Here is a 41,287-nt window from a genome sequence, read left to right on the forward strand (position 1 = left end):
TTGTTATAGGATTAATTTAGTTATTTATTACTTATTAATATGAGAGGTTTATATTTAATGTTCTCACCCACAATAAAACACTTACTGGAAGAAAAATCAGGTTCATTCATTATCCCTGCTTCCCGTATTGCATTTGTCGAAGACGACAATCCCTTGTACCACGCCTTTATGATCTTGACTCGCGTAAAATACTCAAAAATTCCAGTCCTTGACCGCCAAAGTCGCGTTGTTGGCCTACTAAGTTTAGCAATGATTACAGATAAAATGATGGAAACAGACGACATTTCTCTTGAACCATTAAATCAATTAAAAGTGCGTGATGTCATGCAAACCAAGTTTGACAAAATCAACTTTGTGCAAACTACCTTGGAAACGCAGCTCCATTTGCTAGTTAATAACGCCTTTTTACCCGTCGTTGATGACTATGGCGTTTTTCAAGGATTATTGACAAGACGCGAATGGATTAAAGCATTTAATTACATAGCGCACAACTTTGAAAAGGAATATAAAGTTACTCCAATTACTAAAAATAAGCAATTATGAGATATACTGTAAATTTATAATTATTTATTACATTTTTAGTGTACTTTATTTCAAATTAAGCTATAATATAATTAGCTAGGGAAATCTAGGTTTTATTTGGTAATCCAGCTATTTAGTTAGTACAATGTGAAAAATTGATTTTAAATTTATATTATTTTTTAAACTTATACGCAATCACAATACTAACATCTTTAATCTTAAACAAATTAAATAACGCTTTGCTAAATTAGTTAATAAAAATTAATAGATATTTCTTGAATAATTAGAAAAGAAGAGCACTAATATGGCAAGTAAAACAATTTCTGCGCAATTGACATTTTTGATAAGCGCAATTATAAAAAATTGGACTTACCCAAATGATCAAGAGCTATCACTAAAAGACAGAGCTGAGTTGGTTTCTCAACTAAAAAATTTGACAGAGAGCCCAGATAGTATGGACGAGGCCGCTAAAATCGCTGATGCTTTTTACAAAGATAAAATAAATAAGCGGCTTAAATCAATAGATTCCAATTTTTCGTGGATCTTTATAATTTTGCAGCATGAATTGGTGTCCGCTTCGCGCTTACACGCTCTTCTCCTTGACTTAGCCAAAGAAGAACACTTTTCAGAAAAGGGAATTGCGAAAATTAACCAGTATTTTGCAGAAACTGATGATTATGGTGACAATGATGACTTTATTACAATGTCTTCCTCTGATTTGATTGACTCATTAGGACGGACTAAAATTTTTCACATTCATCCAGCTAAAGATGAATACCAAACTTTTAAAGTTAAAAAGCACCCAACAAAAGACACACCAAAGTCAATTAAAGCGGAGAATCAAGCAAATAAAATCATTAAGTTAAAAAATCACTAATTAGAAGGAGCAGTCAGATGACTGGTCTTTTTTTTACCTAAAATTTAGCACTAATTTAGAATAAGTCTAAATTAGTGCTAAAATATAGTTATATTTCTTTTTGCAGGAGGCATAATGCATGAGTTTTAAACGTCAATGGAAGTTTTTTTGTGTTTTAGCTATCGGAATAGTAGCTCTTATTTGCCAGTTTGGCTTAAAAACAAAAAGTCTTTTTCAGCTGGGAAGTCTGCAGTTTCCCATCCAAACTATTTTAATGGATTTAGTTGGTATTATAATGGCATATTCCCTAATCACTGAAATAGTTGGCGACTTTAAATCTGGACGTTACGGCGTTGATATTCTAGCTGTAATAGCAGTCGTTTCTACTATTCTAATTGGTGACATTTGGGCTGAATGGATGATTCTAGTGATGATGACTGGCGGGCAGGCTTTAGAAGATTACGCCACTGGTCAAGCAGATAAAGAACTTCGTTCCCTTTTAAACAATTCTCCTACTATTGCTAACAAAATCAGCAATCAAAAAATTATTTCGGTAAACGTAGAACAATTAGCAATTGGCGATCACATCTTAATTAAACCTGGTGAACAGGTACCTGTAGATGGAAAAGTTATTAAAGGTGAATCCAGTTTTGATCAATCTTCTTTAACCGGTGAATCGGTGCCAGTTGCCAAAAACCCGGGGGACCAATTAATGTCCGGTTCAATTAACGGCAGTGTTGCAGTTGAAATGGCTGTTACTAAAAAAGCCAGTGATTCAGAATATCAAACTATCGTTTCATTAGTTAAATCTTCGCAAGCGCAGCCGGCTAAATTTGTCAAAATGGCTGATCGCTATGCTGTTCCTTTTACTATCATTTCCTTGGTAATAGGACTCGCCGCTTGGATTCATTCTGGTAATCCAATCAATTTCGCAGAAGTTATGGTTGTTGCTTCGCCCTGCCCATTACTAATAGCCGCACCTGTGGCACTAGTATCCGGCATGAGTTCCATGTCTAAGCATCATATTATTGTCAAATCTGGTCCTACCTTAGAGAAATTAGCCTCAGCTAAAACTTTTGCTTTTGATAAGACTGGTACTTTAACGGAAAACCAACTGGTAATTGATGAAATCATTCCCGCTGATGTTAGCAGTTATAGTGCGGAAACTCTGCAAAGCTACGCTACCAGTGTTGAACAACAATCAAGCCATATTATTGCCAATTCACTAGTTAAGGTAGCAGATAAAAAGCTCTTAAAACCGGCTACACAAATTAAAGAGTCAACCGGTCAAGGAGTTAGTGGGATCGTTGAAAACCATTTAGTCAAGGTGGGCAAACTGAGCTACATTAAACCAGCAGATAATTTTCAAAAAGTGCAGGAAACCAATGCTACAGCTATTTACATCTCAATCGATGATAAATACGCTGGCTATATTACATTTAAAGATCAAGTTAGACCAGAAAGTGCACAGACAATTAAGCGTTTAAGACGTCAAAGCAATGCCCACATTATGATGTTGACAGGAGATCATAAAGATGTTGCAACTAAAATTGGCAAGGCGCTTAATGTAAAAGATATTCGTTATGAATTATTACCAGCAGAAAAAATAGCTGCGATTAAAAATGTAAACAAAGAAAATCGACCAGTTGTAATGACTGGTGACGGAATTAATGACGCACCTAGTCTATCTGCTGCTGATGTTGGTATTGCGATGGGAGCCAAAGGAGCTTCTGCAGCCAGTGAAAGTGCAGATGCTATTATTATGGTTAATGATTTATCTAAAATTAATGATGCCGTAGCTATTTCTAAGCATACGATGAAAGTCGCTAATATTGATGTATTAACAGCCATCACAATAGTAATTATAATTGAATTAATTGCATTTACCGGTGCCATTCCCGCTTTTTGGGGTGCTATTTTACAGGAAGTAGTAGATATGATTTCAATCAGCTTGGCACTTTTAGCTAAGACTACGCCCAAAAATCCTGAACAAACCGGAATCAGTAAAACTACAAATTAATGAAGAAATTTTCCTATTTAAAAAGCCTGATAAATCAGCGTTTTAGACGAGGCGCAATTTATCAGGCTTTATTTATAAGAATCCTAAGGAATTAAAAATCATATGGGATAAAATTGAATAGCGTAAATCCTTGCTGGTAGTGTAAACCCATGCTAATACACAACCTAAGGCCCAATAAACGAGCAGATATTTGGTTAATCCGGGATCATGAGCATAACCAAAAATAAGTCCACTTAAAAGTATGCCTAACCATTTGTTACTACTTGTGTTTTTATTGAAAAAAGCATTAAAAAATAGTCCGCGAAAAATAATTTCCTCAAATATAGGTCCCACAATTATAACCATTACAGGAAAAAAGTAACCTGCCTGATAAGAAATCTGATCAAGAAGTTTCTGATTAGTAGAAGTTTGCTGTGTATTAAAGCCTAAAGCCAATTGAATAGTTGCACTGACAAAAATGAGCATTATTGCCCCTAAAAAAGAGAGTAATACTTTTCTAATCTGCCAGTGTGGTTTACTATTAAAATTTCGCTCATTACTGTGCCTTAATTGCAGGCAGTAAAAGTAAAATGCTAATAGCAAAGCAATAATTGTAATTATAGCAGTTAACACCACAAAAGGAATATTTCCTAAGCCCAATGATTTTCTTAACCTAAAAGGATAGAAATAAAACTGTTGTACAATCGTATAAAGCACGAAAGCAAGTATTATTGTAATTATATTTCCTAGAAAATAGAAAAACTTTTTCATTCACTTAGCTCCTTTCAGACCAAAAATAAAAGTTAATCCTTAACTAATTTTACACAGTATCTCAGTAACAATATAACCAGCCTTTATTTGATGTTATGGCTCAGATATCATAATAAGAAAGTTATTTCCCAGGAAATAACTTTCTTATTCTAGCATACTTTAATTTACTAGGACTTTTTAAACATATTTATTATAATAGACTTATCTCTAGAGCAAAGGCAGGTTATTATGATTAGATTTTTTGAGATTCTAAACCAGAACCGATCTTTTATAATTCTTTCACTTATTATGTTGGCAACATTCACTGTTTTTTTGGTTTCCTGGTTAAAAGAACCTCGGAGATTACTTAATGGTATTCTTTTCACAGTTTTTTTGTTAACCTTCGGTGTTTGGCTCACAGTAATGATTCTATCTACGAGCTTAAGGCCGCTCATTTTAACTTATGAAATTCTAGTAGTTTTATTTGTAGCCGCAATTACTCTGATGGCTGCCTTTTCCTGGCTGTTTTTCTTGTGGAATGCATATATTGTCTGGAAACGCGAAAGTCACACGCTGTCAAACTTATTAACACTTTTTATTGGTATCGGGATAATTGTCGTGTGGTTAATTGCACTAATTGGTCCGTTTAAAAACATGCCGTCTTGGGTCAGAATTCTCTTATATGCACCAACAGCTGTTTTCGATTATCTGCTTTTTGTTGCTTATAACTTTTTAGTAAATTTGACTTTCTATCAAATTGTCCCCAGACAGTATAACCAAGACTATTTAATTGTTTTGGGCGCCGGCCTGTCGCAAGGTGAAACAGTTACACCACTTTTAGCTAGTCGTATCAATCGTGCAATTGAGTATGCTCAAAAACAGGTTACTAAAGGAAGAAAAAAGCCTAAGTTTATTATGTCTGGTGGTAAAGGTGGAGACGAAAAAGTTGCTGAAGCACAGGCAATGACCGAGTATGCAATTGCTCGTGGAATTGAGCCTAGTGATATATTACTAGAAGATAACTCCAAGAATACCTACCAAAACATGAAATTTTCGGCTGAGGTTGCCGCAAAAGATTTTGGCAGTAAAAATTATAGAGCAAAATTTTTCAGTAATAATTATCACATTTTTAGGGCTTCTCTTTACGCTAAAGCTGCCGGACTTAATGCCAACGGCGTAGGCTGCTATACTCGTTTTTACTTTCTGCCCAATGCAATCGTGCGTGAATTTGCTGCAGTTTTACTTTTAAACAAGAAACGGCATATTATTGCCATTTTATTAATTGTATTATTCTTCATTATTTATGCTTTATTTGATTTAACTGGACTTATTCATTAAAATAGTTATCTTCCTTTGGCTTTGCTCTTTCATAAATGTTAAACTATCTGTTATTAATTAATTATTAAAAGAAAGAGAAAAAGGCATGTTACAATTAAAAGATTTACGTAAGTCATATCATGTCGGTGATACAGTTACACATGCACTTGATGATGTTTCCATATCATTTCGTAACCAAGAATTTGTCGCAATTTTGGGACCTAGTGGGTCTGGTAAAACCACGTTATTAAATGTCATTGGTGGACTTGATCGCTATGATAGTGGAGACTTAATTATTAACGGTAAATCCACTAAAAATTTTAAGGAAACAGACTGGGACGCCTACAGAAATAATTCTGTCGGCTTTGTTTTCCAAAACTATAACTTAATTTCACATTTATCAATTATTGCTAACGTCGAATTGGGAATGAATTTATCCGGAGTTTCCGCTTCTGAGCGTCATAAGCGAGCGGTAGATGCTTTAACCCAAGTTGGCTTAAAGGACCATATTTCTAAAAATCCCAATCAATTATCTGGTGGTCAAATGCAGCGTGTCGCAATTGCGCGGGCTTTGGCTAATGATCCTGATATCTTACTGTGCGACGAACCAACTGGTGCTCTTGACACTGAAACATCTGAGCAAATCATGAAGCTGATTAAAAAACTGTCAAAAGACCGCTTAGTAGTTATGGTTACACATAATCCTAATCTTGCTCAGGAATATGCGACCAGAATTGTCAACTTTCAGGATGGTAAAATTTTAAATGATTCCAATCCCTTTAATCCGGAAAAAGAAAAAGATACTTTTAAGCTGAAAAGGACAAAAATGTCGTATTGGAACGCCATCAAGTTAAGTTTTACCAATATTATGACTAAAAAAGGCAGAACAACTTTGACAGCCTTTGCGTCAAGTATCGGAATTATATCTATCGCAGTTGTTTTAGCCTTATCCAACGGCTTTCAAAAGCAGATTGATACAACGATGAGTAAGGCACTAGCCAAATATCCCGTTACCATCAATCAAACCGCCACCGATGCTTCAAGTATTGAAGACCGTAACGAATCTGATAAGAATGTCAAAAATCGGGGCTATTTAACTGTTGAAAAAGATAGACTGCAAGAGTCAACTCATCAAAATAAAATTAGTCAAAAGTATGTTAATTACATTAAAAAAATAAATCCTGATTATGCTAACAATATTTCCTATCAGCGTGGAATCAACTTAAATTTACTAACACGTAACGATAATAAAATTAAGCGAGTCCAATTCTCCCCCATTTCTGCTAGTTCAGACAGTTCTCAAGCAGCTGCCCAGATGCGGATGCAAGCAATTAGTGCTACTGGGTTAGGCTCATCAGTATTTCCTACTACACTTAATTCTGGTAAAAGTAATTTCCTGAAAGAAAATTATCAACTTTTGTCTGGAGCGTGGCCACATAAAGCTACCGATTTAGTCTTAGTAACAGATAATGAAAACAAGTTAAATATTAATATTATTAAAAACCTAGGTTTCAAAGTTAAAGCTGGTCAAAAAATAAAGTATCCCAAATTTGTTGGTAAAACCTTCAAAATTGTCGCCAACAACGACTATTATCAGAAATTACCGACAGGTATGTTTATTCCGCAAAAAATCAGTAATTCTATGTACGATAATAGCAAAACCAAACTGCAGATTGTAGGCGTCATCAGGCCAAAAGATCAAAATTCTATGGCACTTTTGTCAGCAGGAATTGCCTACAGTGACCAGTTAACACAAAATATTATCAATAAAAATAAAGCTTCAGAGATAGTAAAAGCCCAGAAAAAGACCACTCAAAATGTCATGACTGGTCAAAGTATGAATTCTCAGGAAAAGAAACAAATGATACAGTCAATTGGTGGTTCCACCATACCGACTAGTATGATGATTTATCCCAATGACTTTGATGCCAAAGATAAAGTGCTTGATTACTTAGATAAATGGAATCGTGGCAAAAAGAAACAAGATAAGATCATCTATACTGATATGTCAAGCGCTGTTACTTCGATGACTGGCGGCTTGCTTAACGGTATCACTACTGTCTTAGTTGCCTTTGCCGCAATCTCTTTAGTAACATCAATGATTATGATTGGTATTTTAACTTATACTTCTGTTTTAGAAAGAACTAAAGAAATAGGAATCTTAAAGGCACTGGGTGCCCGTAAAAAAGATATCACCAGGGTATTCGATGCCGAAACATTTATTTTGGGTGTTTTTTCCGGCGTTTTAGGTGTATTTATTGCTTGGTTGCTGGTCTTCCCTATTAATAGTCTTCTTTACTCCATTACTGACTTAAGCAATGTAGCACAGCTTAACCCTACTCATGCCCTGATATTAATCATTATTTCAACCATTTTAACTATGATTGGCGGCCACTTGCCAGCGCGGATGGCAGCTAAGAAAGATGCAGCAATTGCACTAAGAAGTGAATAGAAACAGCATTTTAGAGTTTACCTAATATTTGTTACATGTGAAACAAATTAGGTAAGCTCTTTTTTGCGTAATTTTAAAGTAATATCTATTGTCGCATCCTGTTGACAAATTGGAATATACCAATTTATAATTAACTTAACTAATATGGAGGCGTAAATAAAAATGAAAATTATTATCACAGAAGATAAAGCCAGTGGCAGTAGGAAGGCTTTTGACTTATTTAAAGATAGTATTGCTAATGGCACTAAGGTAATCGGTTTGGCAACCGGCTCAACTCCCGTTACTTTATACCACCAATGGGCCGAAAGTGATTTGGATAACAGCAATTTAATTAGTATTAACCTTGATGAATATGTTGGCTTAACTCCCGATAATGACCAAAGTTATCATTATTTTATGCAAAAAAACTTGTTTGATAAAAAGCCTTTTAAACACTCGTATGTTCCTGATGGAATCAAAGCCATTAAGGATCCCGAAGGTGCTTCAGCTGACTACAACAGAATAATTGCAGAAAATCCAATTGATCTGCAATTATTAGGATTAGGACAAAACGGTCACATTGCCTTTAATGAGCCTGGAACTTCATTTGATTCTATTACCCACGAAGTGCAACTAACTGAGAATACCATCAAAGCTAATTCTCGCTTCTTCAACAACATTGACGATGTGCCAAAGACAGCTATCTGCATGGGCATTGCAAATATAATGTCTGCCAAAGAAATAGTAATTATGGCTTTTGGCGATAATAAGGCTGACGCGGTGCAAAAGATGGTTGAAGGTCCAGTAACAGAAGACGTACCAGCTTCAATCTTACAAAAACACCAAAATGTTACTCTTATTGTTGATCAAGCAGCAGCAAGCAAATTAAGTTCAACATACAATAAGTAATTAACTGATATTAAGCTAAAAAGGGCGGTGCATTAACACACCGCTCTTTTTGTGTGCAATTTTACGAACTGTTATTGTATACATATGGTGCATATTATTAGTCTGTTAAAATAATCAGTATTATTATTAAGATGAACCCTGAGAGGATGGTGATAAGTTGAAGAGGAGTAAAAAGTGGCTATTGGTATTAGGCATGTTATTACTATTGCCTGTGCCTTGTTACTTAATATGGGAAACCAGTAGTTTTTGGCAAAAGTATTTAAAGATTAAATTACCTCATTTAGGTACTCTTAACCCGATATTTGCCTGGTATTTAATTGGTATTAGTATAATTGTTTTTATAATACTAATTGTTAGTTTAATTGTCATCCTATTTTGGCCAGTCCAAAGAAACTTTAATTTAATTCATAAAAGTGATGGTCAAGTTAAGGTTACTTCCAAGGCCATTAATGGCTATGTAATGAATTCACTTGCCGATTTACCTTATTTAAATAATGCAAAGGTTAGTTCCAAGTTAACAAAACGCCGAATTAAAATTAAAATCGGCGGTGACTTGGGCCCTGGTGAAAACATTGCTGCCCTGCTTAACGACTATCTTGAAGAATTAAAAAAGAATCTGAAGCAATTGCTAGGAATTGAGCAAAAACCAAAAATTAACATCAAGTTTATCAATTATCACAAAGGAGATAAACCTGAAAGGCGCGTTCAATAAAGGAGGTCAAAATGAAAGAAGAATATAAAAAATACCTCCCAGAAATAAGCGGTGCCGTAATTGGTGTGTTACTGGCATTTTGCTTTTTGGTACTGGGATTTTTCAAAACTATTTTCGTCATTGTAATGTTGGTCTGCGGCTTTTTAGTTGGTCATTACTGGCCGGTATTCAAAAAAATGTTGCAGAATAAATAATTTATATAAGGAGTATATACAATATGGTACAATCAAGTTCAAATCAAAGTAGTTCAAAGCCTGAAGTTAAAGGCGATTTAAAATATGATTCAAAGGTAATTCAAAAAATCGTGGGTATTGCCTTATCTGACATTAAAGGTCTTTTAACAGTTAACGGCGGCTTTTTCTCAAATATTGCCGATAAAATTGTTAATAGCGATGACGTCACTTCAGGCGTAAATGTTGAAGTTGGTAAAAAGCAAGTAGCTGTTGATATTGAGATCGTTGCAGAATATGGCGTAGATATTACCAAGCTATATGATCAAATTAAAGAAAAGATCCAAGAAAAAGTCAAAGAAATGACTGGTCTTGATACAGTTGAAGTCAACGTTACAGTAGTTGACATTAAAACTAAAGAGCAGCATGAAAAAGATTCTGTCAGCTTACAGGACCGTATCACCGGTGCCGCTAATGACACTAAGGATAAAATCAGCGATCAAAAAGACAAGGCTCAAGATAAAGTTGAGGAAAAGAAGAAGGAATCTAAAGAATCTAGAGTTAAATAATAAGCATAATTTTTGATGTTAACTTCGGATAACATTCAAACCGTATAGAGAAAAATTAGGGATAACCCAGATAACTTAATCAAATTCTTGTGCAAGACCAGTTTAATCATGCTAAAATATATCTATAGAGAAAAAGAAGCCTTGCAAAGCAAGACCTCTTCTCTGAATTTCAAGCGTCCGCTTTAAAGGCGGTTGACTTATTTAGTGATTAATCAAAAAAGACCAATCCCATAACTGGCCAAAGTTATTGTTGGGACGGTCTTTTTGTTTACCTGTGCTTGTCGATATAGGTCAACAAGACAATAATAAACGAGGCAAAGGTCAGCGCTAATTCTAGCGCATGGAATACGCTCACTTGCTGAACACCTTTCTAAAAGATTTCGTGCCATAGGCACCCTCTCCTTTCAAGTGAAACAGCCAACCGCCCTCAAAACAATTTGCTATCAATTCAAATTTAATTATAGCAAAGATAGCCTTATTCCTAAATAACAGCAATCACTTAATTTAAAAGAGTGAACCACTTTTGATGTTAACCCTAAAATTTGGACACTTTTTTAGTTGTTATCTAAGGACTAATTGCCGATATTCAATCGGAGTTAGTCCTTTTAGTTTGATTTTAATTTTATCTTGTTTAGATAATTTAGTCATAAAAATAGCCTCCAAATTTGTCCTAAATTTGGGGGTCATTCATAACTCTACTGCCTTTTATGAATTAATGAAATTAACCGTAATATTGATCCTGGTCTAAAGCAGTTTCATCGAAATTAACTATCATAAATTCATAGTTTGAAAAACACTCCATCCAATTGTTAAAATAGTCGTTCTCTTTTTTTAGCGACTTACTATTTTCTTCTCCTTCTATTATAAAAGGCTTTGAACGTATATTAAAATTTGCATGTATTGCACCCAGCAAATTCAATAAACACAAGAAATCTTTTGCTGAATCCACACTTACATGAAAGGATTTAAACGAGTTATTATTTTCGCCAAGATATCTTTTTGCTCTATTATACTCATCAGCAGATTCTGCCTTATAATTTTCAACGCTATTTACATTCTCTTCAATAATAGCTGTCGGAGCTTGTTTTTTAAAAAGATCTAGTATCTTTCTTAACTTAAGAAATTGTTCATCATTCATTTTTATCATTCCATTTAAAAGGCGGTGCGTGGAAACATTATATCTCCTAAGAAGCCATCAATTTTGCCGCTTATTTAATTGTTCAATAAAATACTCAGCATTCTATTTTCCTAATTCAATTACTTGATCAAACTGCTTTTTAATTTCAGGTCGCAAGTGGTGGGAAATGTAGACTAGAGTGATATCGTTCAAATTGAGCAAGCTCTGTTCGATTTTTTGTCCGTCCTTTTCATCAATTGCGGAAGTAATTTCATCGGCCAGAATAACCTGCGGGTTACCCAGCAGCTGCCTTGCCAGTGCAATTCGCTGCTTTTGCCCACCCGAAATGTTGTTACCGGCGTGTTTTAAAACAGTGTCAAGCCCGCTGGCACTATCAGTGACAAATTTTTCCAAACCTGCACGTTTAATCGCAGTCTTCAGCTCTTCTTCAGTTGTCTCTCGGCCTAAAGTGATGTTATAACGCAGGCTGCCATCAAAAATATAGGCTGACTGATCAATATAAGCGATCTGCTTATGTAGTGACCGCAGACTAAGCTCACGGTATTCATCGTCATCCCAGGTAAGTGATCCCTGGTAGCCGGTTAACAAACCGCCGATTAATTTTACTAGGGTCGACTTACCGCAGCCTGACGGTCCAACAATAGCTACCCGTTCGCCTCGCTTAATGCTGCCGACAACTTTCGTTAAAATAGGTCTATCACTATTGGGGTAGCTGAACGAAAGGTCGCTAAATACAATTTGCTGGGTCAAAGGAGCAACATCCTTGTCCCCTGTTTTTTCCTGCGTATTAGCTAATTTATTATATTTGTCAAAAATAGGTTGAACTGCCCGAATTGAAGTTAGATCAATACTGATTTCTGTCAAGCTGCCAAAAACGTTACCGGACATTGAACCAACAATTAAAATAGCTCCAATTGGAATCTGATTGTGAAAGGCCAGATATCCGGATTCAACAGTTAAAATAGTTTGAGCAGATATACTTATCAGATTAATCAATGAATTAGAGAATGACATTTCCGTAATGTAATTAACCCGAGCCTGTCCAGTCTTATCTGATGCCGCAAGAACTATTTTATTGAGCAATTTTTGCTGACCAAGCGTGAGCAGGTTGACAAAGCCCTCAAGAACATCGGTTATTTTTGCCGTTAATACTTCATTTTGCTTGCTTTGTTTTTGCGATAATTCCTCCAACTTTTTCTTAAAAAGACGGGGAAATAAAATCATAATAACAGCAAAAACCAAAGTGGTTACAAATAAGAGTGGATGGTAAGAAAACAGGATGACACTGGCAATAATTCCTAAGAGTGCACTGCTAAATGTTTGCTCTAAACTGAAAAAGCCATCTTGATTAATTTGGTTTATATCGTTAGTAAACCAGGAAACATAGTCAGCTTCCGTGTGCTTGTTAAAGCCTTCATACTCTTGGCGACCAATTGTATGGGCTAACACGTTCCTAATGGAATTATCGACGGCCTTGATGATTACAGCGGAATAACGTGAACTACAAAAAAAGAAAATTAGAAAAAAGCCCCAGCTAAGCAAGTTTAAACCTGTATCAACAATAAAGCCCTTTAAACTGTGCTGTGTCAAAGCAGTAAGTGCATTACCTTTAAAAATGCTGGCAGCAGTTTGTGCCAAATTCCGGCCAAAATAGAGGATGGCTAAAATTACATACATGCCTGAATTACGTTTAATGTAGGTCCAAAGCGAAAATTTTGCTACAGTGTTGTCCATGATTTACTTCCTGTCTAAATCCCTATTTTTAGAGTTAATACTATAATGATTTTGGTTTAATAGAATAATATGGTTTTTGCATTACTTCTTCAAAAGACTCTTAACTGGTACTTACAGCAGGAGTTGTACTATCTAAAGATAAATTCTTTTCAAGATATCAGTTATGCCCTCTTACTTCCATCATTTACTAATAATTTTATAATTTACTTACTATCTTATATCTTTTTTAACATTAAAACAATTTCTTTTTAATTTTCATTCTTAGAATTTTCCCATAGCAGCAGTATATAAATATCAACTGCAACTTTTTCGAGCCTTTAAAAAATAATTCGTTCTATAATTGCAAAATCACTTATTATACTTAATGCAATCAAAACGAGCAATTATTGACTGCTTTATTTATCACAGCATCGAAAGAATCAAAGTACAGAATAAAAGGGCTTAACACCGAGTGATATCGGCATCAATCCTCAGTAAAATAATTAATTAAGATTTATCAGGCAGATTTTTTGGTTTCACGTGTAACATCTAATTTTGTAATAAATTATTTACTTGAATACTTAATTTTTTATTCTGTATTATACAAAATTACTTGACTTTTTGCTTTAAATTTTAATTTACTTTTTGCTTGTATACCACTATATCTCGTATTAAACTAAATAAGAATCTATATATTGTATTTATGAAAGAACGTGATCCAAGTTATTGTTTTAAGTGGGCCAATTGGAGCCGGTAAATCCAGTTTAACTAGTATTTTAGCTGAGCACTTAGGTACACAAGCCTTTTATGAGGGAGTTGATAATAATCCTGTTCTTCCTTTATATTACCAAGACATGAAACGCTATACTTTTTTGCTTAATATCTATCTGCTTAACCACCGTTTAGCACAAATCAACCAAGCAATTCGTGAAAAAAATAGTGTATCTGACCGTTCAATTTATGAAGATGCACTCTTTTTCAAAATGAACGCGGACAGTAAAGTAGCTGACCCTACTGAATTTAAGATATACGACAGCTTACTCGAAAACATGATGGAAGATACCCCAGGTAATCCCAGCAAAAAGCCAGATTTACTAATTTACATTCATGTTTCCCTTGATACAATGCTTAAACGCATTAAAAAGCGGGGTCGTTCATTTGAGCAAATCAGTACCGATCCTAGTTTAAAAGACTATTACGCTAGGCTAATTAAGTATTATGAACCATGGTATGAAAAATACGATGCATCTCCTAAGATTAAGATCGACGGGGATAAATACGATTTTATCTGCGATGAAGATGCTAAAAAAGAAGTTTTAAATCAGATTGATAATAAGTTGCACGCAATAGGCAATTTAGAATAGAGAAGGAACGTGATGACAGTTATTGTTTTAAGCGGGCCAATTGGAGCCGGTAAATCCAGTTTAACCAGTATATTAGCTAAGTATTTAGGAACCAAACCATTTTATGAGAGTGTCGATAACAATCCTGTTTTGCCACTTTTTTATGCTGATCCTAAAAAATACGCATTCTTACTTCAGGTATTTTTCCTAAACACTCGTTTTCGTAGTATCAAGGATGCATTGACTGATGATAACAACGTTCTTGATCGTTCAATCTATGAGGATGCCCTTTTCTTCCAAATGAATGCGGACATTGGTCGTGCAACGAAAGAAGAAGTAGCTACCTATTACGAACTGCTTAATAATATGATGAGCGAGCTCAAACATATGCCCAAGAAAAATCCAGACTTGCTGGTTCATATTAAAGTTTCATACGACACCATGATTAAAAGAATTCAAAAGCGTGGTCGACCTTATGAACAATTGAGCTATGATGCAACTCTAGAAGATTATTATAAGCGGCTTTTACGCTACTATAAACCTTGGTATGAAAAGTATGACTACTCACCCAAAATGGAGATAGATGGTGACAAACTAGACTTTATGACTGATAAGCAGGCTAGAGAAGTTGTACTTGATCAAATTGTTGCCAAATTAAAAGAAATGGGTAAATTACCCGAATCATGGAATAAGTCTACAAATATTCAAATAGATTAACAATAAATAAATTATTATCAAAAGGTCATTAGAACTATGTGTTAATGGCCTTTTTATGTTGCCTATTGCTATTTTAAAGTACTGTTTAATTTATAGTAAAAGCTCTAAAAGTGAGGAGTAGCAATTAGATAGCTGGATGACAATTTAAATATTTTGTTACTTACTCAAATAAAAAATCAGAAAACTATGTTATTATTGAATCATATATTTTTCACATATTTTTTTAATCAATTTATCCAGTTTTATTTGCTCGAGCAGGCTAATCATTTACCCGCCCTATTAAATTAACTTTATAAGAAGGAGAAAAATGAATTATATCCTTTCAATTATGCCCGCTCTCTTTGCAGGCGCAAAAATGACATTAATTTTATTTTTTTGGACTTTAATTGCTTCGATTCCCTTAGGAGTCGTAGTCAGCTTAGGCTTACTGTCACATTTTAAGCCTCTACGATTAGTTCTAAAATTTTATATTTGGATTATGCGTGGCACTCCACTCTTGTTACAATTAATTTTTATTTTTTATGGTTTACCCATAGTCGGAATAATTTTTCAACGCTACGATGCGGCGCTTTTTGCTTTTATCTTAAACTACACAGCCTATTTCGCAGAAATTTTCCGTGGAGGCTTTCAGTCAATTCCAGTAGGACAATATGAAAGTGCACGGGTTTTGAGACTAAATTACTGGCAAACTTTGACGCATATTATAATTCCGCAAGTCAGTAAAATTGTCATACCGTCAATCGGAAATGAAGTTATTAACCTGGTTAAGGATACTTCGCTTGTTTATGTTATTGGTCTAGGTGAACTTTTACGTGCCGGCAATGTTGCTACTGCCAGAGACGTAACATTAATTCCTTTAGTGATAGTCGGTATAATTTATTTATTAATGACAGGTATCGCATCATTTTTGCTAAAGAAAATTGAACGCAATTTTGCCAAATGGAAGTAAATTAAAGGAAATAATATGCTAGAACTTAAAAACATTACCAAAAAATTTGGCTCACGCACTATCTTAAATAAATTAAACCTCACTATTCCTGACAGAGAGATTTTGGCCATTGTAGGACCTTCGGGAGCGGGAAAAACCACTCTATTGCGCTGTTTAAGTGGTTTAGAAAGAATTGATGCAGGTGAATTCTTATGGGATGGGCAAAAATTCGACCCGACTGCTCCTGATAGCAGAAGCCATATTATCGGAGTAGTTTTTCAAAACTACGAACTTTTTCCTAATTTAACTGTAATTGAAAACATTACATTGGCACCAACCTTAGTTTTAAAAGAAAACGCAGAGCAGGCGCAAACTCACGCACAAAAGTTATTGCAGCAACTGGATTTAACTGGTAAAGAGGATCTTTATCCCTATCAGCTCTCTGGCGGCCAACAGCAAAGGGTAGCTATTGTGCGAGCATTGGCAATGGAGCCTCATATCTTATGTTATGATGAGCCCACCTCTGCTTTGGACCCAGATTTAAGAACAAAAGTCGGAGAAATAATTTTAAAGCTTAAAAATAATAACAAAATGACACAAATTATTGTGACTCATGACATGGAATTCGCCAATCAAGTTGCTGATCAAGTATTTAGAGTTAAAGCATTAGATGATAAGAAGGTAATATAAGTGAAAACTAAGCGCCTCTTAATTCTTACAATAACGCTCGTCTGTTCTATCTTCTTTGTTTCTGGCTGCAGTGGTGTGTCAATTAATAGAAAAGCTAACGAAGTTGACAATTGGTCCCATATCAAGCAACGTGGTTACGTCACAGTTGGTGTAGATGATACTTTTGTGCCTATGGATTTCAGACAAAAAAATGGTCAGCTAATTGGTTATGACGTTGATCTCGCTAATGCAGTATTTAAGCAATATGGCATCAATGTCAGCTTTCAAACTATTGACTGGTCTATGAATACTACAGAGCTTAAAAACGGCACAATCGATCTGATATGGAATGGTTTTAGCAAGAATCCAGAACGTAAGGCCAAAGTTAATTTTAGTAAAACTTATTTGTATACTTCACAAGTGTTAGTAAGCCTCAAGAAGAATAAAATTAATACTATTGCTGCAATGAAAAATAAGACTTTAGGAGTTCAAACCGGCTCTTCTGGCTATAACGATGTAATGAAATACCCTAAAGTTTTTAAAAACCATATTAAAAACCATGAGCCAATTCTTTATGATTCCTTTACCAATGCTTTCATAGATTTAACTGCAGGTCGGATTGAAGGACTATTAATCGACAGTTCTTATGCAGACTATTACATTTCTAAGCAAAAGCATCCGGAAAATTTTACCGAAATAGATAGTCCTTTCCCTAAAGAAGAATTTGGTGTCGGCATGAGAAAAAGTGACGTTACCATGAAGCGCAAAGTCAATCAAGCACTAGAAAAATTAGCACAAAACGGTACTCTCACAAGAATTAATCACAAATGGTTCGGTAATAAAGCACGATCTCCCTTGCTTGAAACGAACTAAGCTCTATTAATTTATTTTGTCAAGGACTGCTGCTATGCCATCATGATTGTTGTCTAAAGTAGTTGCAAATTTTCTTTTTAGATTCTCCGGCGCATTTCCCATTACTACTGGATGACCTACTGATTGTAGCATTTTTTCGTCATTATAATTGTCGCCAAATGCCCAGCATTTTTTTAGGTCTGCGCCCAAGGCCTGAGCTATTACTCTTGCACCCTGACCCTTAGAAACTCCCTTAACAACAACTTCCAATAAATTTGCAGCAGATTTTACGATGTAAAATTCAGGATAAAGTTGTTGTAAGTCTTTTTGCGTAGCATCTAATAAATCGGGCGTGCCCATCAGCAAAATTTTATGAACATTTTCAAGTTGGTTGATTTCAACAATAGAGCTTGGTTGTGCCTTGAATTTAACTATTTTTTCCTCGTTCTTAACTAATTCATCATTATTACCTGGGAAATAATACCAGTTGTTACCGCTGTATACATTCCAAACCACACCATTATTTTTATGTTCAATATAGGTGCATATTTCTGCAGCTTTTGCAGAAGGCATGGAACGTGAATCAAGCGTGTGACCCATTTCATCCAAAACCAAAGCACCATTATATGCAACCATTGGACATGTTTTAGTAATTTCACCGACAACTGACATAATTGCCTTGGGCATGCGGGCAGAAACTGGCACAAAAACATTACCCTTAATAATTTGTCTCCGAATAGCCATTTTAGTTTTAGGTGTAACTTCTTGCTTTGAGTTAATTAAAGTACCGTCTATATCTGAAAAAATTAAATTTCCCATTTTTTCTCCTATCGCGTTTCATAAATTAATACTGATTTACCTTCATTTTACCGATTAAAGTATTAACAGGTCAATTTATTCTTAAATGTAGCTATTCATAAATTGTGCTTGCTTTGCCTAATTTTTCCTAGTATTATTCGTGTTTGCATTATTTTAAATGAATGGTAAACTAGAATAGTCGTTAGTTTGATTTAAAACACGAACAATATATATTGGGAGAGGTTAGATGAATTTTATAAAGAGTTATTTTCAACTCGATAAATACAAAACCAATGTTAAAATTGAATTTCTTGCTGGGTTAACAACTTTTATCAGCATGTCATACATTTTATTTGTTAACCCAAGTGTCTTGGGAGCTAGTGGCATGGATAAAGGGGCAGTTTTTACAGCCACTGCTTTAGCCAGTGCTTTAGGTACTGCTATTATGGGTATCGTTGCTAACTATCCTATTGGAGAAGCTCCTGCCCTTGGCATTAATGCGTTTTTTGCTTATACCGTTTGTGTAGGTATGCATGTTTCATGGGAAACAGCCTTAGCCGCTGTCTTTGTAGCTTCTATTATCTTCATTTTAATTACTATGTTTAAGTTAAGGGAGAAAATTATCAATGCTATCCCTGCTGACTTAAAATTCGCAATTTCTTCCGGAATCGGCCTGTTCATCGCATTTTTGGGAATGCAAGATGGCGGCTTAATTGTAGCAAACAAATCAACACTGGTAGGTTTGGGTTCACTTCATGATCCGGCTGTCTGGATTACCATTTTTGGCCTAATTGTTACTGTTGTTTTAATGATTTTAAATGTACCAGGAGCTATTTTTATTGGTATGATCTTAGCAGCTATTTTTGGTGTAGTTACAGGACAAATCCCTTTACCAACTAAAATAGTTTCAGTAGCACCAAGTATTGCTCCATCATTTGGCCAAGCAATTTTCCATGTTAAAGATATTAATACTCTACAAATGTGGGTTGTAGTACTTACCTTCCTTTTAGTAACTTTCTTTGACACTGCCGGTACTTTAATTGGCTTAGCTCAACAAGCTGGCTTTATGAAAGACAACAAAATGCCACGTGTAGGTAAAGCTCTGGCATCAGATTCAACTGCTATGATGGTTGGCTCCGTTTTAGGAACTTCACCAGTCGGTGCTTTTGTCGAATCAAGTGCCGGCATTGCTGTTGGCGGCCGAACTGGATTAACTGCTGTCTTTGTGGCTATTTTCTTCTTAATATCAATGATATTCAGTCCCCTGCTAGGCTTGTTTACCACACATGTTACAGCGCCAGCATTAATTATTGTTGGTGTTCTGATGGCACAAAACACAGCACATATTCAATGGGACAAGATGGAAATTGCAGTTCCTGCTTTTCTAATTTTAATTGGTATGCCTTTAACCTATTCAATATCCGATGGTTTGGCTTTAGGGTTAATAACCTACCCTATATGCATGGTTGCTGCCAAGAGAGTTAAAGAAATTACACCAATGATGTGGATTCTTTTCTTCGTCTTTATTGTCTTCTTATGGGTACTAAATTTCTAAGACTTACTAATTGTTAAAAAAATATAATATGATAAACTAAGCAAATATATTGATGTAAATCGTACTCATATATTTGCTTTTTATTTTGAAAGAGGTTTTTATGAAAACAATAGATTACAAAAAATTTATATTGCCATTATTGTTTGGCCTTATATTCTGGTTGACGACGCCAATTCGTCCAGCCGGAGTATCAGTTCAAGCCTGGCATATGCTGGCAATATTTATTGGAACAATTATTGGCTGTATCACATTGCCAATAGCAATCAGCGGCGTCACTTTAATTGGCTTTACTTTAACCATTTGTCTTGGACTTGCACCACTTGCGGACAAAATTGTTAACGGAAAAGTAATCGAAAAGGGAGCCATTAATGCATTTGCTAACTCATCTGCCTGGCTTATAGTTATGGCTTTTATGATTTCGCGAGGTATCGTAAAAACCGGCTTGGGGCAAAGAATTGCTTTGTATTTTGTTAAGTGGTTTGGTCATAAGTCCTTAGGTTTGGGTTACGCAATAGGAGCTATCGATTTAATAGTATCCCCTGCAACCCCTTCAAATGGTGCAAGAGCAGGTGGTGTAGTATATCCATTAATTCAATCTTTAGCCAATACTTTTGGATCAAAACCTAATGATCCTTCACGTAAAAAGATGGGAGCTTACCTAACTTTTACGGAATTTCAAGTTAATATCATAACTTCGTCATTATTTATGACCGCATGTGCGCCTAACCTAATTGCCGTTGCGCTAGCTGGTAAGGCTGGCGTAACTCTTAGCTGGATGCCGTGGCTAATGGCCAGCATTGTACCTGCAGCAATTTGTTTAATTGTAGTGCCATATTTTGTTTACAAACTTTATCCACCGGAAATTAAAGAAACTCCTAACGCTAAAGAATGGGCTGATGAAGAATTAGCAAAAATGGGAAAGCTTACTTTATCTGAAAAATTAATGGCAGCTATTTTTGCAATTACTTTAGTGCTCTGGATGCTTTCCAGCACTTTAGGCATTGATGCTACACTAATTGCTTTCATTTCTGTTTCCCTTTTGTTACTTACTGGTGTTTTAACACCTAAAGACTTGTTGAGTGAAACTGGTGCCTGGAATATCTTGATCTGGCTGTCAATTTTAGTATTTATGGCTGAGAAGCTTACTCAGTTCGGCTTGATTGGCTGGATATCAAGTAGCATTTCTAGTGCAATGAAAGGCCTCAATTGGTTAACAGTTTTAGTAGTTCTGGCATTAGTCTTATTCTATACCCACTACTTATTTGCCAGTGCTACAGCTCATAATTCAGCAATGTATCTGCCATTATTAACTGTAGCAATTTCTGCCGGTGCACCTAAATTACTAGCAGCCCAATTTCTAGCTCTATTTTCAGCAATCATGGGCTCTACTACCCATTATTCCAGTCCCGCTGCATCTGTTTTAGCTTCTTCTGGTTATGTAAAACAAGATGAATGGTGGAAATTGAGTTTTATATTTGGTATTTTTTATATCTTAATTTATGGCATTATCGGATTAGCTTGGATGAAACTAATCGGTATGTGGTAATTATGCAAAGCAAATCTTGATAGGTTTGCTTTTTTATTTCCTGGGAAATAATTTTGCATTACATGGTCCATTTACCCCAAATAAGTTATATACTAGATATATTAGTTCTTTATAATTTTAATATTTTTAGGAGGAAAAATGACGACACTAGATAAAGTCTTTCATTTAAACGATGCTCATACCACTGTTAAACGTGAATTAATAGCTGCATTAACCACGTTTGTCAGTCTCTCCTACATCCTTTTTGTTAACCCAAACATTTTGCACGCAGCTGGTATTGATAAAGGGGCAGCATTTACAGTTACTGCAATTTCGATTGCAATTGGCTGCTTCATTATGGGTCTAGTAGCTAATTACCCCGTTGCTCTAGCCCCAACATTAGGTAGCGCAGCCTTTTTCGCTTACAATGTCTGTGGAGGAATGCATATTAACTGGCAAACTGCCTTAGCTGCTGTTTTAGTTGCATCTATTTTATTCATTTTAATAACCGTTTTGAAGTTGCGCGAAATAGTAGTTGATGCTATTCCACAAGATCTGAAATATGCTATTTCTGCTGGTATCGGCTTATTTATCGCCTTTATCGGTCTGCAAAATGGCAAGTTAATTGTTAATAGTGATTCCAATTTAGTTACTTTAGGCAAGTTTAATTCACCAGCTGTTTGGATTACTCTTTTTGGTTTGACCCTCACCGTAATTTTAATGGCAATGAATGTACCAGGATCAATTTTTATTGGGATGGTTATTACAGCTGTTTTTGGGGTTATTATTGGACAAGTTGCTGTTCCCAAAGGCATTATTGCCAGTGCTCCAAGTATTGCTCCGACATTTGGTCAAGCTGTATTTCACTTAAAAGATATTAATACCCCACAACTATTCATGGTTGTTTTAACATTCCTACTTGTTACGTTTTTTGATACAGCAGGTACATTGATTGGAATGACTGAACAGGCTGGCATGGTAGATCAAAATGGTAAGATTCCACGAATTGGAAAAGCTTTCGTTTCCGACTCTTTAGCAATGGTCGAGGGTGCCGTCTTAGGTACTGCGCCACTAGGAACTTCTGTAGAATCAAGTGCAGGAATTGCTATGGGTGGACGTACTGGTTTAACGGCAATTTTCGTAGGAATTTTCTTCCTAATATCAATGATTTTCAGTCCACTTCTGGCAGTTATTCCTACCACTGTTACTGCACCAGCACTAATTATCGTTGGCGTACTCATGGCAGGAAACCTAAAAAAAATCAATTGGGACAAATTTGAGATTGCTTTCCCAGCATTTTTAACGGTAGTTGGTATGCCATTGACTTACAGCATTTCTGACGGCTTGGCACTCGGCATGATAGCCTACCCGATTACCATGATTGCTTCTAAGCAAGCTAAAAAAGTTTCACCAATGATGTATATCCTATTAGTAATATTTGTTATCTTTTTCTTGATTACAAATATGTAAAGATATTAGTTTAATTACAAAAGATCACCTCAGTTTGAGGTGATTTTTTGTTTGCAATCATTCATAAATCCCACTTTACTTTTTAATTATTTAATGCTAGAATTCGAAAATAAAATTGTAAATTACCACTAATGGGAGGGGATTATTTTGCATAATACTAAAGAAAAAACAATCAATCATTACACTGGAACTATTACTTTCTTTTTTGTTGCTTTACTAACAAGCTTTAATTCTGCCTTTTTCCCTTATTCCATTACTGGCAGGCTCTGCGCCATTTTATGGCTAGTCACATTTAGTCTCTTAATTTTTGCCTTTGAATATTTGATCAATCATATTAATGTCGAAAATAAAGGCATAGCAAAAGCAGCAGTAAATTCCGGTATCTGGCTTTTAGCAGCCTTGGTTCTGGTACTATTCAGCGTGCTTTTTCAAAAATAAATTTTAGCTATCAATTTCTTCTTTAATCATTTTACCTGGCCTTTTTTGCACGAACCAGCAAAATTTGTTATGTTAAGTAGCGGTTATTCCCTTAAATAGTGAAAAGAAGTAGTTAAATAGATTGGAAAATGAATTCTCAGTCTATTATTATGAAAGAAAAAAAGAAAAAATTAATTAAAAAAGATTATAAAAAAGCGCCTCTTTCAAAAGTGCACTTGCGTGTAATGACAGCAATTGCCCTAGGCCAATTTACCTGTGGCTTTGCACTAGGAATAACGGGTGTGGCTATGAGTAACGCTGCCAAGTATATTCAAATTAGTGACATGTGGACTGGATTAATTGGAGCTGGCGGCTTGATTGGCCTTTCTAGCAGTGTTCTTATTGGTCGTATATCTGATAAAATCGGCCGCAGTCAATTACTGATGAGCAATATGTATGTGCTAGCCGTTCTTTCGCTTCTTCATCCGCTGACATCCAGCCTTTCTTTAACATTTTTAATTAGAATCGGTATCGGGCTAATGATGGCAATTGATTATACAGCTGGAAATGCTCTATTAACAGAATGGCTACCTAAAGGTGAAGATAGCAAGCGCCAGAGTCACTTATTAGTCTACTAGGTTTTAGGGTTTATTACTTCTTATTTAACTGGGACTTATCTTGAAGGCTATGGCGCCCACACCTGGCAAATCATTTTAGCAGCAGGCGCTGTCCCGGCATTATTTACTGCACTTTTTCGCAGCTTATTTCCATTACCACCATCTCCGGGATGGTTAGCCAGTAAAGGTAAAGTTAAAGCAGCTAATAGACTAATCGGCAGAATACTAGGCCGTAAATGGGGTATTTCTCGCCACTTTAAACGTCCTAAAAAATCTGGGCAAACTTCATGGACCATTCTTTTCAGCAAAAAATATTTACGCAGCACTTTAGTAGGAGGCAGCTTTTACGCGTGCCAAACCTTTGCGTTTTTTGGGATTAGTATTTTCTTGCCTATTTTATTACAAAGCATGAACATCAGTAATCCTAAAATTTCAGGAGATCTATACTATATCAGCATGCTGGTTGGAATATTCTTGGGAATTTACTTGTTTAACCATCTCAGCCGTCGCTTCTTTTTAATCAGTAATTTTTTATTATCTGCAATATTAATAGGTACTTTAGCATTAATGCCTCATGCTTCTTCCGTAGTTAAAATAGTGATCTTTTCAATTTTTGCAGTGATTTTGTCCTCCGGCCTAGTACTTGATTACCCCTATCCTACCGAATTATTTGATACTAAAGTACAGGCTAGTGGCGTAGGAACCTGTATCACAATCAGTCGTATTGGTGCAGCCGCTGGTACATTTTTATTGCCAATTCTAACAGAAAGCGGGGATCCTGCTTTAGCAATGCTGGTTTGCGCATGTGTTCTTCTCGCCGCTTTCTTCATTTGCCTAATTTGGGCGCCAGAAACTGCACCAAAATATCAAAAGAAAATAAAATAAACTGGGCAATAATCTCATAAATTTCATTTGGCGTTACCTTTGACTGCAAAGAATATAACCAGTCAGAATGTTTAATCCTCCTGTTCTTTTTATTATTACAATCTTTGCATAATTTTTGCCCTTTAAAGTGCGCAAAGAAAATAGTATTATTTTTGATAGCGCTTGCATAAATGAGTATTTTAATGTATATTATAGGTATAACAAAGTCCCATAAGTTAACAAAAATATGTGAACTTCAAAGGACTTTTATGGTCGAACGCATAATATTTTAGTTAAGTAACATAATTTTTGGTGTAGTTAGTGAAAATTGACTACACCTTTTTTATTAATGGAGGGGTTAGCCATGAAGAAGACGGTAACGACCTGCTTAGCCATTATTACCTGCCTGGCTTACTTAATGATTGTCAATTTTTATCAATCAAAGGACTATGATCAGGTCGCACGAATGGGGCAGACCAATAATTCTTTCCAGGTGTACCTGCAAAACAGTGCAGTTGCTCCCAGTAGTCAGCTAGACTTTTTCAGGTATTTAGCACACCACGATGGCCTGTCAATAATCCTGACAAGCAAGGGCGAAAATAATACCGTAGAAAAATCCGTGATTGCTAATAATGCAACTTTCCCCGTTAGCTCTTTTCGTCTCAAGCACTTAAATCTTGCCAATCAGTTAGATTTTTACGCAAGCTATGAAACTCATGATGTACACCAAAGAGGACGTATTCCGGTATTCACAAAGAATAATCGGGTGATCGTGCAGGATATGGAACGTTACTTCAAAGACAAACAAGTTGTTGATGGGGTTTATACGATTATTCCGGGAAAATCGTCTAAGGCAACGGTAATTAAGAAACTGGCACAATTTTACGGTGTGTCACGCTCCAAATTACTCACACCAACAGCAGGAATGAAGATTGAATACTTAACCAGAGGACTAATGATTATGGGGGTGCTCCTTATTCTCGTGGTACTGGTTTTCGTTCTTGTCAATTCGTATTATCCAGTGGCTCAAGCAGGCACAATTGGCGTCAAGAAATTGAATGGGTGGAAAAACGGTGATATTTTGACGGATCTGATTAGACCAGGATTGGTTACGATCGTAATTACTGCCATCCTTTTGGATCTTCTTAGCTTGGTAATTTTTTCCTATCTGCCACAAGGTTTTTTAGCCAGCTGTATTGTTGGACAGACAATTATTACTGTTTTATATTTGCTAGTCAATATTTTCACCTATGTCATGATCAAACACTTGTCGATCGCAGACCTTTTAAAAGGCAAGTTGCACTTAGGTGCGGGGGTTATCTGGGCACTCGGATTGAAAGTGTTGCTAACCGTGGTCTCGGTAATCCTGCTGATTAATATATCGGGTGCTTTAACTAATGCTATAGCTGACTACCAATTGCAACAGGATTGGTCCAAAGAAGGTAATTTGCTAACACTTGAATCCGTTAGCACGCAATTTACTAGTAATGAGCGTCAGGCTACTAGCAGCCTGACTAAATGGTTTAGCAAAATGGCGCAGAACAAGGGCGTATATTATGTTAATAGTGACGTTTATGCTGCTAAAGACATTCTGCCAGTGCATTCGCCTCAATTGAACAATGAAAAATACGAACTGATGGCGGTTAACCGTAATTTTATTAATGCTAAACTACCCCAGGTGCAAAAGCATCTGGAAACTTCACCAGATTTTTTGGTACCGATTGGGTACCAACGACATGCTAAAGAAATGAAATACTTGCTGCAGAGTTACCGCTACAATGACTTATCCAGCAAGCAGCAAAAAAAGCTTAAACCTGAGCAGATAAAAATTAACATCGAATATTATAGTGAACACCTGCAGCCGATTACGTATAATGTTCGCCAGCAAAAACGATTTGTAAATCCCATTATCGAAGTTGTACAAGAAAAGCACCTAAACGAGGGACAAGCGCTGGCACTGGGTAATACTGACAAGGCGAGCCCAATCAAAATAGAAAATAATGAACAATCCAGGACGCAAATGCGGCAGCTAGCCCGTAGCCCAGAAGTGAAAAGATTACGGTTGAAGTTTGTCACCATGAATAAGATTCTGGCAACGAGCTTGGATGCAACCTATCGGGGATTGCGATCAATCATTCTTATCCTACTATCTGCTTTCGTGATTAACTTATTTGCAGCAACTTTCCTATGTCTTTATGTTATCTCTAGTCGGCAGAAGAAACTTGCAGTTGAGCGTCTATTGGGCTACCGCATGTTTGACCGCTACCAAACAGAGATATTACTTTTTACAATGCTGAGCGTAGGCGAATTAGGTGCGTTAGTGATTACCCGGGTTGCCTGGCCAATCTTGCTACTAGCACTGGTGTTAATTCTGACTGAACTGGCAGTCCTTAACATTATCGTCAGACGAGCCGAAGGACATGATTTGCCATTTTTGCTTAAGGGGGGACTATCATGATTGAATTGAAAGATGTGACCAAGAAATTTGGCTCTAAGGTGATTTTTGAGCACTTTGACATGACCATCCAAAAAGGCGAGATGATTGCTGTTGTAGGGCCCAGCGGGGCGGGCAAGAGCACGCTGCTTAACATACTGGGCTTGATTGATGCAGCTGATAGCGGAGAATACCATTTTGAGGATAAGGTTAACATCAAACCCAACAGTGCATTAGCTCAGAAAATCATCCGGATGAAAATCAGCTATCTCTTTCAAAATTTTGCTTTAGTTGAGGAAGCCACTGTTGCAGAAAACTTGTTGCTTGCACTCAAATACGTTCACCAAACTAAGACTGCTAAACTGAACCTAATCGCCGCAGCCCTGCAAAAAGTGGGTCTTGGCAATAGTCTGCATAATAAAATTTATGAACTATCAGGCGGACAGCAACAGCGTGTAGCTATTGCGCGCGCTGTGGTAAAACCTAGCGAATTGGTTTTGGCCGATGAACCTACGGGTTCTTTAGATGATAAAAACAGGGACGAAATCATTAAGCTCTTAGGCGAACTCAATGATGCAGGCAAGACCGTAGTGATTGTTACACATGATGAGCATGTGGCACAGAAATGCCACCGCATAATCAGCTTGGGCTAGACAATCGCAAGCACATACTAAGCAAAATCTTGTTCCGCCTTTTTAGAACTGTTTGTCAAATTATATTCATTGAGAATTGCCAATATTGACACAAAAGATAGAGCCAAAAACAGACAAATTGCAGAAAATAATATGACCCCCAAATTTAGGACAAATTTGGGGTATTTTTGTGACTTTTTACATTTAGCTTCTTATTTTTGGCCTTTTTATCAATCACATTGTTTTTAATCAGAAAAAGTACTGCACAAACAATCGTACTTTTTGTGTTTACTTCATTGCTATTTTAGCTTTGGTAATATTTTATTTTTAAAAAATAAAATATTATCGATTTTTATAAAACTAAAACTCACATTATTCTTTATCAAAATTACTTTTTATTCTCTTATTTATAAAAGCCCTTCCAAAATTGTAAGTGCAGTGTTAGACTGTACATGCACAATATTATAAAGTGCTTACATAATTTAAGAAAGGTGTAATTATAATGAAAAGTTTCATGAATGACAAAGTCTTGCCTACAATAATGAAATTTGTTAATACTCGCCCAATTAAAGCGATTAAAGATGGAATGATCTATCCTATTCCATTTATAATTGTTGGTGCTATTTTTTTAATTTTAGGACAGTTCCCTATACAATCTGTTCAAGATTATTTAAACAAAATTGGTATTGGTCCTGTTTTAATGCAAGCAAGTAATGCCTCTTTTGGAATTATGGCACTTTTTGCTGTTTTCGGAATTGCTTACTGCTGGGTTAAGGATGCTGGCTTTGATGCTGCACCAGCAGGACTCTTGGCTGTTACTGTCGATATTATATTGCAGCCTGATACAATAAAAACCGTCACTAATATTGCGAATCCTAGTAAGACATCAACTTCTTGGCAAGCAACTAACTTAATTGATAAAAATTGGTTAGGTGGCAAGGGAATGGTAATAGCCCTAATAGTTGGCTTATTTGTTGGTTGGCTTTATTCATGGTTTATGAAACATCAGTTAGTTATTAAAATGCCAGAACAGGTTCCAGCTAACGTTGCTGCTTCTTTTACTGCTTTAGTGCCAGCTGCCGCAATTATTACTATTGCTGCAATTGTTTGCGGAATCTTTAGTCTTGGTTTTCATACCACATTGGCAGAGTGGATTTATAAAGTAATCCAAATTCCACTACAACATGCAACTGATGGCATTGGTGGAATGTTAATTATTTCTATTTTACCGGTTTTCTTATGGTTCTTTGGTGTTCATGGCTCAACTATTGTTGGTGGCATTATGACCCCACTTTTAATGTCTAATAATGCTGATAATTCAGCATTGTATAAAGCAGGAAAGCTTACTTTAGCTAATGGTGCACACATTATAACGCAATCTTTTATGGATCAATGCTTAACCGTTACTGGAGCCGGAATGACAATTGGATTAGTTGTATTTATGTGTTTAAATGCTAAATCAGTTCAAATGAAAACTTTAGGTAAGTTGGAAATAGTACCTGCTATTTTTAATATTAACGAACCAATTCTTTTTGGTCTTCCAATCGTTTTAAATCCATTAATGTTAGTGCCGTTTGTCTTAACACCTTTTCTTTCAGGTAGTGCAACTTATGCTGCAATTGCTTTAGGTATCATCCCACCATTTAATGGCGTTTATGTGCCTTGGACAACTCCAGCAGTGCTTTCTGGATTAATAGTTGGCGGATGGAAAACTGCACTATGGCAACTTTTAATGTTAGTAATGAGTTTCTTTATATACTATCCATTTGCCAAAAATTATGACAAAATCTTAATTGCCCAAGAAAAAGCGAAAGTATAAAAATAAGTCAAGGAAAATTATGCTAAAGTATGAACAAGTTGCGAAAAGTCTTGTTGAGATAATAAAAAATAACAATTTAGAACAGGGCGACAAGCTTCCAAGTTTAAACGAGTTAGGTACCCAATTTAAAGCAAGTAAAACAACACTGTTAAAAGCATTGTCAGAATTAGAAAGTGAAGGATTAATTTATCAAATTCAAGGTAGCGGAATATATGTAAGAAAGCTACCAAAAGATGATTATATTAATTTCAGCAAAACTAATCATGGCTGGACTAATGAGCTCATGAACGAGCAAGTAGAAAATGCTAACGCTTCTTTAGAGCTAATCACACCAAACTTAGACTTAGCTCAGAAATTAAAATGCACAACTAATACTAAAGTATACAAGGTACACAGGAAAAAAATGTTACATAAAAAAATCTTGTGTATTGAAACTTCTTATTACAATTCCCAACTCGTACCTTTTTTGAATCAGTCTATCATTGAGGGATCAATTTTTAACTTCTTAGCTCAAGCATATAAAATTCACGTCGGTTTTTCTGATAAATACTTTTACATTCGCAAACTAACAGATCAAGAAGCTTCTGAACTCGACCTAGAAGCTAATAGTTTTGGCTTAATAGTTGACGAAGTCTTTTATTCTACCAGTGGCACTATATTTGACTACTCACAAAATATTTTCAATTATCAAAATTCAAAATTCTATTTGTAATCTTAAAGATAGTTACCATATTTAAAAAAGCTGGAAGTTGTTGTTATCTGGTTAAATCCTATTTATAACCTCCAGATATTGTTAACGACCATGAGATAGCAGATAACAAGTCAATTCAGCCAAAATATGGAACAATGCAGGATTTTAATTCATTACTAGATACCATTTCCCAAAACGAGATGATTTTACCAGTGCTTCCTCATTTACCTAATTTGGGCATTCGAAATTGCGCCTATATTTATACAAAAACAAGTTAACATAAAAAGCTAATAGGTCAGAATAGGCTCTGATTTATTAGCTTTTTTAAATTATAAATATTATAGAATACAGTTAAAACAATATGCTAACCATCATATCGGACTCTTTGCATTTGCTTGATTTGACTAAATACCTGACCACGACGGCCTGCATCAAGAGTTAGAACCAGAGAATCACCGGCTTTAATTACCGATTGACCGTTAGGAATTACATACTTGCCATCACGATATATTGCTTTAACTAAAGTATGCTTAGGCCACTTGACCTGCATGATTTCTTTTCCTGCAAGCTGGCTGTCTTCATAAATGGGCACAGTTAGCTGGTCAGTTTTGCCGGAAACTACAGCTGAATGTTTTTTATTTTTTACAGCCATTGCGCGAGCAAGCGTACCGTAAATGGGATCACCATTGAGCAGTTCATCAACCAGCAGTGCAACAAAAGCTACCACAGCCAGCGGCATTAAATGAAGCAAAGACCCAACCATTTCCGTAATAAGGATGATGGCGGTAAAGGGAGCCCTAATTACGGCGGCGAAATAGCCAGCCATTGCGAAAATAACCAGATTGATCACCAATTTTGCCGGCAATAAATGTAATTGCACCAAAATAAGACCGTAGCTGGCACCAATTACTGCACCCATTGTTAATATTGGTAAGAAAATACCACTTGGTAGTCCAGAATCGTAAGAGATAATGGAAAACACAATTCTAACAACAAAGAAAAATAAGAGTAACCCAACTATTTTCCAACTACTTTGTTTAATAATTTGCGGTAACGCTAAAATTAAGCGGTTGCCCGGACCAGTAATTAAGGGGTAAAAATAAGCAATTGGTATTAATAAAGTAAGAGGTATTAGTCCGTATAACCAACTTGGTAAAAAAGTAATTTTCGCATATAACTTTTTAACTTTAAATAGGCCCGTTTTATAAAGATGACCCAGTAAACCTAAAATTAAGCCTAGGATGAGCAAATAACCGTACAGCCTAACGGGAAAAGTATGACGATAAACAAGAGATAGTGTTGGCTTTTGACCAAATATATTTGAAACCACAAAATCTGACACTAGCGCACCTGCAAGTGCATTTAACCACACCCGTGGTGAAAAGTTATGAAAGACTTCTTCAAGCACAAATAATGCACCACTTAATGGCGCTCCAAAGGCTGCAGCTAAACCGCTGGCCGCTCCAGTAGCTAACAGTACCCGAGCATTCGTTTTTGACTCTTTAGTACCCTCTCCAACACCTTGACCGATAGTTGAACCGATCTGCAAAGAAGGCCCTTCAGGTCCTAAAAATAAGCCTGTACTGATAACTAAAATACCACCAATAACTTTGCGCCATAATGTGGACCACCACTGTAGAGTTAAATTTCCTTCCAGTTGTAGTTTCACTTCCGGTATACCAGAGCCGCCAACGTGAGGATATTGCTTAACAAAATAACCAGCAATTAAGCCTACTAAAATGAGTCCTAAAATGATTGGGATAAACCATAATGCATTTTGATGTGCCACGTGAAACAGTCTAAGCCATAATTCTGTCATTTTTTGAATACCAAAGCGAAAAAAGCCCACTACAATCCCGCTTGCAAGACCTACTAGCATTGCTTCCAGCAACAGCTTTATTTGTACTTTTTTATCCCTCATAATACCTCTACTTTTCAATATAATTAGCACTACTAAAAAACCAGTTAAGTTTTAACTTTAACTGGTTTTTAGTGTTACACGTGTAACAACTTATTTTTCCTCATACCATTCAGTGTGATAAACGCCTTCACGGTCATTTCTAAAGTAAGTATGAGCGCCAAAGTAATCACGTTGTCCTTGAATTAAGTTTGCTGGTAAACTTGGATTAAAAATTGATTCCAAGTAATTCAGTGATGCGCTCAATGTCGGAGTAGGAATACCTGCTCTAGTGGCGAGTTCAATCACTGCACGCAAAGCAGCGATATTCTTATTCATTAAGTCCTTGAAATATGGATCTTGGAACATGTTATCAAGTTTTTTACCTTCAGAAAATGCCTTTTCAATATCTTTTAACATTGATGAGCGAATGATACAACCTGCTTCCCACGATTGAGCAATTGCCGGATAGCGCAAGTCCCAGTTATAGGCATCCGCAGCCATTTTCAGTTGCTGAAATCCTTGAGCATAAGCGACAGCTTGGCTTAGTTGTAAAGCTTGACCAAGATTATCAATCAAATCTGCTGGTACATCACCACTCCATTTTATTTCTTTACCCTCGCGCGTAGTCGCTTTAGACATAAAACGGCTAATTACAGCTTCTGCAATAACGCTGATTGGAGCACCCAGATGAACACCATCTTCAAGCATCCAGTTACCAGTACCTTTATAAGAAGCAACGTTTAAAATATGATCAATTACATGGTCAGGCGTTAGGTTGTCTTTTTGCTTTAGCACTTCAGCGGTAATTTCACTTAAATAGGCTTGAACCAATCCTTCATTCCAGTGCGCAAAAATGGCTGACATTTCATCATTTGTTTTGCCCGCAACCTTACGTAAAATATCGTAAACTTCGGAAAATTCCTGCATAATGCCATATTCAATACCATTGTGGACCATCTTGACATAGTGGCCACTGCCTTCAGGTCCAATAAAGCTGACACATGGATGGCCTGCGGAATTCTTAGCTGCAATTGCTTCTAATATAGGTGCAACCTTTTTATAGGCATCTTCATCACCGCCTGGCATCAATGCGGGACCTTTTAAAGCACCCTCTTCTCCGCCAGAAACACCCATACCAATAAAATGAATACCGTGTTGTTCCATTTCATGATAGCGCCGATTAGTGTCATGAAAGTTCGAATTACCACCATCAAGCAAAATATCGCCTTTATCTAGTAGTGGCAGTAGCTTTTGTAAAGTTTCATCAACCGGTTTACCAGCTGCAATTTGAATCAAAATCTTTCGTGGCTTCTCTAAAGAATTAACAAATTCTTCCCAAGAATATGTTGGCTTTAATTTATCATCTTCATATTTAGCAAAAGCATCTACTTCCGGCTTATCAATTGAAAAACCGGAAACGGAAAAGCCGTTATTTCTCACATTCAAAGCAAGGTTCTTACCCATTACTGATAAGCCTATAACACCGAACTGTTGCATTTATAGTCCTCCATCATTTAATTTTTTTCTTAATTACTAGTATACCTGTTTTAGCGCGTTTGCGCACAACTTGCTTCATTTACCAGACCTAATATCATCTTTTACCAAAAACTGGAAATTAATAGTTATTCAACCGCTAACCATTCTTCTGTCATTAATTGCCTTACTTTGTTCCACTTCTTTTCTAAGGTCACATAAATGCCATGATTATGGGAATTAACGTGAAAAATTTTTGCTATTTTCAATTCTTTTTGAATCATTAGTGGTGAAACAATTATTTTTAAGCTTATCATCGCCAAGATGGCAGCCCCTAAAGCAGAAGCTTCAACTGATTCAGGCACATAAACTTTGTATCCCGTTATGTCTGCCAATAACTGGTCAAAAAATTGGTTTTTAGCCATCCCTCCGACTAATACCAGGGCATCAGGCTTTTGCCCATTAAATTGATTGAGTTCCTTTATGATCAAATTTATATTATAAAGTTCCCCTTCCAATACTGCTCTGGCTAAATCTTTATTTGTATGAATTGCAGTTAATCCCATAAAGCCACCAGAAGCATCAGGATTCCAAATTGGTGCACGTTCACCAAAAATATAAGGCGTAAAGAATAGCCCTTTAGCACCCATAGGGCTTTTTCCGGCTAAATCATTTAGTTCCTCAAAAGTAGCTAAATTGAAAATCTTGTCTTTTAGCCACTGCCACACATCCCCAGCATTATTAGTGGGTGCTCCAACCACCCAATTATTATGGTACTGATAATATGTAAATAATTTACGATTTTGACAAAGCTTAAATCTATCAATATTAGTTCTGACGGCCGCAGAAGTCCCACAGCTGACGGTATAAAATCGTTCGTCAATTTGCGGATTGCTTAAATTTGCCAGAGTCCCATCAGAGCCGCCAATTACAAGGGGTACTTTGATGCTTTTTGCAAAATTTGGCACTTGAAAAGTTGTGTCTACTAATTGAGGGAGCTGTTCCTTTTTTATATTCAAATATTGCAAGATATTATCATCCCAGTTTTTGGTATAAGTATTAAACAGGCCTGAAGCATTCGCAGTTGCAAAGTCAACATAGTAGTGCTGAGAAAACTGATACAAAATATAGCTTTTAATATCAACAATAAAAGCAGTCTTATCCCATAACTGTTTATTTTTTTCTTTAAGCCATAACAATTTACCTAAAGGGAGCATGGGATGTAATGGTGCACCGGTATTTTTTGTCAGGTCAAACAAGTCATCTTTGATAATATCTTTTTTAAATGTATCCGTTGCTCTATTATCAGCCCAAGTATAGACATTAGTCAGAGGATGATTATTTTTGTCAATTAATATTAAAGTATGCATAGCAGAGGAAAAGCCTATACCTTTAAGTTCAACAATATCAATTTTACTTTGTACCTCTGTTAAGCCTAACTGCACTGCTCTTAAAATATCCTGAGGTCTTTCCTCCGCCTGACCTGTTTCTTCAGTAATCAATGGATAATCATAGCTAGTTTGATAAACTATATGACCCAGTTCATCAAAAGCGATGGTTTTTGTACTTGTTGTCCCAATATCTACACCTATTACAATGGACATTTGTTACTTACTCTTCTTGATCCCTTCTATTAATCCATATAAATATTCTTCAGCTAATGCTCGGTCAAATAAGCCGTAACCTGGCATAGCTTTCTCATCCCAGATTGCTCGCCCATGATCTGGCCTGATGTAGCCGGTAAAATTATTATCAACTAATATTTTCATCAACTCATACATATCTAAGTCACCATCTTCTGATAAATGAGATGTTTCATGAAAATCGTACTTAGAAGTAAACTTAATATTGCGAGCATGAACAAAAGCTACTCTATTTTTTCTAACAAATTTTTCTAAAATATGTGGTACGTTATTTTGAGGATTAGAAGCCAAACTGCCACAACAAATAGTTAAAGCATTCGCCGGACTATCGACCATTGAAACAATTCGCTCCAAATCCTTTTCGCTTTTACAAATTCTAGGTAAACCAAAAATATCCTGGGCTGGATCATCTGGATGAATTGCCATTTTTATTCCTACTTCTTCACACACTGGAATAATTTGCTGCAAAAAATATTTCAGATTATCTGCCAAGTCAGCACTTGTTTTGCCAGCATATGCAGAAAACAATTCTTTTATTTTTGCCAGCCTTTCTGGTTCCCATCCTGGCATCACAAAGCCGTTATTATTGGACTCCACTTTTTTAATCAGTTCTTGTGGATTTTCTTGAACTAATTCTCTTTGAAAAGCTAAAGCGGTGGATCCATCTGGCAGTTTATAATCTAAAGTGGTCCTTGTCCAGTCAAATATTGGCATAAAGTTGTAGCAAATAACTTTAACACCAGCTTTTGCCAGATTACGAATTGTTTCTTGATAATTCTTGATATATTTTGCTCTTGAAGGTAATCCCAGTTTTATATCTTCGTGTACATTAACTGACTCAATCACATCCATTTTTAATCCCGCAGCAGTTATTTCTTTTTTTAAATTTAAAATTTTTGATAGAGGCCAAGTTTCTCCAACAGGAATATCATAAAGCGTGGCAACCACTTGGTGAACTCCTGGAATTTGTCGTATTTGCTTTAGGCTTACTGAATCAGCGTTTGTACCAAACCATCTAAAGCTTAATTTCATTGTTTATTCTCCTCAAAGGTTGATTTATACGAATATGCGCTATCATCAGGTAACGTCCTCTTTGAGATAAGATCTGCATACCAATATCCCGACTTTTTCATTCTTCTTTTTAGATTATTTTCCAAGTCAATTTCTACTAAGCCATACCTGTTTTTAAACGCATTCATAGGCGATACATTATCTGTAAATGCCCACAACATATATCCTTGACAGTTTGCACCTTCATTAACTGCTTTTACTAGCCAATAAAGATTTTCCTGGATGTAATTAATTCTATAGTCATCTTGAATTACCCCATCAGAGTTTTTATATTTTTGCTCATTTTCTATCCCCATTCCATTTTCACTAATAAACCATGGAAAATTGTGGTAATCCGTTTTCATGATCATTGCAAGATCGTACATCATCGGAGGATAGACTTCCCATCCACGAGAAGCGTTATATTTTCTACCCGGTAGATCGAAATCACTGTAATATTTTTTAATGCTAAACGGTGATTTATTATTCCAATCGTATTCGCGCTGCTTGACTCTGGCTGGTTTATACAGATTTAAACCAATATAGTCAATAGTATTATTTTTAATGAGTTGCTGATCCTCTGAATGATATCTAAACATAATATTATTTTCTTTTAAAAGTGCTATTAATTCTTGAGAATAACTACCCTTAATTAATGGATCTACAAAAATTCTGTTATTAAGCAAATCAAACCTGTGTGCTGCTAAAACATCTGGATCATATGTTTTTGATCTTGGGTATGCAAATTCCCAATTATGAATGACACCGATCTTGCCACCTTGGTTCATTTGATGATAAATTGCTACTGTTTTCGCCGTAGCAAGCACCTTATGATAATTCCACTGCATCCATTGCTGGGGATCAACTATATGTGGGTATCTCACAGCATCTAAATAAATCCTGGTTTGGGGTACTATCGGCTCGTTGAAAGTAAACCAGTCTTTTACTCGATCACCATATCGTTCAAACAAAATTTTGGCATATTTTACATATAGATCTACGACTTTTCGTGAATTCCAGCCACCGTACTTATTCTGTAAATATTGGGGTACATCATAGTGCTCAATAGCTATCATCGGCCTAACGTTAGCTTTTATCAAAGCATTTATTACATCGTCAATATGTTTAGCATATTCTTCATCAACAGTAAGATTGTCATAATCTGTAAAGAACCTTGACCAATTAACCGAAGTTCTGTATGAATTTAAGCCGATTTTTTTCATTAAATCTATGTCTTCTTGATAACGATTCATAAAATCAGTTGCTACATCCGGTCCTTTGCCATCATGCCAAACGAAGTATTCGTTTTTAAACCAATCATCAAGGTATGAGTCCTGGCCATCTTTTTTTCCACTCCATCCTTCTGTTTGCCAAGCAGATGAGGCTGCACCTAAATTAAAATTTTCAGGTATTTTCATTTTTATACTCCTTTAATACAAAAAAGGCTGAATAATTATTCAACCTTTCAACAAATTAATTTTCTTCTACTGAAGGTTTTTGGGTTTCAGAAATTTTAACAAATGGTAAGTAAATTAAAACTGCAACAACAATACATACAGCTTGGGTAATCACTGCGCCCCAATTACCACCAGTCGCCAAAAACCCGCTAATTAATGGTGGTGTTGGCCATGGAGTATAAACATATGCTCTAGCAGCAAAGCCCGTTGCCGTTGCGAAATAGCCAATTGTACCAGTTACTAATGGAGTAACAATAAATGGAATAGCAAGGATAGGATTTAGTACAATCGGCAAGCCAAAGATAACTGGTTCATTAATATTAAAAATTCCAGGTGCTAATGACAATTTCGCAATAGCTTTAATATCAGCCCTTTTCTTTGTGACTAAAAATATGGCTATCAATAAACCAATTGTGACACCTGAGCCACCCATGCTCATGTACATATCCCAAAATGGCATAGTAATAATATTAGGCAATGGTTTACCAGCTGCATGTGCTTCTGTATTAGCTGCAATTGCGGCAATTAATAGCGGTTCACGAATCGGTTTAATCATTTGATTACCGTGAATACCTATTATCCAGAATAATTGTGCCACTAACATTAGCAATAGGATACCGGGTAGTCCCTGAACTACATTTTGCAATGGCTTTTGTACCAAACTGTAAATAATATCAAACAAAGACATATGTGTGATTAGGGTAATTATTACTCCAACAGCAGAAATTATAGCTACTGTAATCATTGTTGGGAATAAAGCAGAAAAGCTTCTGGAAACATTAGATGGTACACTATCCGGCATTTTCAATTGCAGTGCTTTTTGCTTACTCAACCAAGCATAAAGTTGCACAGAAAGGATTGCAATTAACATTCCTAAAAACAATCCTTTTGTATCAGTATACTGTTTCGCAAAAACATCTGTTACCTGAATAGTCTGTTTCTTAGCCGTAATAAAATCATAAACACTGGGATTAATTGAAACATAGCTCATTAAAGCAATGATCCCTGGGAAATAGCCCTTTAAATTGTTTTTCTTACCCATTTCAATACCGATAATGAATACAGCATAAATGGTAAAGAAACTTAATGTGGCATAATTAATACCATTTGCAATGGGTTGCAAATTAACCAGCCAGTGCAGTCCATTTATTTGAGCCAAGCCTTGTTTATCATCAAAAACCATACTGGAAAATAAAGTTGCAAACGCGCCAGTAATAATAATCGGAATCAATGAATAGAATGCATCTTTTATGGATGATATATATTTGTTGCCATTTATAACAGCAGCAAATTTATTCATTGCTGAGACAAATTTTTGTCCTTTTTTCATTTTACTCCCTCCAACTGATATATTAGTATATTTGATTACGCTTTCATTATAGTATGCAGCTTTCGTAAAAGTCAACAGAAGTTGTATACTAATATATATGCTTTAAGGAGAAAACTATGTTGCCAGATATTAGAAATATGCAAACAATCGCATATGATAAATTAAAAGAAATGATTGTCACATTGGAATTAAAGCCGGGAGAAAAAATAACTTTAAATAAGATTATTGATACTTTAGGTATTGGTAGGACTCCCATTCGTGAAGCAATTATCAAGTTTAAAGATCAAAATTTAGTTAAAGTTATACCTCAGAGTGGAACTTATATCTCTAAAATAGATCTGAAACAAGCTGAAGATGCAATGTTTGTTAGAAAACTTATTGAAAAGAAAATAGTCGCTATGGCAATTAATAAAGACGATGACGATCTTAAAAATAAACTAGCTAAAATATTGGATTTCGCTAAAGTAAAAGAAAATCAGCAAGACAAAAGAAATTTTTTTCATTTTGATAATGAATTTCATAAATCTTTTTATACTGCCGTTGATAAAGAAGACATTTGGAATTGGATGCAAACTCTAAATGTTCAACTAGAAAGATTCAGATATTTACGTTTATCAGTTGAGGATCTACAATGGTCTACTATAATTGAGCAACATGAATCAATTTTTAATACAGTTATTAATAAAGATATTCCTTTAGGTACTCATGAAATTGAAAACCATCTTAGTATGATGTTTAAAGAAGAAAATGAGCTTATTAGTGCTTATCCTGATTATTTTACAAATTTGACCAAATAAAAAGAACGCCCTATTGGACGTTCTTTTTTAAGGTTTTACACTTAATTAGTGAGCTGAAGCACCTGAAGTTGTGTCAGGTTCTGGTTCTGGCTCTGGCTCAGGTTCTTCTTCAGCTTCTGAAGCACCTGAAGCAGCATCTTCTACTAAACCATACTTGTCAGCAAAGTAACTAAATGGTTTCAAGCCTTCAGCTTGATACTTCTTAACAAATTCTGGGTCATCAAGAGTATTCAATTCAGTTGAGTAAGGCATATCATGAGTGAACTTAATGTCAACTAACATTGGTCCATCCATTTCCTTGAATTCTTTAACTGCGTCTTCGAATTCTTTCTTAGTACGTACAGTTACACCTTTTACATTCATACCTTCAGCAACTTTAGCCCAGTCGTTGTTTGGCAGAATAACACCTGATAATGGTTGGTGTGATTCATCAACTTGTTCAGCTTCAATGTAACCTAAAGTATCATTAGTGAAGACAACGTTCATAATGTGCATATTGTAACGAGCTTGAGTCAACAACTCTTGGTTCATCATGGCAAAGCCACCGTCACCACTTAAGTTCCAAACTTCACGCTCTGGGTGAGCAGTTGCTGCTGCAAGTGCAGCTGGTGAACCAAAGCCCATAGTTGCGTACAAGCCTGAAGTTGCCCAAGTTTGGTCATCATGCAAGTTTACTAAACGTTGGAAGTCAATGTTAATGTTACCAACATCAATAGCAAATTGTGCATCATCATCAGCATATTTATTGATAATGTCAAAGATTGGTTCACGGCGAATTGGCATTTCGTCTGAATCATCAAAGCTGTGTTCCCATTCTTCCCAGTTTTCACGGTCTGCAATAGCAGCCTTGTAAATTGGTGATTCTTCACGAGCTTGACCTGCGTCAATCATAGCTTGTAAAGTCTTAGCACCATCAGCCAAAATTGGAACATCAACAGCGTGACGCTTGCCTAATTTTTCTGAGTCAACATCAATTTGGACAACTTTAGCCTTAGGATCAAAGAAGAATAATGAGAATGGTGAGTCATTACCAACCCAGATAACTGCATCAGCATAAGTTTGGATATCATCACTTGGCTTAGGTGCAACACGACCAATTGAACCCATGTAAGCTGGGCACTTATCTTCAACAACACCTTTAGCCATAACTGAGGACATCAATGGGGTCTTGAATTTTTCAGCGAATTTTTCTAAGACATCGCCATGACCCTTCATACCTA

General features: G+C 35.9%; 35 protein-coding genes and 1 pseudogene. 24 read left to right on the forward strand and 12 right to left on the reverse strand.

The genetic code is table 11. The annotated features are described in order from the left end of the window. The first annotated feature begins 57 nt into the window (after window positions 1–57). The 3 genes from cbpB to Q0R51_RS02835 all read left to right on the forward strand — a co-directional run bounded on the left by cbpB (window position 58) and on the right by Q0R51_RS02835 (window position 3,398). Complete coding sequence (gene cbpB / locus Q0R51_RS02825; RefSeq protein ID WP_046325724.1) at window positions 58–543, forward strand: cyclic-di-AMP-binding protein CbpB; 486 nt, start codon at window positions 58–60, stop codon at window positions 541–543. A 283-nt stretch (window positions 544–826) separates the two neighbouring features. After that, complete coding sequence (locus Q0R51_RS02830; RefSeq protein WP_122026677.1) at window positions 827–1,399, forward strand: hypothetical protein; 573 nt, start codon at window positions 827–829, stop codon at window positions 1,397–1,399. Window positions 1,400–1,517: 118 nt separating this feature from the next. Then, window positions 1,518–3,398, forward strand: coding sequence for a heavy metal translocating P-type ATPase (locus tag Q0R51_RS02835; protein WP_294756531.1), 1,881 nt, complete (start codon window positions 1,518–1,520; stop codon window positions 3,396–3,398). A 72-nt stretch (window positions 3,399–3,470) separates the two neighbouring features. On the opposite strand, the gene Q0R51_RS02840 is transcribed toward Q0R51_RS02835, so the two are convergent. Next, entirely contained in the window at window positions 3,471–4,148 is a 678-nt protein-coding gene (locus Q0R51_RS02840; RefSeq protein WP_122026679.1) for a CPBP family intramembrane glutamic endopeptidase, read from the reverse strand. A 228-nt stretch (window positions 4,149–4,376) separates the two neighbouring features. Here Q0R51_RS02840 and Q0R51_RS02845 point away from each other — a divergent pair, with 228 nt between their 5' ends. From Q0R51_RS02845 to Q0R51_RS02870, 6 genes are all read left to right on the forward strand, one after another. Further along, window positions 4,377–5,465, forward strand: coding sequence for a YdcF family protein (locus Q0R51_RS02845; RefSeq protein ID WP_122026680.1), 1,089 nt, complete (start codon window positions 4,377–4,379; stop codon window positions 5,463–5,465). 85 nt (window positions 5,466–5,550) lie between these two features. Further along, window positions 5,551–7,896 (forward strand): ABC transporter ATP-binding protein/permease, encoded by a 2,346-nt coding sequence (locus tag Q0R51_RS02850; RefSeq protein ID WP_294756537.1) that lies wholly within the window; start codon window positions 5,551–5,553, stop codon window positions 7,894–7,896. 162 nt (window positions 7,897–8,058) lie between these two features. Beyond that, complete coding sequence (locus Q0R51_RS02855) at window positions 8,059–8,784, forward strand: glucosamine-6-phosphate deaminase (protein ID WP_294756539.1); 726 nt, start codon at window positions 8,059–8,061, stop codon at window positions 8,782–8,784. A gap of 157 nt (window positions 8,785–8,941) precedes the next feature. After that, complete coding sequence (amaP, locus tag Q0R51_RS02860) at window positions 8,942–9,496, forward strand: alkaline shock response membrane anchor protein AmaP (RefSeq protein ID WP_147444118.1); 555 nt, start codon at window positions 8,942–8,944, stop codon at window positions 9,494–9,496. Window positions 9,497–9,507: 11 nt separating this feature from the next. Beyond that, window positions 9,508–9,690, forward strand: a complete 183-nt coding sequence (locus Q0R51_RS02865) for a DUF2273 domain-containing protein (protein WP_034978562.1) — start codon at window positions 9,508–9,510, stop codon at window positions 9,688–9,690. Window positions 9,691–9,713: 23 nt separating this feature from the next. Further along, window positions 9,714–10,235: an Asp23/Gls24 family envelope stress response protein gene (locus Q0R51_RS02870; protein WP_046325733.1), complete on the forward strand. Its 522-nt coding sequence runs from the start codon at window positions 9,714–9,716 to the stop codon at window positions 10,233–10,235. A 268-nt stretch (window positions 10,236–10,503) separates the two neighbouring features. Here the strand turns inward: Q0R51_RS02870 and Q0R51_RS09035 are convergent, their stop codons facing one another. The 3 genes from Q0R51_RS09035 to Q0R51_RS02880 all read right to left on the reverse strand — a co-directional run bounded on the left by Q0R51_RS09035 (window position 10,504) and on the right by Q0R51_RS02880 (window position 13,107). Continuing rightward, window positions 10,504–10,590, reverse strand: a complete 87-nt coding sequence (locus Q0R51_RS09035) for a putative holin-like toxin (protein ID WP_366125487.1) — start codon at window positions 10,588–10,590, stop codon at window positions 10,504–10,506. 366 nt (window positions 10,591–10,956) lie between these two features. After that, the gene (locus tag Q0R51_RS02875) at window positions 10,957–11,373 is read right to left on the reverse strand and encodes a hypothetical protein (RefSeq protein WP_294756542.1); all 417 of its coding nucleotides are present in this window, start codon (window positions 11,371–11,373) and stop codon (window positions 10,957–10,959) included. Window positions 11,374–11,475: 102 nt separating this feature from the next. Continuing rightward, window positions 11,476–13,107 carry an ABC transporter ATP-binding protein gene (locus Q0R51_RS02880; protein WP_294756543.1) on the reverse strand — a complete coding sequence of 544 codons (1,632 nt, stop codon included), beginning with the start codon at window positions 13,105–13,107 and terminating at the stop codon, window positions 11,476–11,478. A 692-nt stretch (window positions 13,108–13,799) separates the two neighbouring features. On the opposite strand from Q0R51_RS02880, the gene Q0R51_RS02885 reads away from it, so the two are divergent. The 5 genes from Q0R51_RS02885 to Q0R51_RS02905 all read left to right on the forward strand — a co-directional run bounded on the left by Q0R51_RS02885 (window position 13,800) and on the right by Q0R51_RS02905 (window position 17,616). After that, entirely contained in the window at window positions 13,800–14,450 is a 651-nt protein-coding gene (locus Q0R51_RS02885) for a deoxynucleoside kinase (RefSeq protein WP_045928851.1), read from the forward strand. A 12-nt stretch (window positions 14,451–14,462) separates the two neighbouring features. Continuing rightward, a complete protein-coding gene (locus Q0R51_RS02890; protein ID WP_046325736.1) occupies window positions 14,463–15,146 on the forward strand; it encodes a deoxynucleoside kinase in 684 nt (227 codons plus the stop codon). A gap of 307 nt (window positions 15,147–15,453) precedes the next feature. After that, entirely contained in the window at window positions 15,454–16,095 is a 642-nt protein-coding gene (locus Q0R51_RS02895; RefSeq protein WP_294756545.1) for an amino acid ABC transporter permease, read from the forward strand. Window positions 16,096–16,110: 15 nt separating this feature from the next. Then, the gene (locus tag Q0R51_RS02900) at window positions 16,111–16,764 is read left to right on the forward strand and encodes an amino acid ABC transporter ATP-binding protein (RefSeq protein WP_294756547.1); all 654 of its coding nucleotides are present in this window, start codon (window positions 16,111–16,113) and stop codon (window positions 16,762–16,764) included. Further along, window positions 16,765–17,616 (forward strand): amino acid ABC transporter substrate-binding protein, encoded by an 852-nt coding sequence (locus Q0R51_RS02905; RefSeq protein WP_294756548.1) that lies wholly within the window; start codon window positions 16,765–16,767, stop codon window positions 17,614–17,616. Between the two features lie 6 nt (window positions 17,617–17,622). Here the strand turns inward: Q0R51_RS02905 and Q0R51_RS02910 are convergent, their stop codons facing one another. After that, window positions 17,623–18,414 carry a Cof-type HAD-IIB family hydrolase gene (locus tag Q0R51_RS02910; RefSeq protein ID WP_294756550.1) on the reverse strand — a complete coding sequence of 264 codons (792 nt, stop codon included), beginning with the start codon at window positions 18,412–18,414 and terminating at the stop codon, window positions 17,623–17,625. 226 nt (window positions 18,415–18,640) lie between these two features. Here Q0R51_RS02910 and Q0R51_RS02915 point away from each other — a divergent pair, with 226 nt between their 5' ends. From Q0R51_RS02915 to Q0R51_RS02955, 9 genes and pseudogenes are all read left to right on the forward strand, one after another. After that, entirely contained in the window at window positions 18,641–19,948 is a 1,308-nt protein-coding gene (locus Q0R51_RS02915) for an NCS2 family permease (protein ID WP_046325741.1), read from the forward strand. A gap of 100 nt (window positions 19,949–20,048) precedes the next feature. After that, window positions 20,049–21,494: a DASS family sodium-coupled anion symporter gene (locus Q0R51_RS02920; protein WP_294756552.1), complete on the forward strand. Its 1,446-nt coding sequence runs from the start codon at window positions 20,049–20,051 to the stop codon at window positions 21,492–21,494. Between the two features lie 138 nt (window positions 21,495–21,632). Further along, a complete protein-coding gene (locus Q0R51_RS02925) occupies window positions 21,633–22,943 on the forward strand; it encodes an NCS2 family permease (protein ID WP_046325743.1) in 1,311 nt (436 codons plus the stop codon). A 147-nt stretch (window positions 22,944–23,090) separates the two neighbouring features. Next, entirely contained in the window at window positions 23,091–23,381 is a 291-nt protein-coding gene (locus Q0R51_RS02930) for a hypothetical protein (protein WP_294756555.1), read from the forward strand. A 149-nt stretch (window positions 23,382–23,530) separates the two neighbouring features. Beyond that, a pseudogene (locus tag Q0R51_RS02935) lies at window positions 23,531–24,862 on the forward strand (MFS transporter). Window positions 24,863–25,205: 343 nt separating this feature from the next. Beyond that, a complete protein-coding gene (locus tag Q0R51_RS02940; RefSeq protein ID WP_294756556.1) occupies window positions 25,206–27,299 on the forward strand; it encodes a hypothetical protein in 2,094 nt (697 codons plus the stop codon). Then, window positions 27,296–27,928, forward strand: a complete 633-nt coding sequence (locus tag Q0R51_RS02945; RefSeq protein WP_294756557.1) for an ABC transporter ATP-binding protein — start codon at window positions 27,296–27,298, stop codon at window positions 27,926–27,928. The genes Q0R51_RS02940 and Q0R51_RS02945 overlap by 4 nt, the downstream gene beginning before the upstream one ends. 481 nt (window positions 27,929–28,409) lie before the next feature. Further along, window positions 28,410–29,726 (forward strand): PTS sugar transporter subunit IIC, encoded by a 1,317-nt coding sequence (locus Q0R51_RS02950; protein ID WP_294756560.1) that lies wholly within the window; start codon window positions 28,410–28,412, stop codon window positions 29,724–29,726. A gap of 19 nt (window positions 29,727–29,745) precedes the next feature. After that, window positions 29,746–30,438 carry a GntR family transcriptional regulator gene (locus Q0R51_RS02955; RefSeq protein WP_294756561.1) on the forward strand — a complete coding sequence of 231 codons (693 nt, stop codon included), beginning with the start codon at window positions 29,746–29,748 and terminating at the stop codon, window positions 30,436–30,438. 343 nt (window positions 30,439–30,781) lie between these two features. Here Q0R51_RS02955 and Q0R51_RS02960 read toward each other — a convergent pair whose 3' ends face one another. The 6 genes from Q0R51_RS02960 to Q0R51_RS02985 form a co-directional block, all read right to left on the reverse strand. Beyond that, window positions 30,782–32,338, reverse strand: coding sequence for a ClC family H(+)/Cl(-) exchange transporter (locus Q0R51_RS02960; protein ID WP_294756563.1), 1,557 nt, complete (start codon window positions 32,336–32,338; stop codon window positions 30,782–30,784). Between the two features lie 90 nt (window positions 32,339–32,428). Further along, entirely contained in the window at window positions 32,429–33,814 is a 1,386-nt protein-coding gene (gndA, locus tag Q0R51_RS02965) for an NADP-dependent phosphogluconate dehydrogenase (protein ID WP_294756564.1), read from the reverse strand. A 125-nt stretch (window positions 33,815–33,939) separates the two neighbouring features. Then, window positions 33,940–35,394, reverse strand: a complete 1,455-nt coding sequence (locus Q0R51_RS02970; RefSeq protein ID WP_294756566.1) for a gluconokinase — start codon at window positions 35,392–35,394, stop codon at window positions 33,940–33,942. 3 nt (window positions 35,395–35,397) lie between these two features. Further along, window positions 35,398–36,465: a mannonate dehydratase gene (locus tag Q0R51_RS02975; RefSeq protein WP_294756568.1), complete on the reverse strand. Its 1,068-nt coding sequence runs from the start codon at window positions 36,463–36,465 to the stop codon at window positions 35,398–35,400. Next, complete coding sequence (locus Q0R51_RS02980) at window positions 36,462–37,907, reverse strand: glycoside hydrolase family 1 protein (protein WP_294756575.1); 1,446 nt, start codon at window positions 37,905–37,907, stop codon at window positions 36,462–36,464. Before Q0R51_RS02980 ends, Q0R51_RS02975 begins: the two co-directional genes overlap by 4 nt. 49 nt (window positions 37,908–37,956) lie before the next feature. After that, the gene (locus tag Q0R51_RS02985; protein WP_294756569.1) at window positions 37,957–39,270 is read right to left on the reverse strand and encodes a PTS sugar transporter subunit IIC; all 1,314 of its coding nucleotides are present in this window, start codon (window positions 39,268–39,270) and stop codon (window positions 37,957–37,959) included. Window positions 39,271–39,386: 116 nt separating this feature from the next. On the opposite strand from Q0R51_RS02985, the gene Q0R51_RS02990 reads away from it, so the two are divergent. Continuing rightward, a complete protein-coding gene (locus Q0R51_RS02990) occupies window positions 39,387–40,067 on the forward strand; it encodes a GntR family transcriptional regulator (protein ID WP_294756571.1) in 681 nt (226 codons plus the stop codon). A gap of 45 nt (window positions 40,068–40,112) precedes the next feature. On the opposite strand, the gene Q0R51_RS02995 is transcribed toward Q0R51_RS02990, so the two are convergent. Next, window positions 40,113–41,287 (reverse strand): thiamine pyrophosphate-dependent enzyme (locus Q0R51_RS02995; protein WP_294756572.1); only part of this gene is annotated, 1,175 nt, incomplete at its 5' end.

It is taken from the genome of uncultured Lactobacillus sp. (genome assembly GCF_946477725.1).
Lineage (GTDB): Bacteria > Bacillota > Bacilli > Lactobacillales > Lactobacillaceae > Lactobacillus.

Excerpts from the sequence above, each read along its gene's own strand:
- Q0R51_RS02830 (WP_122026677.1), top strand. The coding sequence starts at position 827 with ATGGCAAGTAAAACAATTTCTGCGCAATTGACATTTTTGATAAGCGCA.
- Q0R51_RS02985 (WP_294756569.1), bottom strand. The coding sequence starts at position 39,270 with ATGAAAAAAGGACAAAAATTTGTCTCAGCAATGAATAAATTTGCTGCT.
- Q0R51_RS02890 (WP_046325736.1), top strand. The coding sequence starts at position 14,463 with ATGACAGTTATTGTTTTAAGCGGGCCAATTGGAGCCGGTAAATCCAGT.
- Q0R51_RS02855 (WP_294756539.1), top strand. The coding sequence starts at position 8,059 with ATGAAAATTATTATCACAGAAGATAAAGCCAGTGGCAGTAGGAAGGCT.
- Q0R51_RS02945 (WP_294756557.1), top strand. The coding sequence starts at position 27,296 with ATGATTGAATTGAAAGATGTGACCAAGAAATTTGGCTCTAAGGTGATT.
- Q0R51_RS02955 (WP_294756561.1), top strand. The coding sequence starts at position 29,746 with ATGCTAAAGTATGAACAAGTTGCGAAAAGTCTTGTTGAGATAATAAAA.
- Q0R51_RS02835 (WP_294756531.1), top strand. The coding sequence starts at position 1,518 with ATGAGTTTTAAACGTCAATGGAAGTTTTTTTGTGTTTTAGCTATCGGA.
- Q0R51_RS02950 (WP_294756560.1), top strand. The coding sequence starts at position 28,410 with ATGAAAAGTTTCATGAATGACAAAGTCTTGCCTACAATAATGAAATTT.
- Q0R51_RS02940 (WP_294756556.1), top strand. The coding sequence starts at position 25,206 with ATGAAGAAGACGGTAACGACCTGCTTAGCCATTATTACCTGCCTGGCT.
- Q0R51_RS02840 (WP_122026679.1), bottom strand. The coding sequence starts at position 4,148 with ATGAAAAAGTTTTTCTATTTTCTAGGAAATATAATTACAATAATACTT.
- Q0R51_RS02915 (WP_046325741.1), top strand. The coding sequence starts at position 18,641 with ATGAATTTTATAAAGAGTTATTTTCAACTCGATAAATACAAAACCAAT.
- gndA (WP_294756564.1), bottom strand. The coding sequence starts at position 33,814 with ATGCAACAGTTCGGTGTTATAGGCTTATCAGTAATGGGTAAGAACCTT.
- Q0R51_RS02990 (WP_294756571.1), top strand. The coding sequence starts at position 39,387 with ATGTTGCCAGATATTAGAAATATGCAAACAATCGCATATGATAAATTA.
- Q0R51_RS02870 (WP_046325733.1), top strand. The coding sequence starts at position 9,714 with ATGGTACAATCAAGTTCAAATCAAAGTAGTTCAAAGCCTGAAGTTAAA.
- Q0R51_RS02975 (WP_294756568.1), bottom strand. The coding sequence starts at position 36,465 with ATGAAATTAAGCTTTAGATGGTTTGGTACAAACGCTGATTCAGTAAGC.
- Q0R51_RS02920 (WP_294756552.1), top strand. The coding sequence starts at position 20,049 with ATGAAAACAATAGATTACAAAAAATTTATATTGCCATTATTGTTTGGC.
- cbpB (WP_046325724.1), top strand. The coding sequence starts at position 58 with ATGTTCTCACCCACAATAAAACACTTACTGGAAGAAAAATCAGGTTCA.
- Q0R51_RS02925 (WP_046325743.1), top strand. The coding sequence starts at position 21,633 with ATGACGACACTAGATAAAGTCTTTCATTTAAACGATGCTCATACCACT.
- Q0R51_RS02845 (WP_122026680.1), top strand. The coding sequence starts at position 4,377 with ATGATTAGATTTTTTGAGATTCTAAACCAGAACCGATCTTTTATAATT.
- Q0R51_RS02850 (WP_294756537.1), top strand. The coding sequence starts at position 5,551 with ATGTTACAATTAAAAGATTTACGTAAGTCATATCATGTCGGTGATACA.
- Q0R51_RS02910 (WP_294756550.1), bottom strand. The coding sequence starts at position 18,414 with ATGGGAAATTTAATTTTTTCAGATATAGACGGTACTTTAATTAACTCA.
- Q0R51_RS02900 (WP_294756547.1), top strand. The coding sequence starts at position 16,111 with ATGCTAGAACTTAAAAACATTACCAAAAAATTTGGCTCACGCACTATC.
- Q0R51_RS02960 (WP_294756563.1), bottom strand. The coding sequence starts at position 32,338 with ATGAGGGATAAAAAAGTACAAATAAAGCTGTTGCTGGAAGCAATGCTA.
- Q0R51_RS02875 (WP_294756542.1), bottom strand. The coding sequence starts at position 11,373 with ATGAATGATGAACAATTTCTTAAGTTAAGAAAGATACTAGATCTTTTT.
- Q0R51_RS02880 (WP_294756543.1), bottom strand. The coding sequence starts at position 13,107 with ATGGACAACACTGTAGCAAAATTTTCGCTTTGGACCTACATTAAACGT.
- Q0R51_RS02895 (WP_294756545.1), top strand. The coding sequence starts at position 15,454 with ATGAATTATATCCTTTCAATTATGCCCGCTCTCTTTGCAGGCGCAAAA.
- Q0R51_RS02970 (WP_294756566.1), bottom strand. The coding sequence starts at position 35,394 with ATGTCCATTGTAATAGGTGTAGATATTGGGACAACAAGTACAAAAACC.
- Q0R51_RS02865 (WP_034978562.1), top strand. The coding sequence starts at position 9,508 with ATGAAAGAAGAATATAAAAAATACCTCCCAGAAATAAGCGGTGCCGTA.